General features: G+C 66.5%; 57 protein-coding genes (1 of these 57 only partly in view). 31 read left to right on the forward strand and 26 right to left on the reverse strand.

Annotated features, from left to right (window positions below):
* Positions 1-2,269: acyl-CoA dehydrogenase family protein (locus VGG53_RS15945; RefSeq protein WP_331519032.1), on the forward strand; the 2,269-nt coding region annotated here is incomplete at its 5' end.
* Positions 2,270-2,298: 29 nt separating this feature from the next.
* On the forward strand, positions 2,299-3,489 hold the full coding sequence (locus VGG53_RS15950; protein WP_331519033.1) for an acyl-CoA dehydrogenase family protein: 1,191 nt from the start codon (positions 2,299-2,301) through the stop codon (positions 3,487-3,489).
* 3 nt (positions 3,490-3,492) lie between these two features.
* Here VGG53_RS15950 and VGG53_RS15955 read toward each other — a convergent pair whose 3' ends face one another.
* Complete coding sequence (locus VGG53_RS15955) at positions 3,493-4,500, reverse strand: acyl-CoA dehydrogenase family protein (protein ID WP_331519034.1); 1,008 nt, start codon at positions 4,498-4,500, stop codon at positions 3,493-3,495.
* Positions 4,501-4,592: 92 nt separating this feature from the next.
* Between VGG53_RS15955 and VGG53_RS15960 the strand changes: the two genes are divergently transcribed.
* From VGG53_RS15960 to VGG53_RS15990, 7 genes are all read left to right on the forward strand, one after another.
* Positions 4,593-6,113 (forward strand): class I adenylate-forming enzyme family protein, encoded by a 1,521-nt coding sequence (locus VGG53_RS15960; RefSeq protein WP_331519035.1) that lies wholly within the window; start codon positions 4,593-4,595, stop codon positions 6,111-6,113.
* 43 nt (positions 6,114-6,156) lie between these two features.
* Positions 6,157-7,008 (forward strand): mycofactocin-coupled SDR family oxidoreductase, encoded by an 852-nt coding sequence (locus VGG53_RS15965; protein ID WP_331519036.1) that lies wholly within the window; start codon positions 6,157-6,159, stop codon positions 7,006-7,008.
* Positions 7,009-7,016: 8 nt separating this feature from the next.
* Positions 7,017-8,312 (forward strand): FAS1-like dehydratase domain-containing protein, encoded by a 1,296-nt coding sequence (locus VGG53_RS15970; RefSeq protein WP_331519037.1) that lies wholly within the window; start codon positions 7,017-7,019, stop codon positions 8,310-8,312.
* A 9-nt stretch (positions 8,313-8,321) separates the two neighbouring features.
* Entirely contained in the window at positions 8,322-9,464 is a 1,143-nt protein-coding gene (locus VGG53_RS15975) for an acyl-CoA dehydrogenase family protein (RefSeq protein ID WP_331519038.1), read from the forward strand.
* Positions 9,465-9,474: 10 nt separating this feature from the next.
* Positions 9,475-10,230, forward strand: coding sequence for an enoyl-CoA hydratase (locus VGG53_RS15980; RefSeq protein WP_331519085.1), 756 nt, complete (start codon positions 9,475-9,477; stop codon positions 10,228-10,230).
* 16 nt (positions 10,231-10,246) lie between these two features.
* Positions 10,247-11,077: an alpha/beta hydrolase gene (locus VGG53_RS15985; RefSeq protein ID WP_331519039.1), complete on the forward strand. Its 831-nt coding sequence runs from the start codon at positions 10,247-10,249 to the stop codon at positions 11,075-11,077.
* 164 nt (positions 11,078-11,241) lie between these two features.
* Positions 11,242-12,471, forward strand: a complete 1,230-nt coding sequence (locus VGG53_RS15990) for a CoA transferase (RefSeq protein WP_331519040.1) — start codon at positions 11,242-11,244, stop codon at positions 12,469-12,471.
* 7 nt (positions 12,472-12,478) lie between these two features.
* Here the strand turns inward: VGG53_RS15990 and VGG53_RS15995 are convergent, their stop codons facing one another.
* From VGG53_RS15995 to VGG53_RS16055, 13 genes are read right to left on the reverse strand one after another with little or no spacing between them, the layout of a single operon-like run.
* The gene (locus tag VGG53_RS15995) at positions 12,479-13,303 is read right to left on the reverse strand and encodes a thioesterase family protein (protein WP_331519041.1); all 825 of its coding nucleotides are present in this window, start codon (positions 13,301-13,303) and stop codon (positions 12,479-12,481) included.
* On the reverse strand, positions 13,300-14,046 hold the full coding sequence (locus VGG53_RS16000; RefSeq protein WP_331519042.1) for an alpha/beta hydrolase: 747 nt from the start codon (positions 14,044-14,046) through the stop codon (positions 13,300-13,302). The genes VGG53_RS15995 and VGG53_RS16000 overlap by 4 nt, the downstream gene beginning before the upstream one ends.
* 10 nt (positions 14,047-14,056) lie before the next feature.
* On the reverse strand, positions 14,057-14,953 hold the full coding sequence (locus VGG53_RS16005; RefSeq protein WP_331519086.1) for a TIGR03619 family F420-dependent LLM class oxidoreductase: 897 nt from the start codon (positions 14,951-14,953) through the stop codon (positions 14,057-14,059).
* A 22-nt stretch (positions 14,954-14,975) separates the two neighbouring features.
* Complete coding sequence (locus VGG53_RS16010; RefSeq protein ID WP_331519043.1) at positions 14,976-16,139, reverse strand: acyl-CoA dehydrogenase family protein; 1,164 nt, start codon at positions 16,137-16,139, stop codon at positions 14,976-14,978.
* Positions 16,139-16,729, reverse strand: a complete 591-nt coding sequence (locus VGG53_RS16015) for a flavin reductase family protein (protein ID WP_331519044.1) — start codon at positions 16,727-16,729, stop codon at positions 16,139-16,141. The genes VGG53_RS16010 and VGG53_RS16015 overlap by 1 nt, the downstream gene beginning before the upstream one ends.
* 30 nt (positions 16,730-16,759) lie before the next feature.
* Positions 16,760-18,250, reverse strand: coding sequence for an aldehyde dehydrogenase (locus tag VGG53_RS16020; protein ID WP_331519045.1), 1,491 nt, complete (start codon positions 18,248-18,250; stop codon positions 16,760-16,762).
* Positions 18,251-18,259: 9 nt separating this feature from the next.
* The gene (locus tag VGG53_RS16025; protein WP_331519046.1) at positions 18,260-19,042 is read right to left on the reverse strand and encodes an enoyl-CoA hydratase/isomerase family protein; all 783 of its coding nucleotides are present in this window, start codon (positions 19,040-19,042) and stop codon (positions 18,260-18,262) included.
* Entirely contained in the window at positions 19,039-20,646 is a 1,608-nt protein-coding gene (locus tag VGG53_RS16030; protein WP_331519047.1) for a class I adenylate-forming enzyme family protein, read from the reverse strand. The genes VGG53_RS16025 and VGG53_RS16030 overlap by 4 nt, the downstream gene beginning before the upstream one ends.
* 16 nt (positions 20,647-20,662) lie before the next feature.
* Positions 20,663-21,178 carry an aromatic-ring-hydroxylating dioxygenase subunit beta gene (locus VGG53_RS16035; RefSeq protein ID WP_331519048.1) on the reverse strand — a complete coding sequence of 172 codons (516 nt, stop codon included), beginning with the start codon at positions 21,176-21,178 and terminating at the stop codon, positions 20,663-20,665.
* 2 nt (positions 21,179-21,180) lie between these two features.
* Positions 21,181-22,470: an aromatic ring-hydroxylating oxygenase subunit alpha gene (locus VGG53_RS16040; protein ID WP_331519049.1), complete on the reverse strand. Its 1,290-nt coding sequence runs from the start codon at positions 22,468-22,470 to the stop codon at positions 21,181-21,183.
* On the reverse strand, positions 22,467-22,907 hold the full coding sequence (locus tag VGG53_RS16045; RefSeq protein WP_331519050.1) for an OB-fold domain-containing protein: 441 nt from the start codon (positions 22,905-22,907) through the stop codon (positions 22,467-22,469). Before VGG53_RS16045 ends, VGG53_RS16040 begins: the two co-directional genes overlap by 4 nt.
* On the reverse strand, positions 22,904-24,022 hold the full coding sequence (locus VGG53_RS16050) for a thiolase family protein (RefSeq protein ID WP_331519087.1): 1,119 nt from the start codon (positions 24,020-24,022) through the stop codon (positions 22,904-22,906). The genes VGG53_RS16045 and VGG53_RS16050 overlap by 4 nt, the downstream gene beginning before the upstream one ends.
* A gap of 32 nt (positions 24,023-24,054) precedes the next feature.
* Positions 24,055-24,300: a hypothetical protein gene (locus VGG53_RS16055; RefSeq protein WP_331519051.1), complete on the reverse strand. Its 246-nt coding sequence runs from the start codon at positions 24,298-24,300 to the stop codon at positions 24,055-24,057.
* A gap of 197 nt (positions 24,301-24,497) precedes the next feature.
* Here VGG53_RS16055 and VGG53_RS16060 point away from each other — a divergent pair, with 197 nt between their 5' ends.
* From VGG53_RS16060 to VGG53_RS16090, 7 genes are read left to right on the forward strand one after another with little or no spacing between them, the layout of a single operon-like run.
* Positions 24,498-25,421, forward strand: coding sequence for an alpha/beta hydrolase (locus tag VGG53_RS16060; RefSeq protein WP_331519052.1), 924 nt, complete (start codon positions 24,498-24,500; stop codon positions 25,419-25,421).
* Positions 25,418-26,239: a 2-oxo-hept-4-ene-1,7-dioate hydratase gene (hpaH, locus tag VGG53_RS16065; RefSeq protein WP_331519053.1), complete on the forward strand. Its 822-nt coding sequence runs from the start codon at positions 25,418-25,420 to the stop codon at positions 26,237-26,239. The genes VGG53_RS16060 and hpaH overlap by 4 nt, the downstream gene beginning before the upstream one ends.
* Entirely contained in the window at positions 26,236-27,000 is a 765-nt protein-coding gene (locus tag VGG53_RS16070; RefSeq protein WP_331519054.1) for an aldolase/citrate lyase family protein, read from the forward strand. Before hpaH ends, VGG53_RS16070 begins: the two co-directional genes overlap by 4 nt.
* 45 nt (positions 27,001-27,045) lie before the next feature.
* Complete coding sequence (locus VGG53_RS16075) at positions 27,046-28,218, forward strand: acyl-CoA dehydrogenase family protein (RefSeq protein WP_331519055.1); 1,173 nt, start codon at positions 27,046-27,048, stop codon at positions 28,216-28,218.
* 19 nt (positions 28,219-28,237) lie between these two features.
* Complete coding sequence (locus VGG53_RS16080) at positions 28,238-29,260, forward strand: acyl-CoA dehydrogenase family protein (RefSeq protein WP_331519056.1); 1,023 nt, start codon at positions 28,238-28,240, stop codon at positions 29,258-29,260.
* Complete coding sequence (locus VGG53_RS16085; RefSeq protein WP_331519057.1) at positions 29,257-30,417, forward strand: acetyl-CoA acetyltransferase; 1,161 nt, start codon at positions 29,257-29,259, stop codon at positions 30,415-30,417. Before VGG53_RS16080 ends, VGG53_RS16085 begins: the two co-directional genes overlap by 4 nt.
* Before the next feature lie 44 nt (positions 30,418-30,461).
* The gene (locus VGG53_RS16090) at positions 30,462-31,916 is read left to right on the forward strand and encodes a class I adenylate-forming enzyme family protein (protein ID WP_331519088.1); all 1,455 of its coding nucleotides are present in this window, start codon (positions 30,462-30,464) and stop codon (positions 31,914-31,916) included.
* Between the two features lie 16 nt (positions 31,917-31,932).
* On the opposite strand, the gene VGG53_RS16095 is transcribed toward VGG53_RS16090, so the two are convergent.
* On the reverse strand, positions 31,933-32,469 hold the full coding sequence (locus tag VGG53_RS16095) for a hotdog domain-containing protein (RefSeq protein ID WP_331519089.1): 537 nt from the start codon (positions 32,467-32,469) through the stop codon (positions 31,933-31,935).
* Between the two features lie 227 nt (positions 32,470-32,696).
* Between VGG53_RS16095 and VGG53_RS16100 the strand changes: the two genes are divergently transcribed.
* Positions 32,697-35,144 (forward strand): CaiB/BaiF CoA-transferase family protein, encoded by a 2,448-nt coding sequence (locus VGG53_RS16100; RefSeq protein ID WP_331519058.1) that lies wholly within the window; start codon positions 32,697-32,699, stop codon positions 35,142-35,144.
* Positions 35,145-35,198: 54 nt separating this feature from the next.
* Here the strand turns inward: VGG53_RS16100 and VGG53_RS16105 are convergent, their stop codons facing one another.
* The gene (locus VGG53_RS16105) at positions 35,199-35,903 is read right to left on the reverse strand and encodes a helix-turn-helix domain-containing protein (protein ID WP_331519059.1); all 705 of its coding nucleotides are present in this window, start codon (positions 35,901-35,903) and stop codon (positions 35,199-35,201) included.
* A 135-nt stretch (positions 35,904-36,038) separates the two neighbouring features.
* Here VGG53_RS16105 and VGG53_RS16110 point away from each other — a divergent pair, with 135 nt between their 5' ends.
* The 8 genes from VGG53_RS16110 to VGG53_RS16145 all read left to right on the forward strand — a co-directional run bounded on the left by VGG53_RS16110 (position 36,039) and on the right by VGG53_RS16145 (position 43,086).
* Positions 36,039-37,175: an amidohydrolase family protein gene (locus tag VGG53_RS16110; RefSeq protein ID WP_331519060.1), complete on the forward strand. Its 1,137-nt coding sequence runs from the start codon at positions 36,039-36,041 to the stop codon at positions 37,173-37,175.
* A gap of 4 nt (positions 37,176-37,179) precedes the next feature.
* On the forward strand, positions 37,180-38,379 hold the full coding sequence (locus tag VGG53_RS16115) for a thiolase C-terminal domain-containing protein (RefSeq protein ID WP_331519061.1): 1,200 nt from the start codon (positions 37,180-37,182) through the stop codon (positions 38,377-38,379).
* Positions 38,376-38,825 (forward strand): Zn-ribbon domain-containing OB-fold protein, encoded by a 450-nt coding sequence (locus tag VGG53_RS16120; protein WP_331519062.1) that lies wholly within the window; start codon positions 38,376-38,378, stop codon positions 38,823-38,825. The genes VGG53_RS16115 and VGG53_RS16120 overlap by 4 nt, the downstream gene beginning before the upstream one ends.
* A gap of 4 nt (positions 38,826-38,829) precedes the next feature.
* Entirely contained in the window at positions 38,830-39,039 is a 210-nt protein-coding gene (locus VGG53_RS16125; protein WP_331519063.1) for a hypothetical protein, read from the forward strand.
* 19 nt (positions 39,040-39,058) lie between these two features.
* Positions 39,059-39,874 carry a mycofactocin-coupled SDR family oxidoreductase gene (locus VGG53_RS16130; RefSeq protein WP_331519064.1) on the forward strand — a complete coding sequence of 272 codons (816 nt, stop codon included), beginning with the start codon at positions 39,059-39,061 and terminating at the stop codon, positions 39,872-39,874.
* A 141-nt stretch (positions 39,875-40,015) separates the two neighbouring features.
* Positions 40,016-41,173 carry a cytochrome P450 gene (locus VGG53_RS16135; protein ID WP_331519065.1) on the forward strand — a complete coding sequence of 386 codons (1,158 nt, stop codon included), beginning with the start codon at positions 40,016-40,018 and terminating at the stop codon, positions 41,171-41,173.
* A gap of 79 nt (positions 41,174-41,252) precedes the next feature.
* On the forward strand, positions 41,253-42,245 hold the full coding sequence (locus VGG53_RS16140; RefSeq protein ID WP_331519066.1) for an alpha/beta hydrolase: 993 nt from the start codon (positions 41,253-41,255) through the stop codon (positions 42,243-42,245).
* 7 nt (positions 42,246-42,252) lie between these two features.
* Positions 42,253-43,086 carry an NAD(P)-dependent oxidoreductase gene (locus tag VGG53_RS16145; RefSeq protein WP_331519067.1) on the forward strand — a complete coding sequence of 278 codons (834 nt, stop codon included), beginning with the start codon at positions 42,253-42,255 and terminating at the stop codon, positions 43,084-43,086.
* Between the two features lie 32 nt (positions 43,087-43,118).
* On the opposite strand, the gene VGG53_RS16150 is transcribed toward VGG53_RS16145, so the two are convergent.
* Positions 43,119-44,204 (reverse strand): phosphotransferase family protein, encoded by a 1,086-nt coding sequence (locus VGG53_RS16150; protein WP_331519068.1) that lies wholly within the window; start codon positions 44,202-44,204, stop codon positions 43,119-43,121.
* 48 nt (positions 44,205-44,252) lie between these two features.
* Here VGG53_RS16150 and VGG53_RS16155 point away from each other — a divergent pair, with 48 nt between their 5' ends.
* Positions 44,253-45,296 carry a TIGR03857 family LLM class F420-dependent oxidoreductase gene (locus VGG53_RS16155; protein WP_331519069.1) on the forward strand — a complete coding sequence of 348 codons (1,044 nt, stop codon included), beginning with the start codon at positions 44,253-44,255 and terminating at the stop codon, positions 45,294-45,296.
* A 96-nt stretch (positions 45,297-45,392) separates the two neighbouring features.
* Here the strand turns inward: VGG53_RS16155 and VGG53_RS16160 are convergent, their stop codons facing one another.
* From VGG53_RS16160 to VGG53_RS16190, 7 genes are all read right to left on the reverse strand, one after another.
* Complete coding sequence (locus VGG53_RS16160) at positions 45,393-45,806, reverse strand: type II toxin-antitoxin system VapC family toxin (RefSeq protein ID WP_331519070.1); 414 nt, start codon at positions 45,804-45,806, stop codon at positions 45,393-45,395.
* Positions 45,803-46,036: a type II toxin-antitoxin system Phd/YefM family antitoxin gene (locus tag VGG53_RS16165; RefSeq protein ID WP_331519071.1), complete on the reverse strand. Its 234-nt coding sequence runs from the start codon at positions 46,034-46,036 to the stop codon at positions 45,803-45,805. Before VGG53_RS16165 ends, VGG53_RS16160 begins: the two co-directional genes overlap by 4 nt.
* 74 nt (positions 46,037-46,110) lie before the next feature.
* Complete coding sequence (locus tag VGG53_RS16170) at positions 46,111-46,692, reverse strand: nuclear transport factor 2 family protein (RefSeq protein ID WP_331519072.1); 582 nt, start codon at positions 46,690-46,692, stop codon at positions 46,111-46,113.
* A gap of 5 nt (positions 46,693-46,697) precedes the next feature.
* The gene (locus VGG53_RS16175; protein WP_331519073.1) at positions 46,698-47,621 is read right to left on the reverse strand and encodes an SDR family NAD(P)-dependent oxidoreductase; all 924 of its coding nucleotides are present in this window, start codon (positions 47,619-47,621) and stop codon (positions 46,698-46,700) included.
* Positions 47,618-48,043 carry a Zn-ribbon domain-containing OB-fold protein gene (locus VGG53_RS16180; RefSeq protein ID WP_331519074.1) on the reverse strand — a complete coding sequence of 142 codons (426 nt, stop codon included), beginning with the start codon at positions 48,041-48,043 and terminating at the stop codon, positions 47,618-47,620. Before VGG53_RS16180 ends, VGG53_RS16175 begins: the two co-directional genes overlap by 4 nt.
* A gap of 2 nt (positions 48,044-48,045) precedes the next feature.
* Positions 48,046-48,849: an enoyl-CoA hydratase/isomerase family protein gene (locus VGG53_RS16185; RefSeq protein WP_331519075.1), complete on the reverse strand. Its 804-nt coding sequence runs from the start codon at positions 48,847-48,849 to the stop codon at positions 48,046-48,048.
* Positions 48,846-50,120, reverse strand: a complete 1,275-nt coding sequence (locus VGG53_RS16190) for a cytochrome P450 (protein ID WP_331519076.1) — start codon at positions 50,118-50,120, stop codon at positions 48,846-48,848. Before VGG53_RS16190 ends, VGG53_RS16185 begins: the two co-directional genes overlap by 4 nt.
* A 142-nt stretch (positions 50,121-50,262) precedes the next feature.
* Between VGG53_RS16190 and VGG53_RS16195 the strand changes: the two genes are divergently transcribed.
* Positions 50,263-51,351, forward strand: coding sequence for a Gfo/Idh/MocA family oxidoreductase (locus VGG53_RS16195; RefSeq protein ID WP_331519077.1), 1,089 nt, complete (start codon positions 50,263-50,265; stop codon positions 51,349-51,351).
* Entirely contained in the window at positions 51,348-51,851 is a 504-nt protein-coding gene (locus VGG53_RS16200; protein ID WP_331519078.1) for a hypothetical protein, read from the forward strand. The genes VGG53_RS16195 and VGG53_RS16200 overlap by 4 nt, the downstream gene beginning before the upstream one ends.
* Positions 51,852-51,878: 27 nt before the next feature.
* Here the strand turns inward: VGG53_RS16200 and VGG53_RS16205 are convergent, their stop codons facing one another.
* Positions 51,879-53,015, reverse strand: coding sequence for a Zn-dependent alcohol dehydrogenase (locus VGG53_RS16205; RefSeq protein ID WP_331519079.1), 1,137 nt, complete (start codon positions 53,013-53,015; stop codon positions 51,879-51,881).
* 16 nt (positions 53,016-53,031) lie between these two features.
* On the reverse strand, positions 53,032-54,495 hold the full coding sequence (locus VGG53_RS16210) for an aldehyde dehydrogenase (RefSeq protein WP_331519080.1): 1,464 nt from the start codon (positions 54,493-54,495) through the stop codon (positions 53,032-53,034).
* A gap of 78 nt (positions 54,496-54,573) precedes the next feature.
* Here VGG53_RS16210 and VGG53_RS16215 point away from each other — a divergent pair, with 78 nt between their 5' ends.
* The 3 genes in view from VGG53_RS16215 to VGG53_RS16225 are tightly spaced (at most 12 nt apart) and all read left to right on the forward strand, a layout consistent with a single transcriptional unit that may run on beyond the window.
* The gene (locus VGG53_RS16215) at positions 54,574-55,008 is read left to right on the forward strand and encodes an FAS1-like dehydratase domain-containing protein (protein WP_331519081.1); all 435 of its coding nucleotides are present in this window, start codon (positions 54,574-54,576) and stop codon (positions 55,006-55,008) included.
* A complete protein-coding gene (locus tag VGG53_RS16220) occupies positions 55,008-55,463 on the forward strand; it encodes a MaoC/PaaZ C-terminal domain-containing protein (protein ID WP_331519082.1) in 456 nt (151 codons plus the stop codon). Before VGG53_RS16215 ends, VGG53_RS16220 begins: the two co-directional genes overlap by 1 nt.
* Before the next feature lie 12 nt (positions 55,464-55,475).
* Positions 55,476-56,379: the 5' portion of a TetR/AcrR family transcriptional regulator gene (locus VGG53_RS16225; protein ID WP_331519083.1), read on the forward strand. Its footprint extends 437 nt past the window's final position; 904 of the gene's 1,341 nt are visible here — the first part of the coding sequence; it begins with the start codon at positions 55,476-55,478; its stop codon lies off the right edge, out of view.

A 56,379-nucleotide genomic window follows, 5' to 3' on the forward strand; every position in this document is an offset into this window, starting at 1 on the left:
CCGGCTCGAGTCGCTACTCGCCGAGTTCCGTCGTCGCCAGGCCGACATCGCTCGCTCGGGCGACAAACCCGACCGCATCGAAGTGGCCCGTGCGTGGCATGCCGAACTTGTCGACCACCAAGTGGCGGCGCCCGGGTGGCCTCGCGAAGTCGGTGGACTCGATCTGTCGCTGGCCGATCAGCTGGACTACTACCGGATGACCACGGATGCGGGTGCACCGCCGCATCCATGTCCGTTGTCGTTCATCCTCGCCCCGACGCTCATCGCGCACGGCACTCAGCCGCAGAAGGACCGCTTCCTGACACCGTTGCTGCGCGCGGACGAGTTCTGGTGTCAAGGGTTTTCCGAGCCCGGGGCGGGCAGTGATCTGTCCTCGCTGTCCACCCGCGCTGTCCGCGACGGCGATGTCTACCGGGTGACGGGCCAGAAGGTGTGGACCACGATGGCCGACCGCGCCGACTGGATGTTCGCGCTGGTTCGGACGGGGTCGGGGGACAAAGCATCCGACGGGATCAGCTATCTGTTGATCCCGATGAAAAGCCCGGGGATCACCGTGCGTCCGCTCCGCGACATCAGCGGCGCAGCGCATTTCGCCGAGGTCTTCCTCGACGACGTGGAGGTGCCCGTTGAAAACGTGGTCGGGGACGAGGGCGCAGGCTGGTCGATCATGCGTACGTCGCTGGGTCACGAACGGGCCACCGCGTTCCTGGCTGACGAGTTCAAGTACCGGCGCACGGTCGACCGGGTGATCGATCTGGTTGTCTCCCAACGGCTCGACGACGATCCGCTGGTACGTCAGGATGTCGCGCGGCTGGAGTCCGGCGTCCGCGCCATCGCCGCGAACAGCGCCCGCGCACTGGCCGCGGTGCTGCGCGGTGAGGATCCAGGCGCTGTGGCGTCGGTGAACCGGCTGGTGAAATCGGAGTTCGAGCAGGACATGCACGCGCTCGCGTTGCGTGCGACCGGTCCCCATGCCGCGCTGGGCAGCCGTGCACCCGACGCGGTCGACGGCGGGCGCTGGACGTTCGGCTACCTGATGAGCCGTGCGACCACCATCGGCGCGGGAACCGCGGAGATCCAACGCAACACCATCGCCGAGAGCGTGCTGGGGCTGCCGTCGCACCGGGGCGAGGGGAACCGGGTTGCCGCTGTCACGCCCGGCACTCCGCTTGCGCTGCTCGAGGAGGACGAGCGCGAGCTGCGCGAGGTGCTGGCGGCGACCCTTCGGACCAAGGTGGACGTCACGGCATTGCTCGACCGCGAGCGGCCCGTCGATGCCGCCGAACCCGAAGTGTGGTCGGCGCTCGTCGAATTCGGGCTACCGGGTCTTGCCGTCGATGAATCCCTGGGCGGCGCCGGCGCTCGACCACGTCTGCTGTACGCGGCCATCGAGGAAGCCGGAAAAGCCTTGGCGCCTGCACCGCTCGTTCCGACGGTGAGCGCGCTCGAGGTCGCGTTGCAGTGCGGCGCAAAGGCTTTGGTCCAGCGGATCACCGGCGGCACCACTGCCGCCTTCGCAGTTCCGGTGAACCACAGCGGCTGGGTGACCAGCGGCCCTGAGCTGCCCGAGTGGGACGGGGTGGGTCTTCACGGTGTGGTTCCGATTGTGGCGGGAGCACCGCACGCCGAGGTGTTGGTGGTACTGGCGCGCCTCGCCGGTGGCGCCGGTGACGTAGTGGTGGCCGTCGAGGCGTCGGGCGACGGTGTCGACGTGACGGCCCGTCAGCCGCTCGACCTGACCGCCACCATCGGCTCGGTAACGTTGAACGCTGCCGAGGGTGAGGTGCTCGCCGACGGAAACGACGTAGCCCGGGTGCTGGGTACGGCCCGCCGCCAGGCTGCGCTGGCGGTGGCTGCGGACTCGATCGGGGTGGGCTCGCGCGCCTTGGCGATGGCCGTGGACTGGGCGGGCGAACGCCACCAGTTCGGCCGACCGATCGGCAGCTTTCAGGCGGTGTCGCACCGGTGCGCGGACATGCTCGTCGCGTTGGAGGGTGCGCGCAGCCAGGTGCTGGCCGCGGCCCAGGACGAGGACTCGGGATACCTGGCGGATCTGGCCGCCGCGACCGCGCTCGACGCCGGCGTCGCCGCCGCCGAAGGTGCACTGCAGATCCACGGCGGTATCGGCTTCACCTGGGAGCATGCGATTCATCTTCTGCTGCGCCGCGCCCAGGCCAACGCCGTGCTGATCGGCCGTTCCGATGCGCTACGCGACCGGGCCGCCGGCGAACTACTGGCACCGTACCAACAGCGGGCGCTGAGCCGCTGAGACGTCACATCGAAAAGGAAGACGGCAACGTGGAATACGGCATGGGACCTGAATTGGAGACCTTCCGCGCCGAGGTACGCGCATTCATTGCGGAGCATGCACCGCCCATACCGCCGCGGGCGGGCGTGCGCAGTGCCGAGAACGAAGCCGAGCTCAAGTCGCTTCAGGACTGGACGGCGCGCCTGTTCGAAGCCGGCTACGTCGGCGCCGACTGGCCCGCGGAATTCGGCGGCCGCGACGACCGCTCGGCAGAACACGCCATCGTGGTGGCCGAGGAACTGGCCCGGGCGGCAGTGCCGGGCCTGCCGAGCGGCAACGCCCTGGCATCGCACGCATTGCTGCACTACGGCACCGATGAGCAACGCCGCAGGCATCTGCCCCAGATCCGGGCCGGCCGACAGCTGTGGTGCCAACTGTTCAGCGAACCCGGTGCCGGAAGCGACCTGGCTTCGCTGCGCACCCGCGCGGTGCTCGACGGCGATACCTACACCGTCGACGGGCAGAAGGTGTGGACCACCGACGGGCACTGGGCCGACTACGGATATCTGTTGGCGCGCACCGATTCCGACGCCCCCAAACACAAGGGCATCAGTGCGTTTATCCTCGACATGTCGAGCCCGGGCATCACCGTCCGCCCGCTGCGCGAGTTGACTGGTACCTCGGACTTCAACGAGGTCTTCTTCGACTCGGTCGAGGTGCCTGCCGAGGCAATGATCGGAGCGCCGGGGCAGGGCTGGGGGATTGCGAACGCCACGCTGGGGCATGAACGCACCAGCGTGGGCGCCGCGGTCGTCAAGCTGCGGCTGGCCATCGAAGGACTGGTCGACCTCGCCGCCCGGGTCACCGTCGACGGTCGCCCCGCGATCGAAAGCGATCGGGTCCGCGATCGGATCGGTGAGTTCAGTGCCGGGGTGGAGGCGCTCTCCGCGCTGACGTACGCCAACCTCACCCGCTGGCTGCGCGGCACCGAACGCATGCACGACGGCGCGATGGCCAAGCTGATGTTCAGCGAATTGAATCTCGAGATGGCGCGTTTCGCCGTCGAATTAGGTGGTGAGGTAGGTGTTTTGGTGGAAGGCGACCCGAATGTTCTGGATGGCGGTCGTTGGCAGGACGAATGGCTCTACGCCCGGGCCTACACCATCGCCGGCGGCAGTTCGGAGATTATGCGCAACCTGATCGCCGAGCGGGGCCTGGCGCTGCCGCGGGACCGGCGCTGAATGTCAGGCCGTGAGCAGCGCCGCCCGGTGTTCGCCGACGCTCCCGTTGAAGGCCTCGTCGACCTTGATCCGGCGCAGGAACAGATGCAGGTCGTGCTCCCAGGTGAAGCCGATGCCGCCGTGCACCTGCAGCGCCGCGCCGGCCACCTTGGCGGCAGCCGACTTCGTGTACGCCGCCGCCGCGGACGCGGCCCGGGACCGTGCGGGCGCCGACGCGGTATCCAGCGCGAGCGCCGCCGCCCACAAACTGGCCCTGCCGGCCTCCACCGCGACGGCCATGTCGGCGCAGTGATGTTTGACAGCCTGGAACGACCCGATGGGTGCGCCGAACTGTTCGCGCTGGCACGCATAGGCCACCGTCATGTCGAGCAACCGGGCCGCCGCGCCCAGCGCGTCGAACGCCCGATGCACCGCCAGCGCGTCGCGCAGCAGTGCCAACGTGCCGGAAGGCAACTGGGTCCAGTCGGCGATCGTCGCGTCGAGGTCCATTCGCGCCCACGAACGGCTCAGATCGAGCGTGGACATCCCCGACAGCGTCGGGGCATTCAGGACGACCAGGTACTCACCGTCGTCCGCCTGGCCTGCCACCGCGATGGAGCCCATATCGGCGGCCATCGGCACCGGGCGGGTGACACCCGGCAGCCGCAGCGCATCGCCATCGAGACTGGCGTCGGGACCAAGCGCCAATCCGGTCAGTTCGCCGTCCTCGGCGGGCGAGCCCACGCGGTCGAACAGCCAGCCCGCGATGTTCAGATCCGCGACCGGGAGCGAGCTCGCGGCGTATCCGTGCGCCTCGGTGACGACGGCGAGATCCACGTGGGTGCCGCCCATTTCGGGGGTCAGGAGTGCGAGCAGGCCCGATTCGGCGGCATGGGCCACCGCTGCGGAATCGACGGTGACAGGCGCGGCGTCCAGCGTTGCGCGGATCCTGGCGACCGGGTCGTTCTTGGTGAGCCAGGCCCGCTCGGCGGCGGCGAGTTGGTCTTGTTCGTCACTCAACCCGAAGTCCATCGCAACCCCTTCTACTAAGTTGACCTAGTAAACCATGTCCTCTAGGTTCAGGTGACAGGCTTTCGCCGGGAGGGCCGATTCGGAAAGTCAAGATGACGAGCATTCACGAGGCGCTGGGACGGCTCTGGGACGCCAACGACCACGACCGCATGCTGGAATGCGACGGGCGCTGGGTGTCCTGGGGTACCGTTCGGTCGCTCACCGAGCGGATCGACGGGGAGTTGACCGCGGTGGGGTGCGGCGCAGGTGGCCGGGTCGCCGTCGTGCTGGGCAATCGGATGGAGTCCGTCGCGGCGCTCATCGCGATCTTCCGGGGCGGACGCACCCTGGTGACCATCAGTCCGCTACAGCCGCCGGAACGGCTGAGCGCCGATCTCGCTGCAGCGCAGGTGTCCTTCGTCCTGGCACCGTCGGCGCTGTGGTCCGAGGACGCATTCAGCCGCGCCGTCGCCGAACTCGGCGCAACCGGCTGGAGCCTCGACGCCGATACGGTCGCCGTCCGGGCCCCGGGGACAACCGACGCGGCGAACGGCGATCCCACCGTGGCGATCGAGATGCTGACGTCGGGGACGACGGGCGCCCCGAAGCGCATCCCGTTGACCCGCGCACAGCTGGAGGCCTCCCTCGCGGCGGCGTTGCGGCACAACGACCGTTCCGACGCCAGGACCAAGCCCCCGCTGTCGGGCACCGTGGGCATGGTGACATTGCCCATCGTGCACATCGGCGGGCTGTGGGCGTTGTTGCAGTCGCTGGTGGCGGCCCGTCCGATCGCGATGCTGGACCGCTTCACCGTGCCGGGATGGCATGCCGCGATCAAGGAGCATCGACCCGCCGTCGCCGGGCTGCCGCCGGCGGCGATCCGGTCAGTGCTCGACTCCGACATCCCGCGCGAAGATCTGGCGAGCATCCGCGCCATCAACGCGGGCACCAGCCACGTCGATCCCGAACTGGTCGACGCGTTTTACCAGCGGTACGAAATCCCGATCCTGGTCGTCTACGGCGCGACCGAGTTCTCCGGCGCGGTGACGGGCTGGACTGTCAAGGACTTTCACACCCGATGGACCGACAAGAAGGGCAGCGTCGGGCGGGCTTTCCCCGGGGTGGGGCTGCAGGTCGTCGACGACGACGGCGCTGCGCTCGGCCCGGGGGTCAGCGGCAGGCTGCAGGTCGCCACCCCCCAGGCCGGCAGTCCCGGTGAATCCTGGGTCACCACAAGTGATTTAGCGCACCTCGACTCCGAAGGCTTCCTGTACATCGACGGTCGCGCCGACGACGTGATCATCCGCGGCGGCTTCAAGGTGGCGCCGGAGACCGTGGTCCGGGCGCTGCGCGCGCACCCGGCTGTCGCCGACGCCGCTGTAGCGCCGATGCCGGACCGGCGATTGGGCGATGTCCCCGTTGCGGCTGTCGAGTTACGCAGCGGTGCCGCAGCCGATCCCGAAGGTCTGCGCGAGCACTGCCGGGCCATGCTTACCCCTTATGAGGTGCCGGCCCGCGTCTTCGTCGTCGACGAGTTGCCTCGTGGAGCGGCGCTCAAGGTCGACCGGCGCCGTCTGATCGCACTGCTCGAGGACCTTGGCGTGCCGACCGTTCAACCGGCTGGAGCGGGTTGAAACTCTCGCAATGCCAATCCAATCCGAAGGAGGCACACTGAGCATGGGTCGAGTTGAGGACAAAGTCGTTCTGATTACCGGCGGCGCCCGCGGTCAGGGCCGCAGCCACGCGGTCAAGCTGGCCGAGGAGGGTGCTGACGTCATCCTCTTCGACATCTGTCACGACATCGAGACCAACGAATACGCGTTGGCGACATCGCGCGACCTCGAAGAAGCCGGTCTGGAGGTGGAGAAGACCGGCCGCAGGGCCTACACCGCCGAGGTCGACGTCCGCGACCGAACGGCGTTGAGCCGCGAACTTGCCAACGCGGTCGCCGAATTCGGCAAACTGGACGTGGTAGTCGCCAATGCGGGCATCTGTCCCTTGGGCGCCGATCTCCCGGTTCAGGCCTTCGCCGATGCCTTCGACGTCGACTTCGTCGGTGTGGTCAACACCGTCCACGCCGCGCTGCCGTATCTGACGTCCGGCGCGTCGATCATCACCACCGGGTCGATTGCCGGGCTCATCGCGGCCGCACAACCCCCCGGGGCCGCCGGACCGCAGGGTCCCGGCGGGGCGGGCTACAGCTACGCCAAGCAGCTGGTGGATTCCTACACCTTGCAGCTCGCCGGGCAGCTGGCGCAGAAATCCATCCGCGCCAACGTCGTTCATCCCACGAACGTGAATACGTCCATGCTCAACAGTGCGCCGATGTATCGGCAGTTCCGGCCGGACCTGGAGACGCCGAGCCGAGACGACGCGCTGCTGGCGTTCCCCGCCATGCAGGCGATGCCCACCCCCTACGTCGAAGCCTCGGACATCTCGAACGCGGTCTGTTTCCTGGCTTCCGACGAGTCCCGGTACGTGACCGGCCTGCAGTTCAAGGTCGACGCCGGTGCAATGCTGAAGTTCTAGGAGGATCAATGACCACCACCGAGAAGACCGGCGCCGATGCGGCCGCCGAAGAGGGCAGCATCACCGACGAGGACATCGAACGCGCCAAGGGCCAGATCGGAATTCCCGTCCACCAGCGCGACGAAGCGTGGCACAAGCTGCCCTCGGCCGACGCCATCACGCACTTCGCCTTCGGCTGCGGTGACGACAACCCGTTGTTCCACGATCCGACGTACGGGCCGTCGACGCGCTGGCACAGACAGATCGCGTCGCCGACCTTCCCGATCGCGACGGGCCTGGACCAGACCCCGAAGTTCACCGATCCGGAGCGGAAGAAGTTGTTCCGCGGGCTGTTTCGCGGTACCGGCAAATACTACTCGGGGGTGAAGTGGACGTGGTACCGCCCGATCTATGCCGGCCGGCCGGTGTTGGCGGAGAACTACACGCTCGACGTCCAGGTGAAGGACAGCGAATTCTCCGGTGGGCGTTCGGTCAAAGAGACTTACCGGTATCTCTACGTCGACATCGACGGCAACCCGATCGCGACCCGTGACGAGTCCTACATCAACGCCGAGCGTCACGGCTCGAAGAAGTCCGGCAAGCTCAAGGACATTGCCCGCAAGCACTGGAGTCCCGAGGAGTTCGCTCAGGTCGAGGAAGAGTACGAGGCAGAGGTACGGCGGGGCGCCGACCCGCAATGGCGGGAGGATGTCTCGGTCGGTGCTGAACTTCCGGGAATCATCAAGGGCCCGTTGACCGTGGTCGACATCATCTCGATGCACATGGGATGGGGCTGGGGCGGCTACGGCGTGGGGCCGCTGAAATTCGCCCACCAGTTGCGCAAGCGGATGCCGGCCTTCTACGAGCCGGATGAGTACGGCGTACCCGACGTCGTGCAACGACTGCACTGGGATGCCGAACGCGCTCAGGCACTGGGTATTCCGGCGCCGTACGACTACGGCCAGATGCGTGCGGCGTGGGTGAGCCACTTGCTCACCAACTGGATCGGTGACGACGGCTGGCTGGCCGAGATGGACCTGCAGTTGCGTGGCTTCAACTACCACGGGGATGTGCACCGGTGCACCGGGACGGTCACCGCGAAGGGCGACGGGGCCGAAGACCCGGTCTCGCTGGACGTCTTCGCGACCAGCCAGCGTGACGAAACCACCACGCGGGGCACCGCCAAGGTGCTGCTGCCGTCGAAGACGACCGGCGCTGTGGTGCTGCCGATCCCGGATGCCGATCTCAGAAGGCGCGGCGCGCAAGTCGTTTCGCGCATTTCGGGGAAGGTCGGCGAAGAGATGCGACGACTATATGGAGAGTGAGACCAAAACATGAAGAGACTCGTTCTAGAGCCGGAGCACGAGGCGTTCCGGGAGACGGTGCGTCAGTTCATCGATCGTGAGCTCGTGCCCAACGCCGAGCAGTGGGAGAGCGACCGTCTCGTCGACCGCTCGGCGTTCGTCGCTGCCGGCAAATACGGACTGATCGGGTTCAACATGCCGGAGCAGTACGGCGGCGGCGGAGTGGACGACTTCCGGTTCAACGCGGTGATCGACGAGGAGATCGCCCGCTACGGAGGGCCGGCACCGTCGCTGAGCCTGCAGAACGACGTTGTGGGCCCGTACTTCTCGTCGCTGGCCAACGACGAACAGAAGCAGCGCTGGCTGCCGGGCATCATCAGCGGCGAGCTGATCGTCGCGGTCGCGATGACCGAGCCCGGCGCGGGCAGTGACCTGGCCGGTATCCGCACCTCGGCCGTCCGCGACGGTGATGACTGGATCATCAACGGCGCCAAGACGTTCATCTCGTCGGGTATCAACGGCGACCTGGTTGTGGTGGTCTGTCGTACCGACCCCGAAGCCGGCCACAAGGGCTTCACGTTGCTGGTAGTCGAGGCGGGCATGGAGGGCTTTTCCCGCGGCCGCAAGCTCGAGAAGATGGGGTTGCACTACCAGGACACCGCCGAGCTGGCCTTCGAGAACGTCCGGGTGCCGTCGGCGAACCTCTTGGGCAAGGAGGGACGGGGCTTCTATCACCTGATGCACAACCTCCCGTCGGAACGGTTGTCCATCGCCATCTCGGCCATCGCCGGCGCACGCGAGACCTGGCGGCAGACATTGCAATACGCCAAAGACCGCAAGGCTTTCGGCCAGTCGATCGGCAGCTTCCAGCACAACCGGTTCCTGTTGGCCGAGATGGACACCGAACTCGACATCGGCGAACAGTACGTCGACCGTTGTCTGCAGGCCGTGGTGGACGGCGAACTGACGGCAGTCGAGGCATCGAAAGCCAAATGGTGGTGCACCGAGACCGCCAAGAAGGTGATCGACGGCTGCGTCCAGTTGCACGGCGGCTACGGCTATATGACCGAATACCGCGTCGCCCGCGACTACATGGACAACCGCATCATGACGATCTTCGGTGGCACCACCGAGATCATGAAGGACATCATCGGCCGCGATCTCGGGCTGTGATTCCGCTGTGGTGAACGGCATCTCGACCGAGCACGACGACGCAGTCATGCGGATCCGGCTGGACCGGCCGGCGAAGCTGAATGCTGTCGACACCCCCATGCTCGACGAGTTGCGGGCCCGGCTCGGCGACGCCGCGACCGACGACTCGGTACGCGCCGTCCTGCTCACCGGCGCCGGCCGGGCGTTCTGTTCTGGCGGCGACCTCACCGGCGGTGACACCGCGGGCGCGGCTCACGCCGCCAACCGGGTGGTCCGGGCGATCACCTCGCTACCCAAGCCGGTGATCGCGGGGGTGTACGGTGCGGCGGTCGGCTTCGGATGCGCGCTGGCGCTGGCCTGCGACCTGGTGGTGGCCGCGCCGTCGGCGTACTTTCAGTTGGCCTTCACCCGGGTCGGGCTGATGCCGGACGGTGGTGCGTCCGCGCTGCTGCCCGGGCTGATTGGGCGAGCGCGTTCCGCGCGGATGGCGATGACGGCCGAAAGAGTGCCTGCGGCAACCGCGTTCGAGTGGGGGATGATTTCACATCTCACTGCCGACGGCGATTATCAGTCGGTGCTTGCCGATGTGCTGCGGTCGGTTTCCGGCGGCCCGACGTTGGCGTTCGGCTGGACCAAGCGTGCGCTGGCCGCGGCGACCTTGACCGAGCTGGAGGCGGTGCAAGCGATCGAGGCCGAGGGGCAGTTGGCGTTGATCGACACCGCTGACTTCAGGGAAGGCGTGCATGCCTTTCGGCAACGGCGCACCCCGGGTTTTTGCGGTCACTGAACGAAGGAGAGCCGACGTGACAATCCAAAGGGCGCGAGTAGACGGGCTTGACGTCGAGTATGCCGACACCGGGCGCGGTCCAATCGTCCTGTTCGTGCACGGCGTCTATGTGACCGGCGCCTTGTGGGACGACGTCGTGGCGGAACTGGGTGATGGGTTTCGCTGCATCGCGCCGACCTGGCCGCTGGGCGCGCACAGCACATCCACCGACGGTGCCGACCTCGGCGCCGAGGCGGCTGCGCGGCGCATCGTCCACTTCATCGAGGCCCTCGATCTCGCCGATGTCACCGTGGTGGCCAACGACACCGGCGGCGGCCTGGTGCTGGCATCGTTGGGTGATCCGACGCTGGACACATCGCGGATCGCCCGTTTGGTGCTGACCAATTGCGATAGCTACGAACACTTTCCGCCCGGCTCCTTCGTCCAGATCGTCAAGCTGTGCCGTTTCAGCACCGCGCTCGGTGGTGCTGTTGTGCGCCTGCTGGCCACCGGTCCGGGGCAGGTTTTATTCCTCAAGGCCGTGTCCAAGCACCCCCCGGCTCCCGAACGCCAACGGGAGATCTTCGGGGCGTTCGCCACCAGCGGGGCGGCCCGCCGCGACGCGGTCACGGTGACCGCCGCACTGGATCCGGCTCTCACATTGCGCGCCGCCCCGGCGATCGAGGCGTTCGACAGACCCGTCACCTTGGCGTGGGGCACCGAGGACCAGCTGTTCCCCCTCGACCACGCCCGCCGACTGGGCGACGCATTCCCGCATGCCACGTTGATCGAGATCCCCGACAGCTCGACCTTCGTCATGCTCGATGCGCCAAGGGAACTCGCCGAAGCGATCCGCAACGGCTGCTAGGGAGCATCGCTGATGGACCAGGGTTTGCCCGGCGCGGCCGTCTGCGCTGACCAGCGATCTGGTTCGGCTGGCCGTCAGTGTGTCGATAGTAGACCTCGACAATACTTACCTAGTAACCTATGTTGGCACTACGTCAACGCGGCCGGCAGGACGGAGGTGAGCGGATGCAAAAACCGATGACCGGCGTACGCGTCCTGGAGGTTGCCCAATTCACCTTCGTGCCTTCCGCCGGCGCGGTCCTCGCCGACTGGGGTGCCGACGTCATCAAGATCGAGAACCCGGTCACCGGAGATGCCCAACGGGGACTCGTCACGGTCGCCGGTCGCTCCGCCGCCATGCCGGGAGTCTCGTTTTCGCCCACGATCGAAGCCCCTAATCGCGGCAAGCGCAGCGTCGGACTGTCCCTGGCGTTGAACCAGACTCGGCCCGCGTTCGAGGAACTCGTCAGGCGCAGCGACGTCTTCCTGACCAACTTGTTGCCTCAGGCGCGGGCGAAACTACGGATCGACCTCGATGAGGTACGGCGTATCAATCCGTCGATCGTCTATGTCGCGGGCAGCGGCTTCGGGAGCGAAGGGCCCGATCGCGACACGGGCGCGCACGACGCGACGGCCTTCTGGGCGCGCGCCGGCAACGCCGAGGGAGTCACCCCGACGGAATCCGAGGTGCCGACCGGTATGCCGGCGGGCGCGTTCGGCGACAACATCGGCGGCATCACCATCGCGGGCGCGGTCGCCGCCGCCCTCTACGGCAGGCAAACGACTGGGCAGACATCCGTCATCGACGTGTCCCTGCTGGCGGTCGGGGCGTGGGCTAACCAGTCCAGCGTCAACCTCGCCATGCTCTACGGCTGTCCGCTGCCGAAGATCGATCAGCGGACCCAGGCGCCGGGCAACCCGCTCACCGGCGCCTACCGGTGCTCGGACGGCCGCTTCATCCAGCTTTCGATGCTTCAGCCCACCCGGTACTGGACCGCCGTCTGCCGGCTTTTCGGACTCGCGGAAGCCGCCGTGGACGAGCGATTCGCCGCGCTGGAGTCATTGGCGGCGCACGCCGACGAGGCCACCACGCTGCTCGCCGACGCGATCGGGTCGCGGACCTTCGAGGACTGTACGCGGCTGCTGAGTCTGCTACGGGGCCAATGGTCTCCGGTGCAGGACGCCTGGGAGGTCGCCCATGACGAGTCGTTGATCGCCAACGGGCGCATCGCCGATGTCCGGGACGCTCAGGGTAACGAGCAGCGGCTGGTGGCGAACCCGGTGAAGTTCGATGAGGCGGCAGCCCACCTGACCCGGGCGCCGATGTTCGCCGAGCACACCGACGAGGTGCTGCGGGAACTGGGGATCGAGGATCATGAACTGATCGAGCTGAAGATCGAAGGCGCCATCACCTGAGCGTCGGTCAGGTTGCGACTATCGACGGCGGCGGCGTGAACCCGGGGTTCGCCAACGCCGTTGCCATACCGCTGCCGATCGGTCCATTTTGGTCGAACAGCGTCGCTACCCCGGTGGCGACCCCCGCGTGGCTGTAGTGCGTCACCGCAGCCAATCCGATGTAGACGCCGTCTGGCAAGCGACTGAGCGTGATCGTGTAGTCGGCATTGATGAACTGCAACCCCTCAGTGCCCCAATGGGTTAGTGAACTGGTGACATCTGCGGCCATGACGGCGCGAGTGAAGGGTGACAGTGGTTCGTCGTCGACGAGCAGCTTCGTCTCCCGCATCCACGCGAACTTCTGCCCGTCGTGTCGCCACTCGGTGATGCCGACACCCGGACTGCCCGCGACCGGGTCGCGACCGTACGAGTGAAATACCATCGGGAGATCATCAGCCAACACAACGGGCTCTGCCGGGATTTCGGGCATCGTGACGGGCGACGTCCACACCGTGTCCACGGCATGCTCGGTGCGGCGAAGGAACAGCGCACTGGCCCGGGCCACCATCACGTCGTCCTGCGTCATGACCGCGTCGACCAGTCGAAGTCGACGGCCGTCACGCACCACTGACGAATGCGTCTGCAAGGGTTGCAGCGCCACCGGCCTGAGCAGGTCCACCGTCAGCCGTGCGGGCTGAAGGTCGACGCCGTCGACTTCTCGCTCGACCGCTCGTCCCAGTAACCCGCCGACGTAGTTGCCGCTGATTGACGGACCCCATGGCCCTCTCGCCAAACGGGTTGGTACATAGTCTTTTCCGTCTCTGACGAAGAAGCAGGTCGGTCCTGCTGTCATCGGAGACTCTCTCGAAGTCGGCAGCGCTCGAGAAGGATCTGTGCCAGGCGTTCCGGATGACTGAACATGACGTCGTGGCAGGCGTCGACGGGGATCACCTCGTGCACTCCGCCGAGCGCGGCCATGCTCGCGTGCTGGGACTTTTGCGACAGGGCCCGGTCTCGGGTGGTCAGCACCCAGGTGCGCGGTACATCGTCCGGAAATCCGCTGCGGTCCACGGGTTCCGCGGGAATCCGCGCCGCTTCGGTGTACAACCTCGACATCGCCAGTCGGCGCTGTTGCTTCGTCATGCCGTTGCAGAACGCGTACTGTGCGGCCAGGCTTGGAACCTTGAACGGTCTGCCGCCTCGAGCGGCGAAGCGCGCGAAGGCCGCCAGCGGACCGCCCAAGGTGTCGACGATCGCCTCTCCCTGACGAGGGACGAACGCGCTGACGAGAACCATCTCGCGTACCCGTGCGGAGCCGAGCTTGGTGACGACGCCGGGGACCGTCACACCTGCCATCGAATGGCCGGCGATCACGATGTCGCCCAGGCGTTCCCCTTCGATGTCGGCGACGACGGAGTCCACCCATTCGCCGATGGTGGCGGTCGCGAGTTCTCCCGGCGTGCGGCCGCGGCCGGGTAAGTCCACGGCCAGTGTGCGCAATTCCGGCTCCTTGCGGCGCAATTCGGCGACGACGAGATCCCAACAGTCGCCGGCGTGTTCGCCGCCGTGGACGAGTACGAGGTCGGGCAGCGTCATGGTAGGCCCTTTATCGGTCGATCAACTGGCAGGTCAGCATATCGATGTCGGCACGGAAGTCTGCGAAGCTCCTACTGGCCGGCTCGATGGTGATCCACGTGACGCCGGCCTCGGCGTAGGTGTCCAGCCGTGGTTGCACCGCGGTGCAGAATTCCACGCAGTTGCCGGTGGCGAGCAGGTCTGCTTCGAAGGGGACGAATGAGACATCGGCTGCGACGCGGCCCAATTCGTCGCGCCGCTTGTTGACCTTCGCAATCCAGTCGCCGAGGGTTTCAACGTCCTCTAGCGGGCGGGCGCGGGTGATGGTGGCCATTTCACCCGACGCGGCCATCGGCATCCAGCCGTCGGCGACCTCGGTGACGCGGCGCTGTGCGGCCGCGCCGTTGCCGCCGATCCAGATCGGGGGACCGCCCGTGGTGAGCGGCGGTGGCAATGCGACGTGACCGCTCACGCCGAACTCGGGCCCGTCGTGGTCGACGCCGGCCCAGGTCGCCTTCCACGCCCCGATCGCCTCGTCGAGTAGGGCACCACGGTGGTCGAAATCAGCTCCCAACGCGTCGAATTCGGCCTTCAGATAGCCCGCACCGGTACCTAAGGTGAACCGACCACCCGAGAGCACGTCGAAACTCGCGGCAGCTTTCGCCGTCAGGAACGGATTGCGATAACCCGATACCACGATGTAGGTCATCAACCGGATGCGGGTGGTGGCGGCCGCGGCGAAGCTCAGCGACACGAACGGGTCGAACGCGTGGTGGCCGCCGCGGGCCAACCACTCCCGGTCGGGATATGGGTGCTCGGACATCGAAAAGGCGTCGAAGCCGGCGTCTTCCACCAGTCGCGCGACGTCGCCGATGCCTGCGCCCTCGCACCACCGGTCCCAATGCTTGACCGCCCGCATCGGGAACATCAGGTTGTAGTGCACAGCACCCCTATCTCACCAGCGATCGCGCGATGACCTCGCGCTGAACCTCGGTAGCGCCTTCGCCGAGCCGCTTGACCCGCAGGTCGCGAAACCATCGCTCCAACGGCAGCTCGGTGGAGATGCCCAGCGCGCCGTGGATTTGGATGCACCGGTCCAGAACTCGGTAGGCGGCCTCGGTGCCGAACATCTTGGCCACCGATGCGTCTACCCGGACATCGTGTCCGAGGTCGGCGTTCCAGGCGGCTTGGTACATCAACAGCCGGGCGGCGCGCAGGTCCACCTCGCTGTCTACCAGCATCCACTGGATGCCCTGCTTGTCGGCGAGCCTGCCCCCGAACACATCCCGGTCCCTGGCCCATGGGCAAGTGATGTCCAGAGCGCTCTGCGCGATGCCGATCGGCGCGGCCCCGTACACGATGCGGCCGTGCACCAGGAATTCGCTGGCCAGCGAAAAGCCCTGTCCCTCATCGCCGATCAGCTGTTCGGCGGGCAGCCGCACATTGTCGAAGTGCAGTTCGTAAGGGGCGAACGACGCCATGACCGGAATGGGGCTGAATGTGACGCCGGGGGTGCTCTTTTCGAGAATGAACGCCGAGATGCCGTGCCGACCCTCGCCGGTCCGGGCGTACACCACCCCCCAGTCGGCGTCGGGGGCGTGCGAAATCCACATTTTGGAGCCATTGAGCAGGTAGTAGTCGCCATCACGCGTCGCCTTCAGCTTGATCGCGCGGGCGGGGTCCGATCCGCCGGCTGCCTCGGTGATCGCGGTGTACGCCTTGGACATGGTGCCGTCGATGACGGGTCTTGCGTACTTTTCGAACTGCTCGGGCGATGCCTTGAACATGATGTTGGGCGGGTTGCCACCGAACGCACCGAGAGCCGGAAAGAAGGCTCCCATACGGCATTTCGCGGCTTCTTCGGCGACCACCACTTGGCCCAGCACACTGAGTCCGGCGCCGCCGTACTCCTCGGGCGTCTGCAGCGACCACAGTCCGAGCTCTCTGGCTTTGGCCTGCAACTCGACGAGCTGTTCGCGGGGCAGCCCGACCGTGTCGTGGTCCAGCTTCTCCTCGATCGGGTGAACCTGGGTCTCCATGAACCGCCGCACCGTGTCGCGCAGCATGACCAACTCTTCCGGCAGCTCCCATGCGCCAGAAGGCCGTTCGGTCATCAGACTCGCGCCGCTGCTGCCGCCCGCAGCTCGCGTGCGCTTTGCAGCTGCGGCTCGTGGTTGGCCTCGTATCGCTCGATCCACTCGTGTGGCAGCCTGCCCCACGCCTCACCGATCCGCAGCCGCTGCTCTGAGCTGAACACTTCCGCGGCGACGACGTCACCGACGAAGATGGTGTTCTCGTCATTGTCCAGCGACCTGGTGATGCGGCACTCGACGTAGCTGTGCGCGTCGAGCAGGATCGGCGCGCCCGTGACGCCCGGCTTGGTGCGTAGCTTCGAGATCTTGTCGCCGTCCCGGCCGGAACTGCCGCCCAGGGTCATCAGGATCTCCATCGACTTATCGATCTCGTCCTGACCGGCCGACAGCATGTGCATGACGAAAATGCCGGAGTTGACCAGCATGTCGTGGGTGCGGTTGTACTTGGTCAGGCTGACGGTCGCGCGGGGCAGTTCCGGCACGATGCTCGCCGAGCCGGCTGAGAGCGACATCAAACCGTTGGCGAAGCCGCCGTCGATCGTGGTGATCGCCACCGGGAACGGCCGGAGTCCGGCCAGCACCTTCTCGGCTGCTGTGATGTCGATCGTCATGTCTGTTTCTCCTTGTCGATGGGATTGAGGTCAGCCGAGTGTGAACGGATCACGGGTGTGTCCGGATAGCTCTACCCACATCGCCTTGGTTTCGGTGAAGTTCTTCACCGCGTCGATGCCGTTCTCCCGCCCGATGCCGCTGTAGCCGACACCGCCGAACGGAACATGCGGCGCGACAACGCGGTAGGCGTTGACCCACACCGTGCCGGCCCGCAGTTTGGCGGCCACCCGGTGTGCGCGGTGGACGTCCTTGGTCCATACCGCCGCGGCCAACCCGAACTCGGTGCCATTGGCGGCGGCGACGGCCTCGTCCTCGTCGGCGAAGGTCATCACCGCCAGCACGGGCCCGAAGATCTCCTCGGCGACGGCGCGCATCGAGGGGTCGACACCGGTCAGCACCGTCGGCTTGACGAAGTAGCCGCCGAGGTCGCCGGCGGGCTCGCCGCCGTAGGCGACCGTCGCTCCCTGCTCGCGGGCGGAAGCGAAGTGCGACAACACCTTCTCGTACTGCGGCAGGTTAGACACCGGCCCCATCTCGGTGCCTGGATCCTTCGGGTCGCCCAGCTTGATGGTCGCCGCGCGGGCGACGATCTTCTCGACCAGCGCGTCGGCGACACTCTCGTGGACCAGCAGCCGCGAGCCCGCCAGGCAGGTCTGACCGGTGGCGGCGAACACGCCGGCGATGACACCGTTGGCTGCGGCATCGAGGTCGGCGTCGTCAAACACCACCTGCGCCGACTTGCCGCCGAGTTCGAGGGAAAACCGGGTCATGTTCTCGATCGCGGCCTTGCCGACCTGAATGCCGGTGGCCGTCGACCCGGTGAACGCGATCTTGTCGACCCCTGGATGCGACGCGAGTGCGGCACCCGTCTGCGGGCCCCAGCCGGTGACGACGTTGATCACTCCGGGCGGAAAACCAGCCTCGGCGAACAGCTTTGCGAACGCCAGCGTTGATGTCGGGGTGTGGTCGCTGGGCTTGACGACGAACGTGCAACCCGCGGCCAGCCCGGCGGCGAGTTTCCACGTCAACAGCAGCAGCGGTGAGTTCCAGGGTGTGATGGCGCCGACCACGCCGACGGGTTCATCGCGGGTGTAGACGAGGTAGTTGGGCTTGTCTACCGGGATGACGTCGCCCTGCAGCTTGTCCGCCAGCCCGGCGTAGTAGAAGTAGTAGTCGGGCAGCGACCGCATTTGGCCGACCATTTCGCGAAGGAGTTTGCCACCGTCGCGGACCTCGAGTTCGGCCAGTTGCTCCGCCTCGCGGGCAATGATCTCGCCGAGGCGCCACAGCAGCTTGCCACGGGCGGTCGCGGTGAGCGCACCCCACGGTCCGTTGAGCGCGGCGCGGGCGGCGGCTACCGCGCGATCCACGTCGGCAGCTCCGCCGTCGGGTACCCGCGCCCACGGTCGGCCGGTGAACGGATCGACACTGTCGTAGGTTAATCCCGATGAGGCAGCGGCGGATTCGCCGCCGATCAGCAGGTCGAATTCGACCAACTGGTCGGCCGCGGTGTCAGTCATGCGTCCCACTCATCGAGTACGCGGCCGCTTCTTGTTGTTGAGCGAATCGGGGCTGGCGCCGGCGTTGCCCAAGTCGGTGAAGAACTTGCCGTGTCGGGCCGCGGCACTGGGGGTCAGATCGCGGGCCTCCCACATCGCGCGCACGGTTCCCTGAACGCCATTGGGTCGGCGCGCGGCGATTTCGGCGGCCAGTTCGAAGGCGCGGACGCGTAGTTGATCGTCCGGGACCACCTCAGTCACGAGTCCGATTCGCAGGGCGGTCTGCGCCGACATGCGCTCCTCGCTGCCGAGCAATGCCCAGCGCATCACCTCGCCGTAGGGCACACCGAGAGCCAGCATGCCCATTGGTTCCAGTGCCGAGACGATGCCCGCATTGGCGTGCGGATCGAAGAAGGTGGCCGTCTCACTGCAGATCGAGAAGTCGCACTCGTTGACGAAGTACATGGCGCCGCCGGCCACGATGCCGTGCAGTGCCGCGATCACCGGCTTCCACACCTTGTGCGCCTTCGGCCCCAGCAGTTCGCCCGGGTCTTCCTGGTTGAAGATGGGCTTGTGAGTCCACCAGGTGCCTTCGGTGACGTCGATTCCGGTGCAGAATGCGCGCTCGCCGTTGGCGCGCAGCACCGCGACCCGAATGTCCTCGTCGTCGCGGACGCGGGCCCATGCCGTGGTCAGGTCGGCGGCCATCTGCTCGGTGAAGCTGTTCAGCCGTTCGGGCCGGTTCAGGGCGACGGTGGCGACGTGTTCGGTGACGTGGAACTCGATGGTGGCCAGGTCGGTCTGCTCGGTCACGGGCGCTCCTCTGTCGATCCGGTCGGTACCGGCATCTTCGCACCCGGTTCGTTGACGTGGTTCACCTGGTTAGCGATCTCCCGTTTGAGGATCTTGCCCGCCGGGCCCAGTGGGAACTCGCGCAAGTACGCGAACCGGCGCGGCTGCTTGTAGCCGGCGAGTTCGGCGCGGCAGAGCGCAGCCAGTTCGGCGGTCAGTACGTCCCGATCGCTGACGTGCGAGGTGGGAATCACCGCAGCGACCGGCGTCTCGCCCCATTCCGCGTCCGGTACTCCGACCACCGCCACCATGTCGACACCGGGGTGTTGCGCGATCACCCGCTCGATCTCCGCCGGGTAGACATTGAAGCCGCCGGAGATGATGAGGTCGGTTTTGCGACCGGTGATGTGCAGGTAGCCCTCATTGTCCAGGTAGCCCAGGTCACCGGAGCGAAGCCCGTCGGGACGGAAGGTTTCGGCGGTCTGTTCGGGCCGGTTCCAGTAGCCGATTGCGTTGGCGGGGCTGGTGATGACGATTTCGCCGACGTCACCGGTTGAAGCGTCGTTGCCGTCGGGATCGATGATGCGGATCACGCACATCGGGGTCTCCCGGCCGCACGAGGTAGCGATCGAAGTTTTGCCCGCGACGATGTCGCGGTGATCCTGCGGGGTGAGAATCGTTGCCTGTCCGCCGCATTCGGTCAGGCCATAGCGTTGCTGCAGGTCGCAGCCGAGCAGGTCCATCGCTTTACCCGCCAACCCCGGCGGCACGGGGGCCGAACCGTAGGAGATGCGCCGCAGGCTGGACATGTCTCGCGGCGGGCCGTCTTCCAGGATCGCCAGCGTCCGGTGCAGCATCGTCGGAATGAACGTGGTGAAAGTGATGGCGCTGCGCTCGATCTCGTCGATCACCGCCTGCGGGTCGAATCTTTGATGAATGACCATGGTCTGGCCGAGGTACAGCCAGGACACCGTGCGCACCATGCCGCCCGCGGTGAAGAACGGCGTCGTCGCGAGCATGATGTCGGAGCGGTTGGCCTCGGTGACCAGATTCGTGTCCGCCGCCTGATAGAGCAGGGCGCGGTGAGTGTGCATCACGCCCTTGGCGCGACCGGTGGTGCCGCTGGTGTACAGGATGACCGCGACGTCGTCGGTTGCGACGTCGCGCCGCCCCCGGCCGGGTGTCGCCTGCGCCAGCGCTGTCTCATAGTCGGTGACCAACTCGCACGTCCCGAATGCCGCATTGGCGCCCACGCCCAATACGATTGCCAGATCACTCAGTTCGCCCAGGAACCTGTCCAGGTGGTCGGCATGGATGATCGCCGCGCGCGCTCCGGAATCGTCGCGGACGTGGGCCACCTCGTCCGGAGCCAGCCGGATGTTCACCGGCACCGCGATCAGCCCCGCCTTGGCCAGGCCGAACGAGATCTCCGGCCATTCGATGCAGTTGCGCGCGAGCACCATCACCCGGTCGCCCGGTTCCAGCCCCCGGCGTGTCAGGAAGCCGGCCAGCCGCCGCGCCCGCTCGTCGACCTGCGACCAGGTGAGTACCCGGTCGGCGTCGACGAGGGCGCGCTTGCCCGGATAGCGGCGCGCGTTGTTGGTCGCGATGTCACCGATGAGCATCAGGTGAAGAGACCTTTCAAATCAGGAAAGCCAATGTCTCGACAGGGCCGCCCGCGTCGATCAGGTGCACGATCTTGCGGATCAGCCGGGGGCCGGCCGGTGATCGGCGAACCGTATGGAGCACACGACCGGCCCAGAAGCGTTGACGCAGGCGGTATTCGAACAGCGCAAAGTTGGATTCGACCGTGACGGTGTCGGCGCCGGCGTCGACCACCTCGCTGTTGGAGACCACTCGGCGCATCACCGACGGCGGTGTCTGCGAGTGCCGGTTGCCCGTGTTGAGTTGAGCCACCCGGCTTTTGATCCGCCGCCGGTTGTCGTTGATATAGGCCAGCGTGGTCCGCGGGTCGTCGTCGGGGTGCATGGGGACGCGGTATTCGACCGTGTCGTCGTCATCGGCCCACAGCGCCTCCCACTCCGAGTAGCGACCCTCGTCGGCCAGCCGCGCCTCCAGATAGAGAAACGACAGGATCTCGGGATCCGGCAGTGGACGCAGGGCAGGACGTGTCTGCGGTTGAGTCTCGGCGGGCATGGTCACCCCTTCCCGCCGACCACAGCCGCCCAGTGCGCGTAGAACCCGCGTTGCGGCGTCTCGGCGCTCTTGTCCCGGTTGATGATTCCAGTCGTGTCGTCGATATCGCTTTCTATGCCGCGGGCCAGCATCAGCCACTCCGGCAGCTCAGCGGCCAGCCCGGCCTGGTTACGCATGCCGATCTCCCCGTCGTCGGCGATCAGGAAACCCGCCGGACCCATCGCCCCCTCGGAACGGCGCAGCGTTCGCTCGTTCAACGCATCCTGCCCGGGTATCAGGACCGCGGTGGTGTAGGCGATGGTGCGGTCGGTGGCCTGCGGCTCGACGAACATGACGTTCATCTCGGCCAGGAACAGGTTGGGCCAGATCAATGTGTGTGGCGGACCGACCACCAGTGCGTCGTGAGCCTGCTGGGGGCCGTAGGCGCCCTCGAGTGCATCCACGTAGTCGGCGAGCTTGGCCCGTGGGATGCGGCCGTACCAGACGAATTCCTCGTCTAGCTTTCGGTACTCGTCGCTGTAGTCGATCTCCGAATGTCCGTTGCCGAGATCGCGGACCAAGACGTCGACCTTGGTCGGGACGTGCGACACCTTCGCAGGTTTGATCGCGTCGTACACCGAGGCATGAGTGAACAGCGCATGATAGCCGTCGACGTTGTTCTCCACCACCATCTTCCAGTTGGCGTGGTGCAAGTGCTTCATCCAGTTGGCCCGCAGATCGACCTTGCCGGTGGGGGACAGGTTGAGCAGCCGGTCGATGGCGCGCGTCGCCTTGCCGAGATGCTCGGCCAACGAGATACCGTCGGGCGCCAGCGACGCAAAGACGAATCCGCCGTAGCTGTCCACCCGCGGTGCCTGGACGAGGCCCAGTTCGGAACGCACCTGGTCGAATGCCTCCCCGTAGCCCTCCCGCATCGGAACACCCCGCAGCGCACCGGTGTTAGCGAACGTCCAGCCGTGGTACGGGCACCGGAACGAGTTGGCGTTGCCCTTCTCGGCGTTGCACAGTTTGTTGGCGCGGTGGGTGCAACGGTTGAGCAGCACGCGAACCACGCCGTCCTTGCCGCGAACTACAACGACCGGGTCGTGGCCGATTACCCGGGTGAGATAGTCCCCGGGCTGGTTGACTTCGCTCTCGTGGGCGACGTAGACCCAGCCGGTCTTGAAGATGCTGTCCATCTCGCGCCGGAAGATCTCGGGCGAGGTGTACACCGAACCGTGCACGCGGTCGACGTGGATGACGCTGCTGACGTCGAATTCGTTGACGGCAGGGGACGATTCAAGCGTCGTCACTGGTCCTCCAGGGTCTCGATGGCCGGAAGCACGACGTCGCCGAGGCGGCGGAAGCCGATGCGCACCGCGGTCCCGATGGGAGGTGCGGTGTCCGCGGATTGCACGGTGGTCATCACCATGCGGTGCCCGCTCGCCAGTTCGACGTCGATGATGGGATAGGGCGCCAAGGCGAGCACCAGGCCGGGCTCGCGCCGGTGCATCAGCGTCGCGGCGTGTACGACGCCGTGCAGATCGACTGTGCGCCAGTCGTGTTCGGTGTCTCCGCAGTGGTCGCATGCTTTCTGGTCGAACTCGAGCGGCAGCGCGCACGTCGCGCAGAACGGCAACACCAGCTCGTGGTGTGACGCCGCCCGGTACAGCGGCGCCAACGTGTCGTCATCGGTGTCGGGCGCCAGCGCACGATCCAGCAGCCAGTCCTCGAGCGCGGTGGTGGTCATGCGGCGCGCTCCAGCAGCAGCGCCGCGTGGTGGTCCAGTCGGCCGCCGATCCCACCGACAAGCGCCACCGTGGCGCCGGAAACCTGACGTTGGCCGCCGGTGCCGCGCAGCTGAATCATGGCCTCCGCCAAGGGCGTCATCCCCTGCAGATAAAAACCGGACAGCTGACCGCCGCCGGTGTTGGTCGGCAGGGTGCCGCCCGGCCCTGTGCAACCGTCGCGTACGAACTCGCCCGCCGGGAGGTCGCCGGTGAGCCGGTATTCGTCGAGCAGCACCAGAGTCACGATCGAGAACGGGTCATAGAGCTCGGCGACGTCCAGGTCCGAGCGGGTCATGCCGGCCTGGGTGAGGGCGTTGTCCAGTGCGCGGCGACCGCCGCCGAACCATGACTCGGCCCCCGCGCGGCGCCGCCGCACCGGATGCTCTCGGCCGGTGCCGCGCACCCGAATTCGGGTGCTGCCGACCGAGGCCCGGCCGGTGAGCACGACGGCCACCGCCCCGTTCACCGGTCGAGCGCAGTCCAGCAGCCGCAGCGGTTCGGCGATCATAGGGCTGGCGTCATAGCCGGCCTCGTCGAGCGGTTCGCGGTTGACCGCGTCGGGATTGCCGCGCGCCCAGCCCCGTGCCGCCATGGCTACTGTACGCAGGGCGTCGGTACCGGTGCCGGTGACGTGCAGCCAGCGTTGAGTCAGCAGCGCGTAGGTCGGCACCGACCCGAGCAGCCCCGAGGCCCGCTCGAGTCCGCGCACGCCCTCGTTACCGCCGCTGCGCGCATAGGTCGAGCCGGCACCCCGTCCCGCGACCAGCGGCGCGTCTGCGAACACGCACAGGACGGTCGCCGCCTCACCGGCGGCGATCGCATGGCGCGCGCGCTGGATCATGGCGATGGTCGTGGCGCCCTTGATCTCGACGTGCTCCAGCAGGCGCAGATCCGCGAAACCGCCCGCGGCGGCGAAGCCGATCCCCAGCCGGTCCGGCCGGACACCCTGCGAGGAGCCGACCAGCAGCCCGTCGACGTCGGCGCGCCCGATTCCGGCGTCGCGCAGCGCGGCGGCGCTGGCTTGGACGGCCAATTCGAGTGACGTCCCGCCCGGCCGCAGCGACATCGCGGTCATGCCGAGACCCACCAGGTCGACGTTGCCGGCGCTCACGGGCGCTCCGTTGGTCGGCGTTCGCCGCGATAGTTGCCCACCTTCAGCCATTCCTCGCGGTCTTCGGGGCTGGCCAAGGTGAAGCTGGTCAACTCCAGCGGACACAGAAACACGTGCTCTCCGCCTAAGAGGTCCTCGACGAGCAGGCGGGGGCCGTTGCCGCTGACGTCCAACGACAACCGCACGGCTGCGAACTCGTTGGCCAGCTCGGCGAGGACACGGCGTCCAGCCGGAGTGTTCACCTGCCCAGTATTACCGCATACGAGTGTCAGAATCAATGGAAGGTGGCTGGCTGTCGGCTCGTGTATCGCCACCGGGCCGGATGGTCTGGGCCATTCTTTACATGGGAACATGGAGCTTGTGCGACGATGAGAAGCGCGCGCGGCGACGTCAACACTAGATGACAGCTGTGTCAGATACGAAGATTCGAGAAGGCGAGATGAGCCAAGCACAAGCACCGGCCGCGGCGGTCGACGTGGGCCGGGTCGACACGGAGAACTACCGCAGCATCTGGATGTACCTCAAGGAGCTCGAGTTCCGACAGGGATTCGTCGACATCGGAGTCAATGGGGTGCCGGTCCGAACCCGTTATGCCGAGGCGGGCGGGCCGGACAAGCCGCACGCCGTCCTGCTGCACGGCACCGGCGGGCACTGGGAGACGTTCGCGCCCAACCTCGCCGCACTGTCACAGCACTTCCACTGCGTGGCGATCGACATGGTCGGCAACGGGTTCTCCGCCAAGCCGGACTACGACTACGAGATCGCGGTCTACGTCGAGCACGTGCTGGGCGTGATGGACCACTTCGGCATGGCGTCGGCCAACTTCATCGCCATGTCGCTGGGCGCCTTCGTGGCGTCCGCGATGTCCGTCGGTCACCCCGACCGGGTGGACAAGGTGATCTTGATGTCGCCGGCCGGACGGGAGGCGTCGGCGTCGAACATGGCGCGCATTCGCGCGGAACGAACCAAGGCGGTCAACGAGCCGACCTGGGAGTCGTTGCACGCCGTGTTCGCCCACCTGATCGCCGACGAGGCCAATCGCCTGCCCGATCTCATCGGGTTGCGCCAGGCCGTCTATCGGCGCCAGGACACCCGCAACACCATTGACCGGCTGCTGATCCTGCAGGACGAGAAAGTGCGCCACCGCAACCTGATTCCCGACGACAGGTGGCGCGGCATCGAGGCGCCGGTGATGATCGTGGCCTCGGGCAAGGATCACGGTGTGTACCAGGACACCGCGCGCACCATCGCCGACCTGATCCCGCATTCGGAGGTGTTCGAGATGCCCTCGGTGCGGCACTGGCCGCATTTCGAGGATCCCGAGGCGTTCAACGCCGCGGCGATCGAGTTCCTCAGGCGATGAGCAGACCCACCGAGGACGAGCTCCCGGACATAGCCCGGCGGCTGTATGAGGCCGAGCAGACCCACACGCCGATCCGGCAATTGTCGCTCGAGTATCCCGACATGACCATCGAGGACGCCTACGCGGTGCAGCGGGCGCTCGTCGCGCTGAAGGTTGCCGATGGGCGAGAAGTCAAGGGCCGCAAGATCGGCCTGACCTCGAAGGTGATGCAGCGGGCGGTGTCGATCGACGAACCGGATTACGGCGCGCTGTTCGACGACATGTTCATCGAGGACGGCGGCCGCATACCGCCGGACCGCTTCATCCGTCCGCGCGTCGAGGTCGAGTTGGCGTTCGTGCTGGGCGAGCAGCTGTCCGGGCCGGGCGTCACGTTGTTCGACGTGTTGCGGGCCACCGAGTTCGTCACTCCTGCGCTCGAGATCCTCGATGCCAGGGTGCAGATGTCGGACCCCGCTACCGGCCATCTGCGCACCATCGTCGACACCATCGCCGACAACGCCGCCGACGCCGGGTTGGTCCTCGGCGGCCGGGTGTTTCGTCCGTTGGACGTCGACCTGCGCTGGGTGGCGGCCCTGCTGCTACGCAACGGCACGATCGAGGAGTCCGGAGTCGCGGCCGCGGTGCTCAACCATCCCGGCAACGGCGTGGCCTGGCTGGCTAATCGGCTTGCCCCGCACGGGGTTTCGCTGAACCGCGGTGAGGTCATCCTGTCCGGGTCGTTCACCAAGCCGGTATTCGCCGAACCCGGGGACAGCTTTGTCGCGGACTATGGGCCGCTGGGCACGGTGTCGGTGACGTTCGATTCGGCGGCATCGTGACAAACCGGTGGACGCAGCGCATCAGCGTCGGCGACCCGCGGATCGGCATGTGGGTTGCCTCCGGCAGCGGCTATGTCACCGAGATCTGTGCGGGGTCCGGAATCGACTGGGTGCTACTGGATCAGGAGCACGCGCCCAACGATCTACGCACCACACTCGAACAGCTGCAGGTGCTGGCGGGCTACCCCGACGTCGACGTGCTGGTGCGTCCACCGTCGGCCGATCCCGTGGTCATCAAGCAGCTGCTCGACATCGGGGCGCAAAACCTCATCGTCCCAATGATCGACGGGCCCGGTGAAGCCGCAGCGGCGGTGGCAGCCACCCGCTACCCGCCCGAGGGCATCCGCGGCGTCGGCAGCGCACTGGCCCGCGCATCGCGTTGGAACCGCATTTCTGACTATCTCGTCACCGCCGACGCAACGGTGTCGTTGACCGTGCAAGTGGAGAGTGTGGCGGCTCTGGCGCAGCTGGGCGAGATTGTCGAGGTCGACGGGGTGGACGCCGTGTTTATCGGCCCGGCCGACCTGGCAGCCTCGATGGGCCAACTTGGGCAGCCGGAGCATCCTGGGATTGTGAGCACTATAGAGGCTGCGTTGGCGACTATCGTGCAACACGGCAAACGCGCCGGGGTGAATGCGTTCAGCGAGCCGCTGGCACGCCGCTACCTGACCGCCGGCGCGAGTTTCGTGCTCGTCGGAGCGGACGTGGCGCTGCTGGCGCGGGGCGCCGAAGAACTGGCAGCGAGGTATCGCGGCCAATGACCGACGCATTGTTTCTGACTATAGTGTCACCTAGAATTCCGGATCATGGACCTCGACTTCACGCCTGACCAGCTCGAGTTCCGCGACCAGGTCCGCACGTGGCTGGACGAGAACAAGCCGGCCGAACCGCGTCCGCGCGACGACGAGGGTCTCCGCGAATACGACCTCGCCTGGCAACGCACTCAGGCCGAAGGCGGGTGGGCCGGGATCGCCTGGCCCACCCAGTACGGCGGTAAAGGGCTGACGCTGCTTCAGCAGTTGATCTGGTACGAGGAATACGCCGCGCGGGGGTTTCCCGGCATCGATGCGTGCTTCGTCGGTAACTCGCACGCCGGGCCGACCTTGATCACCAGGGCCACCGAGGAACAGAAGTCGTTCCATCTACCGAAAATCCTTGGCGGTGAGGTGATCTGGTGTCAGGGATTCTCTGAGCCCGGCGCCGGGTCGGACCTGGCGGCGTTGCGCACCAAGGCGGTGATCGACGGCGAGCACCTGGTGGTGTCGGGACAGAAGCTGTGGACCAGCTTCGCCACTGTCGCCGATTACCAGGAACTGCTGGTGCGCACCGACAACGCCGGCAGCAAGCACAAGGGCATCACCTGGGTGATCTGCGATATGAGCACGCCGGGCATCGATGTCCGCCCGATCGAGACCATCGAGGGTGGCTCGGAGTTCTGCGAAGTGTTTTACGACGACGTCCGCATTCCGCTGGCCAACGTGGTCGGTGATGTGGGCGAAGGCTGGTCGGTCGCGATGGCCACGCTGTCGTTCGAGCGTGGCACTGCGTTCACCGCCAACCAGGTCCGGTTGGCGAAGATCATCGAGGATCTCATCGATTACGCCCGCGACCACGTCGGGCCGGACGGCCGCAGGCCCGCCATCGCCGACGACGACATCGCGCGACGACTGGCCCGCGCCCGTGCGTTGGTGGCGTCGTTGCGGGCGCTGACCTACACCAATATCTGCGAGGCGATGAAGACCGAGACGCCCGGCCCGCGGGGTTCGATCGTCAAGCTGATGTACGCCGAATTGGCCAAGGAGATCGGCAAATTGGCGATGGACGTACTCGGTCCCGCCTCGGTCCGGTATTCGTCCCGCTGGGATGTCGATGGCTGGGTCGGTTACTACTACTACAGCTTCTCCCAGGCCATCGGGGGCGGAACGTCGGAGATTCAGCGCAACATCGTCGGCGAACGCGTGCTGGGGCTGCCCCGATGAGCACGGTGAGGAGACTGTCATGAACCTGCTGCCCGGGGCTGAGCAAATCGAAATCATCACGGCAGCAGGAGAATTCCTCGCCGACCGGATGCCTGTCGAACGGATCCGCGCTCATCGCCACGCGGAAGCGCCGATTCCCCCGTCGCTGTGGCGAGAATGCGCCGAGTTAGGCCTGCTCACGCTCGGACTCGACGAGGAGTTCGGCGGGTCAGACCGGCTGTTGGACGACGAGGCACTGCTTTTCGTCGAACTCGGCAAGCGGCTCGCGCCAGGGCCGTTCCTGGCATGCACGTTGGGCGCCCGGGTAGCTGCCCGTTGCGGTGACGTGGAGCTCGCGGAGCGGATCGGATCCGGGTGTGCTTCGGTGGCACTGGCGGTGCTGCGTGGCGACGGCGACGTGCGCCCTGTCAAAGGCAATTTCGATGTGTTCGAACCGGCGGGCGCCTCGCACGCCCTGCTGGTGGCCCGCAGCGGCGCTGCTCTGGTCGACATCGAATCCTTCGGTCCGCTGACGCCCGTGACCGCCGCAGACCCGGGTACTCGGATATCCTCGGCCACAGTCGAATCCGCCGAACCGGCGCGCTGGTTGGCTGCCGAGGACGAATGGATCTGGGGGCGAGCCATGGTGCTGACCGCCGCCTATCTCACCGGCCTCGCCACGGCCGCCGCAGCGCTGGCGACTCAACACGCCAAAACCCGTGAGCAGTTCGGCAAACCGATCGGCGTGCACCAGGCGATCAAGCACTCCTGCGTCAACATGGAGATCGCTGCCGAGGCCGCTCAGGCGCAGACATTCTTCGCCGCGATCGCGGTGGGCAGTGAACGTGCCGATGCGCTGCTGCAGGTGCTGTCGGCCGTCACGGTGGCCGGCTCGGCGGCCGTCGACAATGCCGCCGCAGGTATCCACGTGTTCGGCGGGATGGGCTACACGTTCGAGAATGACATGCACCTGTATCTGAAGCGCGCGCACGTGTTTCGGCACTTGTTTGGTGAGCCCACCGACGTGCTGGCCGAACTGCTGGCCCAGGACCGCGCCCAGTGAGTGGCGCCTCGGGCAGCGCAGCCATCGCGGGCGTCGCGCTATCCGACGTCGGCCGGGTCGATGACAAGGGCCCCTATGAGCTGATCGCCCAGGCCAGCCGACGCGCCCTGGCCGACGCCGGTCTGACGCCCGATGACGTCGACGGGCTGGCGTCCACCGGTCAGGGCACCCTGCCACCGGCCGATGTCGGCGAGTATCTCGGGCTGCGGCCCCGATGGATCGACTCGACCGCGGTCGGGGGAGCGTCGTGGGAGGTGATGGCCGCCCACGCCGCCGACGCGATCAGCGCCGGCCACGCCGACGTGGTGTTGCTGACCTACGGCTCGACCGCCCGCTCGGATCTCCGAAAGGGATTGCGGGGGGCCAGCATCAACTGGGGGGCGCGTGGACCACTGCAGTGGGAGGCGCCCTATGGCCACACGTTGGTCTCGAAGTACGCCATGGCCGCGCGGCGACACATGTTCACCTACGGCACCACCATCGAGCAGCTCGCCGAGGTCGCCGTGTCGGCGCGGTTCAACGCCGCCGACAATCCCGAGGCCTACTACCGTGACCCGATCACCATCGACGACGTGCTCAGCGGACCGATGATCGCCGACCCGTTCACCAAGCTGCACTGCTGCATCCGCAGTGACGGCGGTGCGGCCGCCGTCCTCGTCAGCGCGGAACGCGCCAAAGATCTGCGGAGCAAACCGGTCTGGGTGCTGGGTGCCGCGGAAACGACCTCACACATGCTCACCTCCCAGTGGGACGACCTCACGGTCGGCCCGGCCGCGATCAGTGGGCCGCTGGCCTTTGCCCGTTCCGGTGTCTCTCCGTCCGACGTCGACGTCGCCGAAATCTACGACGCGTTCACCTACATGTTGCTGCTCACGCTCGAGGACCTCGGCTTCTGCCCCAAGGGGGAGGGCGGTGGGTTCGTCGAGAAGGGTTCGTTGCGGCTGGGCTGCGAACTTCCCACCAACACCGACGGCGGCGGGCTGTCAGCGTGCCACCCGGGTCAGCGTGGCCTGTTCCTGCTGGTGGAGGCGGCGCGGCAGCTTCGCGGAGAGTGCGGGGCGCGGCAGGTCCCAGACGCGAGGATCGCCTGCGTCAGCGGTACCGGCGGCTGGTTCTGTTCCAGCGGCACAATGATTCTCAGCGCCGAGGAACCGTGACCGTACGCGCACCGCTGAGTTCGGACGTCGCCGACACCAGGGCGATGTTGGAGTCCGCGGCCGCCGCGCATGGTGACAGGGAGGCCTACGTCGAACCGGGAGCGCGGATCACGTTCGCGCAGTGGATCGGTCGGGCCCGTTGCGTGGCCGCACAATTCGCCGACCTGGGGATCGGCAAGGGCGATGTGGTCGCGCTGTGGCTCCCGTCGGGCATCGACTACGCGACATGCTATGCGGCGGCGGCGATGATCGGCGCCATCACCACCGGTCTCAATCCGCGGCTCGGCCGTCAAGAAGTCGAATCGATTCTGCAGCAAGCAGATCCGGTGTTGGCAGTCGCAGACGACCACCTCGGTGCGCTGCCTGGCACTGAGCGTCAAGTCCTGCCACGAACGTCCTTGTCCACCGACACCTCGACTTCGGCGCCACCCGCGGCGACCCTGACGCGCCGGGACCCGGTCGCGCTGATCTTCACCAGCGGAACCACAGGTGTGCCGAAAGGTGCGGTATTTGACGCCGACCGGTTGGCGGCGGGCGCCGCTGCGTCCGGCGTCATGAGCGCGCCGTACGACCGGCGCCTCACGTCGACCCCGTTCGCCCATGCCGGTTACATGTTCAAACTGTGGGATCAGTTGGTCTGGGGCAGCACGCTGGTGGTGCCGCCGGCGTCATGGTCGGCCCAGGGCATGTTCGACGTGCTGCGCGACGAGCGGATCACCGTGGCGGGCGCGGTGCCGACCCAGTGGGCCAAGCTGCTCGAGGTCGACGGCGTGAACCGACAAGCGTTGCCGCACCTACGGATCGGGATTGCGGCCACCGCGCCCGCACCGCCCGAACTGGTGCGACGGGTCGCCGACCGCGTCGGGGTCGCACTGGTCGTGCGGTATGCGATGACCGAATGCCCGACCATCTGCGGAACCGAACCCACCGACGCCGCCGAGGTCCAGTTCCGCACCGTCGGGCGTCCTGCCGCGGGAATGGAGGTGCGCATCGGGCCCGACGGCGTGGTCGAGGTGAGCGGTCCCTGTGTGATGCGCGGCTTCTGGCGCAACCCGCAACTCACCGCGGAGGTGCTGCGCGACGGTTGGCTGCGCACCGGCGATGTCGGCGTGCTCGGCGCGGACGGCAACCTCACCCTGGTCGGGCGCAGTGGCGACATGTACATCCGCGGCGGCTACAACGTCCATCCCGGTGAGGTGGAGCGCACGCTCACCAGTCACCTCGGCGTGAAACATGCTGCCGTGGTTGGCTGTTCCACGCCGGTGATCGGGGAGATCGGCGTCGCATGCGTGGTGCCGGCCGACGCCGCCAACCCGCCGACGCTCGCCGAGCTGCGTACTCACGTTGCGGCCGAACTGGCCGACTACAAGGCGCCCGACGAATTGCTGATCGTTGACGAACTACCGCTGACGGCCATGCTCAAACCGGACCGGCAGGCGCTGCGAGAGCTGATTACGATGCGTGACAACGATATTCAATATCGACAATCGACAGGATGAGAAGCCGAGCGGTGACTCACGGCTGGTCCGGGCGCAACTCGATGAAAAGGCCCTCGGCTTCCGCGCACAGTGTGTCCCCGTGGGTGAGTTCAGCGCGGAGCACCCGTTTGCGTCCTTGCTCGCTGACAAACCACGCCCGTACCGCGAGTTCTGCGCCAACGGGTGTGATGGACCGGAAGTCGGTGTGCAGATACGCCGTTCGCGCAGGTGCACGGTCGCCGCTACTGGCCAGCCGGCCAAGTACCTCATCGAACAACAGTGGGATCGCCCCGCCGTGGACGGCCCCACCGCCGCCCAGGAAGTACCGACCGAACGTTACCGTGCCCTCGACGTGCTCATGGTCACCCGTAACCGGAATGAAGCTGGGAGACATGGTTTGTCCGCGGCCGGGCAGATCGAGCCGGCGAGCGAAGATCTGTCGGCGCTCGGGGACTGCGGATTGGGCCAGCCGTTCGGCCCAGCTGTTCAAGTCGTGCGTCAGAGCCACTGTGGTCGCCGCGTCCGGTCCGGCCGCAGCCACGTCGTCCAGGAAATCGCGCAGGGCGGCGATCATCTCGCCGTATTCGGCGCCGCCGCCCGGGCTGCGGACGGTCGGCTGCTGCCAGGTACGCATCGGCGGGAACCCGCCCTGTGTCTCCTGCTCACGGGTCACTTCGCACACCTCTCGGTCACTTCGCAAGACTAATGCATTGACATTAATAATGATCGCTGGGATGCTGACGTGGCGTGCGTCACTTCACGTCCCTGATCAGAGTTGCCCGCAGGCGGTAGGGAGCGAACATGCCGGAAGTCGCGTCGGACGGTCCCCTGGCCGGCCTCGTAGTGGTCGACCTGTCGACGACGCTGCCCGGCGCGCAGGCCACGCAGTTCCTCGCCGATTGCGGTGCCGAGGTGATCATGGTCGAACCGCTGGACGGTAGTCCGCTGCGCGAGCTGGCCGGCTGGCCCGCCCTGCTGCGTGGAAAGCGCAGCGTGACATTGGATCTGCATGACGACGCCGATTTGGAGCGCCTGCGTGCTCTGCTGCGCCGCGCCGACGTCATGGTGAACACCATGCGGCCGACCACGGCCGCGCGCATCGGATTGACCGACGAGGCGTTGTCGAAGGCGTACCCACGACTGGTCGTAGCGACGATCACCGGATGGGGCTCGACCGGGCCGTTCCGTGACTACAAGGGCTGGGAGGCCCTGGTGATGGCGAAGACCGGCGTAATGCACGAAAAGCGCGGACTGGCGACGAGGCCGGGACCGGCTTACACCACCTTCGCCTATGCCTCCTGGGGAGCCGCCCACGCCGCTGTCCAGGGTGTGCTTGCCGCGCTCCTCGAGCGGGAGAGCAGTGGTTGCGGCCAAACTGTAGAGACCAACATGGTGACCGGCATGGGTTCGATGGATCCGTACAACTGGTTCTACGAAATGGTGCTGGAACGGTTTCCCGGCGCCTTCGAACCCATGGACGCCGCCTACGACGATCTGGGTCGGCCACAGGCCTACCTCATCTACGCGCTGCTGGTGTGCCCCACCAAGGACGGCCGATGGTTGCAGTTCGCGCAGGTGTCGCCCAAGCTGATCGGGGCCTGGCTGACCGAACTTGACTTGCTGAAGGAACTCACCGACCCGAAGTGGCAAGGGTTTCCGATGCTGCCGACCCCCGAACTTCGCACCGAGTGGTGGGACATGATGATCGAGCGGGTGCGGGCCCGCACCCTCGCCGAATGGCAGCAGGCCATGGCCGAGAATCTCGACCTCAGTGGCGAACTGTTCCGGTGTCCCGAGGACTCGCTGGACCATCCGCAGACCGCTCATGAAGACCGTGCCGCCACGGTGATCGATCCCGAACTCGGCCCGGTGCGGCAGCCGTCGACCCTCATCCACGCCGACGGCAGGCCGCTGACCCGGCTTCGGCCGGCCCCGCGAGTCGGCGAGCACAACGGCTCGGTCACGTTCGACCCCTCGGGCGACGCTGCACCGACACCGCGCGGACACCGCGACGATCCGCCGCTGACGGGCGTGACGGTGCTGGAGTTCGGCAGCATGTTCGCCGGACCGTACGGAGCGACCCTGCTGGCCGACCTGGGCGCCCGCGTGATCAAGGTCGAGCCGCTGGAGGGTGACAACATTCGCAACCTGGTCGCGTTCCCCGAGGCCGGCGGCGCAAAGGTGTTGCAGGGCAAGGAAAGTGTCGCAATCGACTTCACCAAACCCGAGGGCCTCGAGCTGGTTTACGACCTGGCCAGGCGGGCCGACATCGTGCTGCAGTGCTTCCGCGGCAAAGCCGCGGAGCGGGCGAAGATCGACGAGGCGTCACTCAAGGCCGTCAACCCCGAGCTGGCCTTCGTGACGACCTCGGGTTACGGGGTCGATGGACCGTTTGCACACCGGGCCGCGTACGCGCCGTCGGTCGGCGCGGCGTCCGGCCTGGCGCTGGTCGACAGCCACGACACGGGTGAACCACCCACCGACCTCGATGACCTGCACCGGCGAGCGGTCAGACTCCACGCGGGCGGGGCCGTGCCTGCCGTGCAGGCCGATGGGATTGCGGCGCACGGTGTCGGCTCGGCGCTGCTGGTTGCCTTGTACGCCAAGCAGATTGGACGCCCGTTGTCCAACGTGGTCACGACGATGCTGGCCACCGCGCAGCAAGCGATGATCGCGTACAACGCGAGCTACGCGACGCGCCCGGCGACGATGCCGGCCGACGACCAGTTTTTCGGCATGAGCGCGCTCTACCGGATGTACCGCGCTGCCGACGGCTACGTCTTTCTCGCTGCGCCGTTGCCGCGCGAGTGGCCGGCACTGGCGAAGGCGATGTCGCCGTATGTCGATTTGCATGCCGACCAGCGCTTTGCCGACGCCGATTCCCGCGCCCAGCACGCTGACGAGCTAATCGCTACACTGGCACCAGTTTTCGCGACGAAGACCAAGCTGGAGTGGGAGCACGAACTGTCCGCTCAGGATGTCGGTTGTGTCGAGGTGGCGGAGGCCAACTCCGAACTGGTGCTGCAGAGTGACCCGTACTTCGAGGCCGGCTACTCGGTGCAGGCGCACAGCCCCATCTTCGAGGAGCACCGCCGACTCGCCCCGCTGTGCCGGTTCTCGCGATCACGGACACGGGCCGACGCGGGATGCACCATCGGGCAGCACACCGATGCGGTGCTGCGCGAAATCGGACTGGACGAGGCGGCGATCGCCGACTTGAGGGTCAGGGAGATCGTTGGCGGCGGCTGAGCTTTCCCGCGCGAGCAGACGCAAAATCACCTTTGCCTCGGCGTGTCGCGGTACTTAGGCGTCTGCTCGCGAGGGGGAGTCGTCGTGTTCAGCGATCAGCGCGCGGGTCTCGTAGGACACCGGCGCCGTCAGCATCCCGACCCAGGTGTCCACGTAATTGTGCAGCTGCGCTTCGCTGAGTCCATGCCCGGCCCGGGCGGCGGCGGCCAGTACGTTGATCAGACTGATGTACAGCTGAAATGTCCGGCCGCGGCGGATCCGCTCGGGCAGGTCTTGCAGCGCGGCGTCGACCAATTCCTCCAGCTTCTCCTGAGTCCATTCGTCGTCGACGTGATCGGGCCAGTAGTCGGTGCGCGCCCGGGGATCCTCCATGAGCCGGGCCAGGAAAGGCGCGAACATCTCGCCTACCGCGATGCTGTTGGCCAGCGGCCGCACCAGCAGCCACACCACGGCGCGGGGGTCCGCCTCTTTGCCTTCCTCGCGCATGCTCGCGAGCATCTGCTGACGATCGGTGCCCAGAGACGCTTGACGGTAGGCGATCAGCGCGCGGATCAAGCCGTCGCGGGACCCGAAGTGGTAGCGGATCACCGAGGTGTTGGACTGTCCGGCGGCTTGCTGGATCTCCCTCAACGTCACCGCCTCGATGCCGCGGGTGGCGAAGAGCCGCTCGGCGACCTCCATCAACATCACCCGCGTCGACTCGCCCGAAGCATTCCGCCGCCGCGCGCCCGCGGCTGACTCGGTTCCCTGCTGCGCCATCCGCCTCCTCCAGTCCGCCTCAGTTCTACCGGGACCGCGCCTACAGCCCAATAATAATGTTTGCATATTAGAAATACTGGACTTGCGGCAGATCAGCTGGCATCATTCGAATGAGCGGGGATGCATGGAGGGCCAATGAGCATGATCTGGACGAATTCGGGTGATTCGCACTTCCTGGAGCCCGACGACCTGTGGCAGTCCCGGTTGCCCAAGGCGCTCGCCGAGTTGACACCGCGTGCGGAGAAGGATCCCGACGGCGAGTACGAGACGGTGTCCGTGGACGGACAGATCTTCCGACGCAAGCTGCCGTCGTCGGCGATGGCAGCCTTCGTCGAGGAGAGCATGAAGCCGCAGGGCATCCGGGACGCGAAGGCACGCTTGGGTGATCTGGACAAGGAGGGCGTGTGGGGAGAGGTGATCTTCCCATCGCTGGGCATGTGGGGATCGACGTTCCGTACTCCCGAACTACTCAAGGCATGCATGCGTGCCAGCAACGAGTGGGCGGTCGAGGAGATCTGCGCGGTGTCGTCACGCTATGTGGTGACCGCGCAGGTGTCGACCCTGGTCGTGCAGGACGCGGTCGAGGAATTGCATTGGGCCGCAGGCGAAGGGTTCAAGGCGGTCTTCCTGCCGACGACACCTCACCCGAGCGCCCCGGACTGGCACCGCAAGGAGTGGGAGCCGTTCTGGGCAGCGGCCGAGGAAGCCGGCATGGTCGTCGCGTTCCACATCGGCACCGACCCGGTCGACATGACGGTCGGTGGCGCCAGCGGAGGAGCAGGCATGGTGTATCGCGGGCCGGGCGGGGCGGTGATGAATTACGCCGAGACCACGTTCTCCGGACAGCGGGCGGCGATGAAGATGGTCGCCTCCGGCGCATTGGACCGCCACCCCGATCTGCGTGTGCTGATCTCCGAAGGCGGCGCGACCTGGGTGCCGTTCCTCGGTGACCGAATGGTCGAGGGCTACCGCCAGCACCATATGGCGGTGCGGCCCAAGCTGACTCGCAGTCCCAAGGAGATCCTTTACAGCCAGGTGTACGCGTCATTCCAGCACGACGAGACGGCGGTCGCCGCCTACGAGCACATGGGCTACCAGAACGTGATGTTCGGCAGCGACTATCCGCACATGGAGGGCACGTTCGGCCACACCCAGGACACCCTGAAGGGACTTTTCGACGGCGTGAGCGACGAGACGCGGCTGCGCATCACTCAGGGCACGTTCTATGAACTGTTCCCTGACGTGCCGCCGATTCCGGCCGAAAAGTTCTGAGCGCGTGGCTAATTCGTCCGGCCTGCGCGACGTTGCGATTGTGGGTGTCGGCGCCACACCCTATTACAAGCGTGGCGGGTCGCTGCCCAAGTCGATCACCGAGTTGGCCGGCGAGGCCATCTTGGCGGCGTGCGAGGATGCCGGCCTTCCCGTGACGGACGTCGACGGCTTTGCTTACTACTCGGGCGCCAGCGCGGGCTACACCGAGAAGATGGACACCGCCGATTTCGTGGAAACGCTTGGGATTCCGGAGGTCCGCTTCACCGCCGCACTGACGTCTGGCGGGGGTGGCTCGGCGGGCGCGATCGGGCTGGCGAGGGCAGCCATCGTGGCAGGCGATGCCTCGGTGGTGGTCACGGTGATGGCACTGCAGCAGTCCAAACAGCGCCTGGGCTCGGTGTTCTCGGCGATCGAACCCGATCCGATCAACTCGTTCCTGCAGCCATCCGGGCTGTTCGGTCCGGGACACCTGATGTCGGTCATGGCCCGTCGCCACATGCACCTCTACGGCACCCGCCGCGAGGCATTCGCCGAGATCGCGCTCTCGACACGGGCCAACGCGGCGAATCGACCCAAGGCCATGCACCCCGAACCGCTGACGTTGGAAGACTACTTCAATGCCCGGATGATCGCAGAACCCTTGTGCCTCTACGACTTCTGCCAAGAGACCGACGGCGCCGTCGCGGTGGTCACCACTGGGATGGATCGGGCCAAGGATCTGCGGCAGCCACCGGTGCCGGTGGTCGCCGCCGCCCACGGTGGGGTCCGCGATTGGGGCAGGGCCTTCGCGTGGATGGGGATGCCCGATGAATACTTCGCCTCCTCGGGCAATGCGCCCATTGCCAAACGGCTGTACCAGCAGGCCGGCATCGGTGCGGGCGACATCGACGTGGCCTTGCTCTACGACCACTTCACTCCGATGGTGCTCATGCAGCTGGAGGACTACGGGTTCTGCGGCAAGGGCGAGGGCGGCGCATTCGTCGAAAGCGGAGCGATCCGCTACGACGGCGGCTCGATTCCGGTCAACACCCACGGCGGCCAACTCTCCGAGGCCTACATCATCGGGATGACCCACATCATGGAAGGAGTCGAGCAGATGCGCGGCACCGCCATCAACCAGGTCCCCGACGCCGAACTCGCCCTGGTCACCGGCGGACCGGCGAGCCTTCCGGTCAGCGGGCTCATCCTGGGACGGGCAGCGTGAGTACGGCCGCCGCGGTCCTGGCCACGACGATCCCCGGCGAGCACGTGCGGATCGCGGTCAATAAGGACACCGAGCCGTTCTGGACTGCTGCACGGGAACATCGACTCGTCGCACCGCAGTGCGGCGACTGCCATACCTTCCGCCTCCCCCCGACGCCGTTCTGCCCCAATTGCCAATCAAAGGCGGTCAACTGGGTCGAACTCAGCGGCCAGGCGGTCGTCTACAGCTTCGCCGTCGTGCACGGTTTCCCGGGCATGCCCGAGCTGGTGTTAGTGCCCGCGGTCCTCGACCTGCCCGATGCACCCGGTGCCCGACTCGTCTCCAACATCGTCGATGTCGCGCCCGTCGACGTCACGATAGGAATGCCTGTCCACGTTGATTTCTCACCGATCGCCGACGGCTGGATGCTGCCTGTGTTCCGGGTCGACGATCAGGACGAGGAGTAACGCCGTGTCCGATGACACCGCCCTGCACGAAAAACCCCTGGAGTTCCTCACCAGTATCGCCAACACCGGCGGAGCGTGTGACGGCCAGGCAATCCTGCCGGTCAATGGTCACTTCCGTTGTACGTGCTCATGCGGCGACTGGGACGTCGAGGTCGATGATCCACAGGAAGGCTTGCGGCAAGCAAGGATTCACACCGGCAGCGTTGCCGACTGAAACAAGAGGAGCCGAACCCGTGGGAAATCTGAATGGCAAAGTCGCCTTCATCACCGGAGCGGCGCGAGGCCAGGGCCGCGCGCATGCGGTCCGGCTCGCGGCGGACGGTGCGGACATCATCGCGCTCGATATCTGCCGCGACATCGACTCCATCGACTATCCCAACGCCGGCCCCGAGGACCTCGACGAGACCGCCAAGCTCGTCGAGAAGGAAGGCAGGCGCATCGTCGCCCGCCGGGCCGACGTCCGCGACGCCGACGCGGTCGAGCAGGTGGTGGCCGACGGACTCGCCGAGTTCGGCCGCCTCGACATCGTGATCGCGAACGCCGGCGTCATTCGGCTGGGCCCTGGCGGCGACCGGCGGCAGACCTTTCGTGACATCATCGACGTCAACCTCATCGGCGTGTGGAACACCGTGGAGGCAGCTGCCCCCTCCCTCGTCGACGGAGGATGCGGCGGATCGATCGTGCTGACCTCCTCGAGTGCAGGACTGAAGGGCACCGGCACGGATCGGGCCGGTGGGCAGGCCTACACCGCGGCCAAGCGCGGGCTGGTCGGCCTGATGCAGGTGTGGGCGAATGAGTACGCGCAGTACTCCATCCGCGTCAACACCATCCACCCGACCGGTGTGGCCACCGGAATGGTGATGAACGAGACCATGGGCAACCTGCTGGAGGCCAACGACACTGCCGTCGCCGCGATGCAGAACGCGCTGCCCATCCAGATCCTGATGCCCGAGGATATCGCCAACGCGGTGGCATTCCTGGTGTCCGACGAGGCGAAGTTCATCACCGGCACTGCGTGGCCGCTCGACGCCGGCTTCGCGGTCCGTTGACGGTCCCGGCGGATGTCGAGGAGTATTGCGTTCGTCTCGCGACATAGTTAACCTAGTTCGATGAGTCTAGGTCGATCCGCGCGAAAGGACGTCATGATCCAGAATCAGTCCACGGCAACATGTCCGGTGAAGCAGATCGATATGAACACTCCGGACGCACCGGTGCTGACGCACTTCCGCCTGCTCGACGAGTGTCAAGACGAAGCCCGTCCGGTCTTCCGAAACACCGAGGGCGATGTGGATTATTGGGTTTTCACCGACAACTCGGTGATCCTGGACGGACTCCAGCACCCGGAGCTCTGGTCCAGCAGCGTCATCGTGCCGACCGACCCTGAGCCGCCGTACAAGTGGATCCCGATCATGATCGACCCGCCGGACCACGCCAAGTGGCGGCACGTGCTGGCGGAGTACTTCTCACCGGGTCGGGTCAAGGGCTTGCGCGACGCGCAGCAGAAGTTGGCCGCGGAACTGATCGAGCAAGTCGCAGGCGAGGGTGGGTGCGACTTCGTGCCGCGAATCTCGCGGCTGTTCCCGTCGACGGTCTTCCTGACGATCATGGGCATGCCCGTGGAGGATCTCGAGAAGTTCCTGGCCTGGGAGGACATGATCCTGCACCAGAGCGGAGTCGGCGACGAAGTCAACGCGGCCCGGCTGGAAGGCATGACGCACGTGATGGGCTACTTCTCCGGCCTGATTCAACAGCGCCGCGAGAACCGCGACCCGGACGCCGATGACATCGTCAGCAAGGCCATTGACTGGACTATCGACGACGAACCGATCAACGACATGGAGCTGCTCAACTGCCTTCTGCTGCTGTTCATGGCCGGCCTCGACACGGTTTCCAATCAGCTGTCGTACGCGATGTTGCATCTGGCCACCCATCCGGCCGACCGCGCCCGGATCGTCGGCGAACCCGAGCTCATTCCGAAGGCGGTGGAGGAACTGCTTCGGGTTTATCCGATCGTGCAGACCGCGCGAAAGGCGACCCAGGACATGGACTTCCACGGGTGCCCGGTCAAGGCGGGCGACATGGCGTCGTTCTCGCTGGCGTTCGCAGGCCGGGATGAATCGGCCTATACCGACGCCCGAACGGTCGACTTCGACCGCGGGGTCGCACGTCACCTGTCTTTCGGCGGCGGACCGCACCGTTGCCTCGGCTCGCACCTGGCCCGGCAGGAGCTCGCGGTGGTGCTGGAGGAATGGCACAAGCGCATCCCGGATTACCAACTCGACGGGCAGGCGATCGAGCACGGCGGTCAGGTATTCGGCGTGGATGCGCTGCCCCTGACGTGGCGCTGACGTGAGCGTGCCACGTACGCAGGACCGGACGTGGCATGACGTCGGGCAGTTGATCGGGCGAGACGTGACGGGTTAGCGCATGCGACATTCGTTGACGTTCGATGTCACCAGAGGTGTTGGGTCCGATGAGGAGCTGACTCAGGAAGCCTGGTTGTTTCTGCCTGAGCGGCCCGCCGACGTGCGTGGCGTGTTGCTCTGTCTCGCCGGGGGCACCTACGACAAGCACTATTGGCACATCGACATCGACGGCTATTCCGGGTACAGCTTCGGCGAGCACCTGGCCGACTCCGGGTTCGCCGTGATCGCAGTCGATCACCTCGGGATCGGCGACAGCACGGACCCTGTCACGTTGGGACCCGTGGGGTTGGAGTTGCTCGCAAAGGGCGATGCCGAAGTCGCGCGCCAGATCCGAGAACGGCTGCGGCACGGCGAGTTACACGAGGACCTTCCCTCAACTACTGCACCGCTGTTTGGCGTCGGTCATTCGATGGGCGCCTGCTTGACGACGATGGTGCAGGCGACTGCGCATCTCTATGACGCTGTCGTGCTGCTGGGCTACGGCGTTCAGATCACCAATGTGTACCAGGACACCCCCGATGCGGCCGAACTCGAGGCGCGGATCCAGCAGACCATCGAGGTGTCCTGTCAGCTGGCTGGGGCCGAGCCGACCGACGCCCACATCTACGCGCCTCGCGGGTACCTCGCCGACCTGTTCTATGCCGGCGAAGTTCCGCAGCAAGTCATCGACGCGGATACCGCCGTGCAGAGCCGGACTCCGCTGCGGGCGGCCGCCGAGGTCACCACCCCGGGAATAGTCGAGCGGTATGCACCCCAAGTGGATGTCCCCGTCTTCCTCGGATTCGGCGCGGCGCTGGACGTTTCGCCGAACCCCTATGCAGAACCCGCCAACTACACCGGTTCTCCGGATGTGACGCTGCACCTCGTTCCGAGTTCGGGGCACTGTCACAACTTCGCGAGTCACCGTACCCAGTTATGGGACCGCATCGCACGCTGGGTGACGACCGTCGTTCCCGTCCCGCTCGCCGCTGACGCCGTATCCCTCGACGCTTAGGAGATCAGTGACCGTCGGATTCCTTGGCGCGGGACAACTCGGCGAGCCGATGGTCGAGCGATTACTCGGCGCCGGTCACGACGTGCTGGTCTATGCCCGGCGTGAGGAGGCCCGCCGACGACTGGCGGCGAAGGGCGCCGCGATCGCCGATTCGGTGGCCGGCCTGGCGCGCGGGAGCGACTTCCTGATCTCATGCCTGTTCTCCGATCTGCAGCTGCGCGAAACCGGGCTCGGGCCAGACGGTTTCATCGCGAATGCGAAGCCGGGTGCGGTGTTCGTGTCTCACACGACGGGCACACTGTCCACCCTCGAGGCGTTTCGGAACGGTTCTCCCGCGGCACCGGTCATCCTCGACGCCCCGGTCAGCGGCACCGCGGACGATATCGCTGCAGGCACGCTGACCGTGCTGATCGGGGGACCGGGTGACGCCGTCGCCGCCGTGACGCCAATCCTGGCCGCCTACGCCGACGCGGTGGTCGCGACCGGCGCGCTGGGCAGCGCGCTGGCGCTCAAGCTGATCAACAACCTGCTGTTCGCGGCCAACGCCCAACTACTCGCTGCAGCAACGCAACTGGGCGCCCAGCTGGGCGTCGAATCAGACGTGCTCTTGTCCACGCTGCAGGTGTGCAGTGCCGGGAGCCAGGTGGCCGCCCACGCCCATCGCATCGGCGGGATGGGCCGATTCGCCGAGTTGGCCGGGCCGTTCCTGCGCAAGGACATCGCGGCGTGTCGCGAGGCCGCGGCCGAAGCGGAGGTGGAACTCGGATTGTTGGGCACCACTGTGCGAGAGGGACCACTGGACCTCGACGCCGTCGACTCGGCGACGGCAGTGACTCCCTGACGACGGGTCGACTCACGGGGGCCGCGGTTGGGTCAGATCTGATCGAGATAGCGTTCGACCAGCCCGACTGACGTCTGCGGATAGCTGCGTGCCGTCGCGGCGTCCAGGCCGTCGCGCACCAACAGTCGGGCGAGGCGGTTGTTGATCAGCGACAGGACGAAGGCAGCCACCAGTTGGTAGTAGGCGATGTCGCCGGTCAGTGTCCCGCCGAATTGCAGGTAGCGCCTAACGAATTCGTCGTCATCGGGTACCCCGGGCAGCCGGGCAAAGCCCAGCGATTCGCAAAGAAAGCGCTCGAACATCAGCCACCAACCCAGGTCGATGTCCGGCGGCCCGGTGCCCGCCGTCTCCCAGTCGAAGAGCGCGACCACTGACATGTCATCGTCGAAACACATGTTCCCGACCCGCGCGTCGCCCCACACCACGGTTTCGGCATCGGTGTCGGGCGTCGAATCCCGGATCACCCGCAGCGCCTCGGCGAGCGTGTCCGCGCCCACCATCAAGTCGGTGCGACACCAGTCGTACCAGCCGGCAAGTGTGTCGAGGTAGCGTTGCAACGCCGTGCGGGTGCGGTCGGCTTCGCCACGGAGGAAACGCAATGTGTCGGGGTCGTCGACCCGCTGCAGTTGGACGAGTGCGCGTAACCCGTTGTCGCACAGTAACCCCCGCTCAGCGGCGGACAGGTCGACGGTCCAGCCCCGCTTGTGCCAACTCGGAACGTCCGACGGTGTACGCCCCCGGACTCGGCGCATCACATAGAACGGCGATCCCAGGACAGCTGCATCGCGTTCGATGCCGACGATGTTCGGAACTGGAATGCCCTGCGCGCCAAGTCGTTGCATCACTTCGGCCTGTCGCGGTGCGTCCGTCACGGTGAACAACTGGTGGTCCTCGGCCTGTGCGCGCAAAACGAGATCCTCGGCGTGCCGGACACCGACTGGGTCGATCCAGGCGGCGGTAAAGTAGACCGTTCGCCCGGAGTAACCGGCCTGCGGGGCGATGAACTCGGAGATCTCGAAGGCTGTCGCTTCAGCGGCTGCCAGCCGGGGAGGCAGCCAGTTGTGCAGCACCTCACCCACCTGGTCGCCGACGTCGCCGCGTGTCGACGTGTACGCCATCAAGAACCCCTTGCCAACATTCTGAACACTACTGTCAGAATAGCGGTCATGGATGACAGCCGGTCTAGTAGTCCAGCGCTCGGGGCCTACGTGCTTCCCGGACGTGTGATCGATCCCGGCGCCGTGGTCGACCAAGCACAGGCCGCCGAGCGCCTCAGCCTGCGCACGATATGGCTCAGCGAGCGGTGGGGAACCAAGGACCTCGGGGTTATTACAGGCGCGGTCAGCCAGGTCACGTCGAAAATCCGAATCGCCGCGGGCATAACACATTTGCAATCACGACATCCCGCATTGCTGGCATCGCTGGCGATGACGGCTCAGGCGCTCTCGGGCGGGCGATTCATCCTCGGCGTCGGACGCTCGGTCGACGCCATGTGGGCGGCCGTCGGGCTACCGCGCTCCACCAATGCGTCAATCGTCGACCATGCCGACATTTTCCGGCGTCTGTGCCGTGGAGAGAAGGTGCGCTACGACGGTCCCGCCGGAACCTTTCCGTCATTGCGGCTCAACGACTTACCCGATCAGCCGGTGCCGCCGATGGTTTTCGCGGCGATCGGGCCCAAGGGCCTGGAGCTTGCGGGTCGTCAGTTCGACGGGGTGCTGCTGCATCCGTTCCTGACGACTGCCGCCGTGCGACGATCGGTCGAGGTCGTGCGCGGCGCCGAACGAGCGGCCGGGCGGCCGGCCGGAAGCGTCCGGGTATACGCCACCGTCGTGGTGGCATGCGAGCTTCCCGCCAAAGAGGAGCTCGCGGTGGTCGGGGCACGGGCGGTGACCTACTACCAAATCCCCGGCTTCGGAGAACGGCTGGCTGCAGTCAACAGATGGAATCCGGAGCCGTTGACGCGGTTGCGATCTCATCGGTTGCTCGCCGGGGTCAAGGGCTCGGCAGACTCCGTGCTCACCCGCGAGGAACTGGTCGAGGTGGCATCGGTGTTGCCTTCGGCTTGGACCGACGAGGCGGCGGCGATCGGGTCGGCACGTTCCTGCCACCGGGTGTTCGAACGCTACCGGGACGCCGGTGCCGACGAACTGGTCCTGCACGGCAGCACTCCCGACCGGTTGGGTTGCCTCTTCCCGCCGACAGCCTGAGGCCCCGTCCCGAAATCAGTTGAGCATCGAGCGGTTCGTCGGGCTCGATTCCATGGAATTACTCGGTGCCCCAATACCATTGAGCGTGGCATTAGCTCAGGTTTTGAGGGTCGGGGTGAGCGCTGCCTGAAGGATGCGGGTGTCGCTGGTCGCAATGATGAGGTTTCGCCTCGCGGCCTGTGCCACGATCACTCGGTCAAACGGGTCACTGTGGTCCCATGGCAGGCGGCCCGCGAGGATGGCGTCTGCCGCATCGATCGGAAGTTCGGTTGCTGTCATGTCGGCAAGGATGTCCGACCACGCCGACAACAGCGGGTCGCCGTCAAGTCGCCCCAGACGAGTTTTGATCGCGATCTCCCACGCAGAGGCAGCCGACACGCTGACTTCCGTGCTGGGCTCGCTGAGAACCTCGCGGGCCGGCTTGGAGATTTTCTCCGGCCGGGCCACCAACCAGAGCAACGCATTTGTATCCAGCAGTACGGCAGAAGGCGTCGGGTCCGACGAAGTCACGAATTGCCCTCCCAGGCCGCAATTTCCGATGCAGGCAGGGGATCATCGAATGTACCGGGTACGGTAAGTGCCGGTAGTTGACCGAACCGCCTTGGACGCGACTGCACCGGCATCAGCACTGCCACCGGCCTGCCATGGTTGCTGATCGTGATCGAGGCGCCGGTGCGCTCGACTTCTGCTAGCAGTGAGTTCAGCTTGGCCTTGGCCTCCGTACTCGAAACCGTCTTCATCTGCCCAGGCTAGCATCGAATAGCCTAGTCGAACTAGTTGCACTAGTGCGATCATCGGGTCACTCCGACAGAGGTCAGTGCGACCGGACACCGAAGTCGATGTCGCGAATACCGAAGAACGGTGTGAAGCCGTCCTTGCCCAGCCATGACGGGGCGGCCTGGTGGCCGGGCTCAGGACGCGCCCAATCCACCCAGGAGCCCCAATCGTCACGACGGAGCTTCTGCCCGAGCGTCTGTGCGTGTGCGGCCTCGGCGGCCGCGTAGCGAGCAGCGAAGCCCTTCATCTCGGGAAGCAGCCAGACGTCCTCCTCGGATCGCCATTTACCGCCGCCGGCGTACTCGATGAATTGATACGACGGGAAGTCGATCGGCGGTGCGCCGGGCTCGGGGTTGTCGGCGCGGTTGAACACCTTGTAGGCGACGCGCACTCCGTCGACCACGTACCAGACGAGCGGGCTGTAGACCTGTGGTGCGGCACCCATCGTTCCCTCGAGGAATCGGGTGATCTCGTCCGGCCCGGTGAAGGTGCCGTAGAAGTGGTCGAAGTACGTTGCGTCGTCGGTGAAAAGGGCGGCCCAGGCCTGCCAGTCCTCGAGCACCGGCCCAGTCATGAAGTAGTGCCGGAATTCCCGCTCGACTTCCGCAGTATCTGGCATCGCGGTCACCCACCCAGCCGCAGGCCGGTGTTTCGGGTGCCGAACACGTCGGTGGCGATGATGACCCCGAGTGTATTTGCGTCCCAACGCTTCTGATTATTCGAGACCGATGCCACCGGATGCCAGCCCTTGAGCAGCTGGAGATGCTCGCCGATCGCGCGGATCACCTGCCCGCTGACGTGGCCGGCCTCGGGGCTGGCCAGCCAGGCCACCACCGGTGAACCCAGTGACGGGTCCTTGGGGTCGAACTCGTTCTCGGTGCGCTCGTCGGGCTCGATCGGCGCCGCCGCACCCGGCATTGAGGCCGACATCCGGGTGCGTCCACCCGGGCTGATCGCGTTCACGGTGGCACCGATGGAGGCCAACTCCAGACTCAACGTCTGCGTCAGACCGACGATCGCCGCCTTGGCCGCGCTGTAGTTGGTCTGGCCGAAGTGGCCGTGCAGACCGGCGCCAGAGGTGGTGTTGATGATGCGGCCATAGACCTTGGCGCCCAGTTCCTTGGATTCTTCGCGCCACTTGCGGGCGACGGCTCGGCTGGTGAGCCAGCTGCCGCGGACGTGTACCCGCATCACCAGGTCGAAGTCGTCGACGGTCATGTTCCAGATCGCCTTGTCGCGCACGATTCCCGCGTTGTTCACCACGATGTCCAGCCGGCCCAGCTGTGAATAGGCCCGCTCCACCGCGAGGTCGACCTGCTGCTCGTCGCCGACGTCGCTGAAGTCGGAAATCGCAGCGCCACCGCGGCTTTCGATGATCGCCACCACCTCGTCGGCCACCTTCCCGGTACCCTCGCCGGACAGGCTGGTGCCCAGGTCGTTGATGATCACGGTGGCGCCGTGCTTGGCCAGTTCCAGTGCGTGACCGCGGCCGATGCCGTGCCCAGCCCCGGTCACCAGGGCGACTTTGCCGTCGAGTAGTCCGGTCATGGGCTCTCCTCGCATGGTGTGAAGACGGTCAGATACGGGCTTTCGGGATCGGCCTCGTCGACTGGCCGGAAGACGGCGGTGACCGGCATTCCGACCCGAAGAGCCTCAGGGTCCGCGCCTTCGATCGTTGTCATCAGCCGCGGGCCTTCGGCGAGTTCGACGATCGCAGCCACATACGGCAGTCGCTCCTTGAACGGCGCCAAATCGTTCACGTAGACAGTCGAATACGTGTATAGCGTTCCGCTTCCGCTGGCCGCTACCGGGTGCACGTTCTCGCTCCAGCAGTACGGGCAGAATGGCCGCGGATAGTGGTGCACCCTGTCGCATGCGGCGCACTCGGCGATCAGTAAGCGCCCGCGCCGGGCGGCATCCCAGTAGGGAGCGCTTGCCGCGTCGATGGTGGGGATGTCAGCGCGAGCCATCGCTACCACCCGGTGAATTCAGTGGGTCGTTTCTCCACGAACGCCTGCACGCCCTCCGTGGAGTCGTGCGAATACGACTGGATCTCCTGTGCCATCGCCTCGGCCACGAACGCACCCGACCTGTCGGTATCGGGGGAGTCGTTGAGTAGCCGCTTGGTGAACGCGATCGCGGACGTCGGCGCTCCCGCCAGCCGCTCGGCGAAGTCGGCGACCGTGGCGTCGAAGTCGGCGGCGCTGACCACCCGGTTCACCAAGCCCAGCGTCAATGCCTCGGCGGCTGAGAGCCTTTCACCAAAGAACGCCATTTCCTTGGCCTTCTGCATGCCGATGCGGCGGGGCAGTAGGTAGCAGCCGCCCCCGTCGACGACCAGCCCGCGCTTGACGAATGACTCGGCAAAGTAGGCGTTTTCGGTGGCGATCACCAGATCGGAGGCGTACACGACGTGGGCTCCCAGCCCGGTCGCCGCGCCGTGCACCGCGGCGATCACCGGTTTGTTGCAGTCCAGCACGCTGGCCACCAGCTTCTGGGCCCCGTTCATGATGCGCCGGGTCGGCTCCAGCACCCGTTTCTCGCCCTGCGCGCGCCGTTCGGCGAGCGAGGCCACGTCGGCGCCGGAGCAGAAGTGCTTTCCGTTGGCGCGCAGCACCACTACGCGCACCTTCTCCTCGGCGTCGGCGGCGGCCAGCAACGCGATGACCGCGTCGCGGTCGTCCGGACGTACCGCGTTGGCGGCTTCTGGCCTGTTCAGGGTGATCGTCATGACGCCGTTTGCGATGTCGGACAGCACCGCTGCCTGTGTGCTCACGGTGTGTAGCCGGCCTTCAGGTGTTTGACGCCGTTGACGAAGTTCGACCTCAGCATGACCGGTTCGCCCGCCGCAGTGATATCGGGGTAGCGCGCGTAGAGCATCTTGAACGCCACGTTCAATTCCAGCCGGGCCAGGTGGGCGCCCAGGCAGAAGTGCGGTCCAGGACCGCCGAAAGCGATGTGGTTGTTCGGTTTTCGTGTGATATCGAAGGTCTCCGCATCGTCGAATACCGCGGGGTCGCGGTTAGCGGCGGGATACCAGACCACGACCTTGTCACCGGCGTTGAAAGTATGCGTCACCTCGCCCTGCGGGTCGGTCAGCGTTACGCCGTCGCGGGTCACCGTGCGGCGGAAGTGGATCACCGGGCTGGAGTACCGCAGGATCTCCTCGATCGCAGTGGGCGCCATATCGTCGTAGTTCGCCAGCAGCCGGTCGCGCTGGTCGGGGTGCGCGCTGAGAATCAGCAGCCCGTGAGTCAGCGCATTGCGGGTGGTCTCGTTGCCCGCGCCGAGCAGCAGGATGAAGAACTTCGCCAGCTCCTGAGGGGTCAGGTTTTCCTCGTCGGAGGTGACCAGCTTGCTTATCACGTCGTCGCGGGAACGGGCGATGCGGTCCTCGGCGATTTGCTTGAGCAGGTCGATCAACTGCTCACTGATCTCGGTGACGGCGGCCCCAATCCCCGCGACGGTCTGGTCGGGTACGTACTCGGGATCCGAGGCGCCCAACACGATGTTCGTCGCCCGCAGGATGAATTGTTCGTGTTCGCGCGGCACGCCGAGCATGGTGTCGATGATGCGCAAGGGCAGCAGCGTGGCGAACGACGAGACGAAATCGCACTCACCCGAACGCGGCATCTCCTCGAGAATCTCGGCGGTGGTCTCTTCGGCCAGACCACGCAGCTCGGAGAGTATGCGCGGGGTGAAGCCGCGCGAGACGATCTTGCGCAGCCGCATGTGTTCGGGGTCGTCCATGTCGATGATGGAGCCGCGGTATTCGCGCATCTCGGCGGTCTGATCGAAGATCTGGGTGCCCTGCCCGGAACTGAACTCGTCGGGGCGGCGGCTGATGTCGACCACGTCTCGGTGCGCGCCGACTGCCCAGAATCCACGGACGCGGGGCGAGCCGGGTCGGTTGGTGCGGACGAACACCGGACCGCCCGCTTCGCGAAGGCGTCGGTAGAGCTCACTTCGGTCGGCCGGACGTTCCTGCCACCACTGCAGGTCGATCAGCGGAGCGAACTGCTGCTCGTCAGTGTCGATGGCGCTCACAGCAACCGATTCTGGCACTCATGTCACTTATAGGCAACGCCGGGGTGCTGGATCAGGTCGGGCAATAGCCCGGTATTCGCTCGTCGAGCTCAGGAGTTATCTAACATTGGTGTCACTACCGCTGGATGGACGAGGAGAGCACATGACGTTGCGGGTTGGCATCATCGGCGTGGGGTGGGGTGCGCACGTGCAGGTTCCCGGTTTCAGGGCGGCCAAGGGCTTTGAGCCCGTCGCGCTCTGTGCGCGCACACCCGAACGTCTGGAACGCGTGGCAGGCAGGCTGGGTATCGACCAGACCTCCACCGACTGGCAGTCGTTCGTCACCCGCGACGACCTCGACGTCATCTCGGTCGCGACTCCCACCGTGCTGCACCACGAGATGACGCTCGCCGCGCTGGCGGCGGGTAAGTCCGTGCTGTGCGAGAAGCCGCTGGCGGGTGACCTCGACGCGGCCCGTCAGATGGTGCGCGCCGCGGCGGATGCCAGACTGCCCACCGCCTGCTGCTTCGAGAACCGGTGGAACCCGGACTGGTTGGCCGTCGCGGACCGGGTGCGTTCGGGCTTCCTCGGGCACCAGTACCTCGCGCGGGTCAGTCGCAGCGCGTCCTATTGGCATCCGAGCCATTCGCTTCAGGCCCATTGGATGTACGACCGCGAGCAGGGCGGCGGCTATCTGGCCGGCATGCTGGTGCACGATCTGGACTTCCTGTGCAGCCTGCTCGGCCGGCCGGTGTCGGTGTGTGCGGAAGTGCGCACCAGCGATCCGGTCCGCGAACTGCCTGACGGGGGGACCCTCGACGTCACCGCCGACGACACCGCGGCCCTGCTAATCCGGATGGAGTCCGGTGTAACTGTCATTTTGAGCCTCTCGGTGATGGGTGCACACGCCGATCACTACCGCCTCGAATTGTTCGGCTCCGACGGCACTATCATCGGCGACGGCGACTTACGTTCCGCGGCATACAGTCTCGGCGCCGCCACCGATGCGGGATTGACTCCCCTGACGGTCGACGAACGCGAACCGGCGCACCCCGAGCGGTTGCCTGCGGGCCTGGCGGGCCACGCCAGCCGCGCGATGGCGCTGATGCTGCAGGATTGGCTGCCCGCATTCGACGGCGCGCCGAGTACCGCGGCCACGTTCGAGGACGGGCTGCTGTCGATCGCGGTGATCGACGCAGCGCACCGCTCGTCCGAAGGCGGCGGCTGGGAACCCGTACAGGCTGCCCAATGAGAGGTGGGCCATCGATTAAGCATCTCGACGACATACCGGCCGAGGAAATGCTGCGTTATGAGTTCGCAGATGGTCGCACGGCGTCGATCTGGGAGAAGTGGATTGAACTGTCTCCCCGTTACTTCGCGTTCTGGAACAAGTGGGACCCTGGTGCCATTTCCTCACAGCACGGTCACACCGGCGATCACAGCAACTTCATCCTGTCCGGCGAAATCCGTTGCGGTGACGTGGTCGCCCGCGCCGGCACGCACATCATGCTCGAGTGGGGCGACGTGTTCGGACCTTGGGAGGCCGGCCCGCAGGGTTGCGAGCTGTATGGGTTCATCGCCGGTGAGGGACAACCGTTCGGCGGCGATACCACGGCATACGACGCGTTGCTCGAGGCGCGTGGCGCCCGGTCGGTACCGCTACCGATGCCAAAACGCTTGCCGCCGTGGATACTCGCCAAACTCGGTGTGCCGTTCACCTCGTCCACCACCAACTGGCAGGCGTCAACCTAGCCTGGGCCGCGCGGCTGACACCCTGCGTCAGCGCAATGCCGCATCGGCGGCCGGATAGATCAGCACGCCACGGATATTGGCGCCGGCGTGCATGTCGGCGTAGCCGTCGTTGACCTTCTCCAGCGGGTAGGTGTGGGTGACCATGGATTCGAGGTCCACCTGCCCGGCGCTGTACAGCTCGAGAATCTTCGGGATGTCGGCACGCGGGTTGCCCGAGCCGTAGAGGGTCCCGATGATCTGCTTCTCGGTCAGGGTGAGGTCCATCAGGTTGGCCCGGATCTCCCGTTCCAGCATCGGGTGGATGTTCGTCACCACCAACTTGCCGCGCTTGGCGGTCATGGCCAGCGCCCGGCCGACCAATTGGCCATCCCCAACTCCCATCGCGCAGATGAACTTGTCCACACCGCGGTTCCAGGTAGCCTCAGCGACAACGTCTTTCACTTCGTCCCAATCCGCTGCGGTGTGAGTGGCTCCCATCTTCAGCGCTTCGGCGCGCTTGTATTCCGATGGGTCGATCACGGTGATCGTGCGGGCCCCCGCGAGCCGGGCACCCTGCACCGCCGCGGCGCCGATGCCACCGACGCCCGCGACGGCCACCGTGTCGCCCGGCCGGACGTCGGCGGCATAGACTGCTGATCCCCACCCGGTGATGAAACCGCAGCCCAGCAGGCAGGCCAGGTCCAGGCGATAGTGGTCCGGGATCTTCACGCAGCTCGCCTCGTGCACCACGGTGTGGTGCGAGAAGGAACCGACGCCGCACGCCAGCGCAAGGTCGTCACCGCCGTGAAGGTGGTGGCGGGCGGTACCGTCGTGAATCTGCATGCCGGAGTAGATCTTTGCGCCGAGGTCGCACAAGCTCTGATGGCCCGTCGAACACGACGGACAGCGACCGCAGGACGGGATGAAGCTGAACACCACATGGTCGCCCGGCGTCAGCCATGACACGTGTTCGCCGACGGACTTGACCACGCCCGCACCCTCGTGCCCGCCGATGCAGGGCAGTCGGATCGGCATGTCGCCGGTGACCAGGTGGTCGTCGGAGTGGCACATGCCCGAGGCGTGCAGCTCGATCAGCACCTCGGTCGCCTTCGGCGGATCGAGCTCGATGGTCTCGATCGACCACGGCGTGTTGCGTTCGAACAGGACCGCTGCTTGGGTCTGCACTGGAATCCCTTCCGGCTCAACGGATGATGGCTTGATGTTCGACGAAGCCGGCGATTCCCTCGGGGCCTCCTTCGCGGCCGATGCCGGACTGCTTGAATCCGCCGAACGGGCTGCCGAAGTCGAGCACAGCGGTCGAGTTGACTGCCACCGATCCCACCAGCAGCTGGGTCGCCACCGCCGCTGCGCGTTCTTCGGCGGCTGACCACACCGCGCCGACCAGCCCGTAGCGGGAATCGTTGGCGATGGCCACCGCCTCGGCGGCGTCGTCCGGGCCGGTGTCGTCATAGGCGATGACGACCGCGACCGGGCCGAAGACCTCCTCGCGGGCGATCTCCATGTCGTTCGTCGCCGCCACGAGTGCCGGCATGACGAACCAACCTGGGCGGTCGGGCCGCTCGCCGCCGACCAGCACGGTGGCACCGGCATCCCGCGCGCGCCGCAGGCACCCCTCGACCCTGTCGCGCGCGGCCCCGTTGATCAGCGGACCGATGTCGGTGGCCCGGTCGGCGGGATCTCCGACGGTCAGCCTTTCGACCGCGGAGCTCAAGGCGGTCGCAAATTCGTTGTACCGGCTGCGCGGCAACAGGATTCGGGTCAGTGCGGCACACAGCTGACCGTTGTTGCCCATCACGCCGCCGACCAAACCGGGCACCGTCGTCTCGAGCGGCGCGTCGGGCAACACAATGGCCGCCGACTTGCCGCCCAGTTCAGTGCTGCAGCGGCGGATGCGCGAACCGCACGACGCCGCGATTCGCGCGCCGACGGCCGTCGAGCCGGTGAAGCTGACCTTGTCGACACCCGGATGTTCGGTGAGCAGCTCACCGGCCGCAGCGCCGCCATTGACGACGTTGACCACGCCGTCGGGAATCCCGGCCTCCTCGACCGCCTCCATCAGCACGCCGAATTCGAGCGGGGCGTCGGGCGCGGGCTTGAGCACCACGGTGCAGCCCGCGGCCAGGGCGGGACCGAGCTTCAGCGCGGCGATGAACAGCGGCGTGTTCCACGGCACGATGGCGCCGACCACGCCGACGGGAAGCTGACGTACCTCGACAGTGCCGCCCGTCATGGAAGCCCGCCTCGACGAGAAGGGATAGTCGGGGGTGATCGCCGCGTAGGCACGCAGTACGCCGACCGCGGTGATGACCTGACCGAACGTGCTCCAGGATCGCGGTGAGCCGATCTCGGCGGTCGTCAGGTCGGCCAGTTCGCCTTTGCGGGTGCTCAGCGCGTCGGCGAGTCGGCCCAGCGCTGCGCCGCGATCGGCGGCGCAGACCCGCCCCCACGGCTGGAGTGCGCCGCGGGCGGCAGCGACCGCGGAGTCCACTTCGTCGCGGCCGGCGACGCCCACCGTGCCCAGCAGCTCGCCGGTGGTCGGCGACGTCACATCCAGCGTTTCGGTGTGCGCGCCCGACACCCATTTGCCTGCGACATAGCTCGCCGCCAACTCGACCATGGCCACCGATTCTGGCAGCAATGTCATCTTTCGACAAGCTGTTGATTGGTGCAGAAGCGAGGTTTCAGTTTCGGTCCTGCATATTTTCTGACAGTATTGGTCACTATGACTGGATCGCCGGACAGCGACGCCGACGGCAATTCCGGACGGCCGTGGGAGCTGGTCGTGGAGCGTGGCAAGATCGCCGAGTTCGCCGAGGCGATGTTGTGCGACGATCCTTCCTACCGCGGACCGGACGCGATCATCCCGCCGACGTTTTTGACCACCGCCGGCCGGTGGGCGCCGGCCGGTGTCCGGGTCGACGTCGGTTTCGACCGCAAGCGACTGCTGCACGGCGAGCAGGAGTACACCTTCCACTCCGGCCTGCCGATCGCGGGGGATGTCCTCACCGCGCAGGAGAGGGTCGTCGACCGGTACTCGAAACCCGGAAGGCGTGGGGGGACAATGCGTTTCGCCACCGTAGTCACCGAGTACCGCAACGCCGGGGGAGCACTGGTCGCCGAAGCCAGAGCCACCTTCATCGAGACGGCGGCGAAGTAGTGACGGCGACGACCGCCCTGCGTGTCGGCGCGCAGGCGCCGGCACGCGAGTTCGGGCCGCTCACCCGGCAGATGTTCGTTCGCTACGCCGGCGCGTCCGGCGACCTCAACCCCATGCATTACGACGATCAGCTAGCGCAGTCCGCGGGCTACCCTTCGGTATTCGCGCAGGGCATGTTCACCGCGGCGTTGCTGGCCGGGTTCGCCACCGACTGGCTGGGTGCGGGCACCGTGCGCCGCTTCGGTGTCCGCTTCCGCGAGCAGGTCTGGCCGAGCGACGTGCTGACCTGTTCGGGCACCGTGACCGCCGTATCAGCCGAGTCCGAGGCCGACCGGGTGAGCGTGGGGTTGACCGCCACCCGGCAGACGGGCGGGGCCGCGATCACCGGCACCGCGGAGTTTCTCATCCCGCGAAACGCCGCTCGGCACGACGCGGGCAGCCCGGATCGGCCATAGGCTGGAAACGCCATGTCCGAAGCCTCGATCGTCCGCAGGGCCAGCTACGGCCCCTCCAGCCCCGCCGTGGGCGCTCGCGGCGCCACCACCCGGGGGCGGATCGCCGAGGTCTCCCTGGAGCTGTTCGGCCGGGTCGGGTACTTCGACACGTCGGTCGACGCGATAGCCAAAGCGGCCGGGGTGTCCCGGGCCACTCTGTACCAGTACTTCAAGGGCAAGGACGAGATCTTCCTGGAGCTGCTCAACGAATGCGGCAGCGCGTTGTTCCGGGTGTCGCGGCGCATCGGTCCCCTCGGACCGGACGAGGTGGGCTTCGACAACCTGAACTGGTGGCTGGGTGAATGGAGCTGGGTATTCGACAAGTACTCCACGATGTTCGTGCAATGGACGGCAATTGCCTCGTCGGACACCAAGGTGCGCCCCGAAATCACCCGGTTTGTGCGGAGTTACAACCACCGCCTCGCCGAGCGGCTCGCCGCCTCGGGTCTGCAGGGCCTCGACCCGGAGGTCGCGGCCATGACGATGACCGCACTGGTGCACCGCATCAATCTTTTCGTGCACACCGACCGCGCCTACGGCCGTAGTGCCAAGAACGCGGTCGACACGCTCTCGGTATTCCTCCAGCTGATGTTGTTCCCCGACACTCCGCGATCGGTGCTGACGTCGTTGCATTTGCACGCCAGCGCTGCCCCCGCCGCTGACGTGGACGCCGTCCAGGTGCCCCCGAAGCCGGACGTCAAGGGGCTGTCCATCAGCGAGCGCACCGCGAGCCTCAGCAAGCGCGCCGTCGTCACCGTGAATGCTTTGGCCGATGCCGGCGCCGCTCAGTTCCGTGCCCGCGGCTACCGCGGCACCAGTGTCGATGACATCGTCGAGTCGGCCAACGTGGCGCGAGGCACGTTCTACAAATACTTCA

The sequence above is a fragment of the Mycobacterium sp. genome (assembly GCF_036490025.1).
Taxonomy (GTDB): Bacteria; Actinomycetota; Actinomycetes; order Mycobacteriales; family Mycobacteriaceae; genus Mycobacterium.

Excerpts from the sequence above, each read along its gene's own strand:
- VGG53_RS16180 (WP_331519074.1), bottom strand. The coding sequence starts at position 48,043 with ATGGCTCGCGCTGACATCCCCACCATCGACGCGGCAAGCGCTCCCTAC.
- VGG53_RS16170 (WP_331519072.1), bottom strand. The coding sequence starts at position 46,692 with ATGCCAGATACTGCGGAAGTCGAGCGGGAATTCCGGCACTACTTCATG.
- VGG53_RS16135 (WP_331519065.1), top strand. The coding sequence starts at position 40,016 with ATGAACACTCCGGACGCACCGGTGCTGACGCACTTCCGCCTGCTCGAC.
- VGG53_RS16210 (WP_331519080.1), bottom strand. The coding sequence starts at position 54,495 with ATGACATTGCTGCCAGAATCGGTGGCCATGGTCGAGTTGGCGGCGAGC.
- VGG53_RS15965 (WP_331519036.1), top strand. The coding sequence starts at position 6,157 with ATGGGTCGAGTTGAGGACAAAGTCGTTCTGATTACCGGCGGCGCCCGC.
- VGG53_RS16015 (WP_331519044.1), bottom strand. The coding sequence starts at position 16,729 with ATGACGATCGACATCACAGCAGCCGAGAAGGTGCTGGCCGGACTCCGG.
- VGG53_RS16150 (WP_331519068.1), bottom strand. The coding sequence starts at position 44,204 with ATGGCGTACACGTCGACACGCGGCGACGTCGGCGACCAGGTGGGTGAG.
- VGG53_RS16200 (WP_331519078.1), top strand. The coding sequence starts at position 51,348 with ATGAGAGGTGGGCCATCGATTAAGCATCTCGACGACATACCGGCCGAG.
- VGG53_RS16035 (WP_331519048.1), bottom strand. The coding sequence starts at position 21,178 with ATGCCCGCCGAGACTCAACCGCAGACACGTCCTGCCCTGCGTCCACTG.
- VGG53_RS16165 (WP_331519071.1), bottom strand. The coding sequence starts at position 46,036 with ATGAAGACGGTTTCGAGTACGGAGGCCAAGGCCAAGCTGAACTCACTG.
- VGG53_RS15995 (WP_331519041.1), bottom strand. The coding sequence starts at position 13,303 with ATGACAGCAGGACCGACCTGCTTCTTCGTCAGAGACGGAAAAGACTAT.
- VGG53_RS15970 (WP_331519037.1), top strand. The coding sequence starts at position 7,017 with ATGACCACCACCGAGAAGACCGGCGCCGATGCGGCCGCCGAAGAGGGC.
- VGG53_RS16090 (WP_331519088.1), top strand. The coding sequence starts at position 30,462 with ATGTTGGAGTCCGCGGCCGCCGCGCATGGTGACAGGGAGGCCTACGTC.
- VGG53_RS16195 (WP_331519077.1), top strand. The coding sequence starts at position 50,263 with ATGACGTTGCGGGTTGGCATCATCGGCGTGGGGTGGGGTGCGCACGTG.
- VGG53_RS16140 (WP_331519066.1), top strand. The coding sequence starts at position 41,253 with ATGCGACATTCGTTGACGTTCGATGTCACCAGAGGTGTTGGGTCCGAT.
- VGG53_RS15955 (WP_331519034.1), bottom strand. The coding sequence starts at position 4,500 with ATGGACTTCGGGTTGAGTGACGAACAAGACCAACTCGCCGCCGCCGAG.
- VGG53_RS15975 (WP_331519038.1), top strand. The coding sequence starts at position 8,322 with ATGAAGAGACTCGTTCTAGAGCCGGAGCACGAGGCGTTCCGGGAGACG.
- VGG53_RS16045 (WP_331519050.1), bottom strand. The coding sequence starts at position 22,907 with ATGACCACCACCGCGCTCGAGGACTGGCTGCTGGATCGTGCGCTGGCG.
- VGG53_RS16095 (WP_331519089.1), bottom strand. The coding sequence starts at position 32,469 with ATGATCGCCGCCCTGCGCGATTTCCTGGACGACGTGGCTGCGGCCGGA.
- VGG53_RS15990 (WP_331519040.1), top strand. The coding sequence starts at position 11,242 with ATGCAAAAACCGATGACCGGCGTACGCGTCCTGGAGGTTGCCCAATTC.
- VGG53_RS16000 (WP_331519042.1), bottom strand. The coding sequence starts at position 14,046 with ATGACGCTGCCCGACCTCGTACTCGTCCACGGCGGCGAACACGCCGGC.
- VGG53_RS16155 (WP_331519069.1), top strand. The coding sequence starts at position 44,253 with ATGGATGACAGCCGGTCTAGTAGTCCAGCGCTCGGGGCCTACGTGCTT.
- VGG53_RS16080 (WP_331519056.1), top strand. The coding sequence starts at position 28,238 with ATGAACCTGCTGCCCGGGGCTGAGCAAATCGAAATCATCACGGCAGCA.
- VGG53_RS16075 (WP_331519055.1), top strand. The coding sequence starts at position 27,046 with ATGGACCTCGACTTCACGCCTGACCAGCTCGAGTTCCGCGACCAGGTC.
- VGG53_RS16175 (WP_331519073.1), bottom strand. The coding sequence starts at position 47,621 with ATGACCGGACTACTCGACGGCAAAGTCGCCCTGGTGACCGGGGCTGGG.
- VGG53_RS16215 (WP_331519081.1), top strand. The coding sequence starts at position 54,574 with ATGACTGGATCGCCGGACAGCGACGCCGACGGCAATTCCGGACGGCCG.
- VGG53_RS16005 (WP_331519086.1), bottom strand. The coding sequence starts at position 14,953 with ATGTTCCCGATGCGGGCGGTCAAGCATTGGGACCGGTGGTGCGAGGGC.
- VGG53_RS16105 (WP_331519059.1), bottom strand. The coding sequence starts at position 35,903 with ATGGCGCAGCAGGGAACCGAGTCAGCCGCGGGCGCGCGGCGGCGGAAT.
- VGG53_RS16100 (WP_331519058.1), top strand. The coding sequence starts at position 32,697 with ATGCCGGAAGTCGCGTCGGACGGTCCCCTGGCCGGCCTCGTAGTGGTC.
- VGG53_RS16030 (WP_331519047.1), bottom strand. The coding sequence starts at position 20,646 with ATGCTCATCGGTGACATCGCGACCAACAACGCGCGCCGCTATCCGGGC.
- VGG53_RS16020 (WP_331519045.1), bottom strand. The coding sequence starts at position 18,250 with ATGACTGACACCGCGGCCGACCAGTTGGTCGAATTCGACCTGCTGATC.
- VGG53_RS16050 (WP_331519087.1), bottom strand. The coding sequence starts at position 24,022 with ATGACCGCGATGTCGCTGCGGCCGGGCGGGACGTCACTCGAATTGGCC.
- VGG53_RS16110 (WP_331519060.1), top strand. The coding sequence starts at position 36,039 with ATGAGCATGATCTGGACGAATTCGGGTGATTCGCACTTCCTGGAGCCC.
- VGG53_RS16010 (WP_331519043.1), bottom strand. The coding sequence starts at position 16,139 with ATGACCGAACGGCCTTCTGGCGCATGGGAGCTGCCGGAAGAGTTGGTC.
- hpaH (WP_331519053.1), top strand. The coding sequence starts at position 25,418 with ATGAGCAGACCCACCGAGGACGAGCTCCCGGACATAGCCCGGCGGCTG.
- VGG53_RS15960 (WP_331519035.1), top strand. The coding sequence starts at position 4,593 with ATGACGAGCATTCACGAGGCGCTGGGACGGCTCTGGGACGCCAACGAC.
- VGG53_RS16060 (WP_331519052.1), top strand. The coding sequence starts at position 24,498 with ATGAGCCAAGCACAAGCACCGGCCGCGGCGGTCGACGTGGGCCGGGTC.